Here is a 54,570-nt window from a genome sequence, read left to right as displayed (position 1 = left end):
GGCACGCCGGTGCTGGCGCTGATCGAATCCGCGCTGGGGATCGAGAACGCCACCGCCATCGCCTCGGCCCCCGGCACCTTCCGCCTGGCCTTCGGGACCAACGACTTCCGCAAGGACACCGGTGTCTCGGAGGAACCGATGGCGCTCGCGTACGCGCGCGGCAAGCTCGTCGTCGCCTCCCGCGTCGGGCAGCTGCCCGGCCCCATCGACGGGCCGGCCGGCGCCACGGCGCAGGGACCGGAGGTCCTGGCCAGCTGCGAGACCACCCAGTCGATGGGCATGACCGGCAAGCTCTGCCTCAACGTCTCCCAGGTCGAGGACGTCAACCGCGGCCTGTCGCCGAGCGAGGACGAGCTCAAGTGGGCGCACGAGCTGCTGGACGCCCACGCCTCCGGCGCCGCCGTGGGCGACGGGTCCTACCTGCCGCGCCTCGCCCGCGCCAAGAAGATCGCGGACCTCGCGGACTCGTACGGCCTCTGGAACGCCTGACCCGCGGGCAGCGAATCCGCCAGCGCGAGGCGCCCCGTCCGGGACGAGAGAACCCGCCGCGGCCGAGACACCCCGATACTCCGGGGCTTCTCGACCGCGGCGGGTCTTTTCGTGGCTGGCGACCTGCCTACGCGCGGATCCACTCCTCGATCGGCTGGCCGCCGTCGCGGAAGTTCAGCGTCTTGCCGATCGACTCCGGGGCGTCGAGGGCCGCGACGATCGCCTGAGCGACGTTGTCGCGCGACGTGTCGCTCGGCTCGCCGCGCCCGCCGGTCACCGGCTCCACGCGGCCGGTCGGCTCGTCGAGAGTGAGCTTGCCCGGCCCGAGGACGGTCCAGTCCAGGGATGAGCCGCGCAGCGCGTTGTCGGCGGCGATCTTGGCGTCCATGTAGGGGCGGAACGGGTCGTCCTCCGGGACCAGGTGCTTCTCGTCGGCGGTCGCGAAGGAGACCATGACGTAGCGCTTCACGCCGGCGCGCTCGGCGGCCTCCATCGAGCGGATCGCGGCGTCGCGGTCGACGGCGAAGGTCCGCTGCGGGTTGCCGCCGCCGGCGCCGGCGGACCAGACGACCGCGTCGTGCCCGCTCAGGGCCTCCGCCAGCATCTCGACGTCCGCCGTCTCGACGTCGAGGACGAGCGGGGTCGCTCCCGCGGCCTCCACGTCCGCGGCGTGGTCCGGGTTGCGGACGATGGCGTCCACCCGGTGGCCTCGGTCCGTCAGTAGGCGGGACGCGCGCAGGGCCACCTTGCCGTGGCCTCCGATGATGGCGATGTCCATGGTGCTTCCTCTCGGGGTCGGGGTTTATGGGCTGGGTTCCGCGGGCGGCCGTCCGCGTCCCGGCAGGGGGCCGCGCGCCGCCGTCGTCGCCTACCGGGTGCGGCGGCGGCTGGCGATCGCCTCCGCCGTGCCGACCAGCAGCACGGCGGCGATCACCGCGACGACGAAGCCGAGCACGTTCAGCTCGAAGATCCCGCCGGTGCCCAGCAGGTTCGCGACCAGCCCACCGATCACTGAGCCGGCCAGGCCGAGCAGCAGCGTCGCGAGCAGGCCGAGGTTCTGCCGGCCGGGCTTGATGAGGCGGGCGAGGGCGCCGATGACGAGGCCGGCGACGATGAATCCAATCATGGGTGTCTCCTGATGTGGGTGTCGGGCGGGGACGACGGCGGCGCCGCCGCGACCGGACGCCTAGCCGGTGACGAGGATTCCGTCTTCGTCGCTCCAGAGGGTGGCGCCGGGGCGGAAGACCACGCCCCCGAAATCGACCGGGACGTCGACCTCGCCCGCCGAGTCCTTGGCGGACTTGCGGGGGTTCGAGCCGAGCGCCTTGACGCCCAGGTCCAGACCGGCGAGGGCCACCCGGTCGCGGACGGCGCCGTTGATGACGACGCCGGCCCACCCGTTGGCGACGCCGGCCGCGGCGATCAGGTCCCCCATCAGGGCCGACTCGAGCGAGCCGCCGCCGTCGACCACCAGCACCGCGCCCCCTCCCGGCGAGTTCAGGAGGGACTTCACGAGCCCGTTGTCGCGGTGGCAGCGCACGGTGCGCACCGGCCCGGTGAAGCGGGCACGGCCGCCGAGGTTCGCCAACTGGAGCGACACCGACTGCAGGGACTCGTCGGCGTCGAACAGGTCGCAGGTCGTGAACGTGGTCGTCTCGGTCATGGTCCCCACCCTAGCGGCGGGGCAACACGCGACCAGAGGCGCGGGTCACACGGGGGTGGCCGCCGGTGGCCACCGACGCCCGCCATGGCGGCGCCCCGGCATTGCCGCGCGTGCGGCGCGCGGCCACACTGGGACGCGGAGGTGCCCATGGGCCTGTACGCCGACCACGTCCTTCCCCGGCTGATCCACCGGGCTTGCCGGCTGCCCGTGTTCGCGCCGTGGCGCGAGAGCCTCTGCCGCGGCCTGTCAGGCCGTGTCTTGGAGATCGGCTTCGGCTCCGGGACGAACCTGCCGTTCTACCCGGACGCCGTCCGCGAGGTCCTGGCCGTCGAGCCGAACGCCGTCGCGCGGGGCATCGCGAGCCGCCACGGCGGGCGGCCGGCGGTCGAGTACGCGGGGCCGGACGCCCAGTCGCTGGCCCTGCCCGACGCGTCCGTGGACCACGCCGTGAGCTCGTTCGCCCTCTGCACCATCCCCGACGCGGCGGCCGCCCTGGCGGAACTGCGTCGCGTCGTCGCCCCAGGCGGCACGCTGCGCTTCCTCGAGCACGGGCTGGCCCCGGAGCCGCGCGTGCGGAGGTGGCAACGCCGGCTCGAACCGCTGCAGCGGCGCCTGGCCGGAGGCTGTCACCTGACCCGCGAACCCCTGGTCCTGGCCGTGGCCGGCGGGTGGGAAGTCGTCGACGCCACGCAGGAGTACCTCGGCGAGGGACCCAAGTTCGAGGGGTACCTGACCCTCGCCGTCGTCCGCCGTCCCCGATGATGCGTGGCTACGGCCCCGCGAGAAGTGCGGCGACCTCGTCCGCGGTGGGGTAGGCGCCCTGCGTGCCGCGCCGCGTCGTGGACAGCGCCGCGGCCGCGGAGGCGAACCGCGCGGCGACGCGGAGGCCATCGCCCGCGGCCAGCCGAGCCGCGAGGCCGCCCAGGAACGCGTCGCCGGCCCCCGTCGTGTCGAGAGCCCGGACGGGGACCGGCGGCACGGGAGCGGCTCCGCCGCCGTCGGCCTCCAGGACGACCGCGCCCGCGGCACCCAGCGTCACGACAGCCCGCCGCGCGCCGCGCTCGGCGAACCCGGCCTGGACCGCCGCCCAGTCGTCGCCGGGGGAGTGGGGCACCGCGGTGCCGCCGAGGAACGCCGCGGCCTCGGTCCGGTTGACGAGCAGGACGTCCACGAGGTCGACCAGCCCGGGCGGCAGCGGCGCGAAGGGCGACGGGTTCAGGACGATGGCCGCCCCCGCGTCCCGGCCGGCCCGGGCGGCGGCCTCCACGACGTCGAGAGCCACCTCGAGGCACAGGCAGACGGCGGCGGCCCCGTCGAACGCGTCGGCCGCGGCGGCGACGTCGGCCGGGGCGAGCGCCGCGTTCGCGCCCGGGGTGACCACGATCGTGTTCTCGCCCGAGGCGTCGACGGTGATGACCGCGACGCCGGTCGGTTCGCCGGGCACGCGCCGCACGCGCGCAACGTCGACGCCGGCGTCCGCGGTGGAGCCCCGCAGCAGCGCCCCGTGCGGGTCGTCGCCGACCGCACCGACCAGCGCCACGGTGGCACCCAGCCGCGCCGCCGCGACGGCCTGGTTGGCCCCCTTGCCGCCGGGCGAGACCGCGAAGCCGCTCCCGCGCACCGTCTCGCCCGCCGCCGGGAACCGCTCGCAGGAGACGGCGAGGTCGGCGTTGAGGGAGCCGACGACGACGATCCGGCCCACGAAACGCGCCCCCGTCAGGCGCCGGTGGGCGCCGTGAACTCGTTGCGCTGGACGCCGAGGCCCTCGATCTCGGTCTCCAGCACGTCGCCGGGCCGCAGCCACGGGTGCCGGCCCTCCTCGTTGCGCCGGCCCAGGGCCACACCCGCGGGGGTCCCCGTGAGGATGAGGTCGCCGGGGCGCAGGGTGACCATCGTGGACAGGTAGGAGACGAGGGCGGCGGGCGGGAAGACGAGGTCGTTCGTGGAGTCCGACTGCACCGTCTCGCCGTTGACGCGGGTGGCGATGCGGGCGCCGTCGGCGAACTCGTCCGGCGTCACCAGGTACGGGCCGACGGGCGTCGCGGCCTCCCAGCACTTGCCCTGCGTCCACTCCGGGGTCCGGCCCTGCCAGCCGCGCATCGACACGTCGTTGGAGACGGCGAAGCCCGCGATGGCCTGGTCCGCGCGCTCCTCGGGGATGCGGCGGCCGCCGTCGCCGACGACGATCGCCAGCTCGCCCTCCCAGTCGATCCGGTGCTCCTCGGCCGGGATCTCAATGGCGTCGTTGGCGCCGCACAGGGAGTCCGCGAACTTCGTGAACACCGTCGGGTACTTCGGCACCTCGTTCCCGGTCTCGAGGATGTGGTTGCGGTAGTTCAGGCCGATGCAGAAGACCTTCGACGGGTTCACGACCAGGGGCGCGAAGTCGGCCTCTTCGACGGGGATGCCCGTCGAGCCGGACGCGGACGCGACCGCCGCGTCGCGGGCCCGCTTCTCCAGGGCGAGGAACGCGCCGACGTCGGCCACACCGGACAGCTCGGTGGCGGTCGCGCCGTCGACGAGCGCGGCGAAGGTCTCTCCGGGGGCGCCCGGGCGGCGCAGGGTCGCGAGTCTCATGGGGACATCCCACCACAAGGGACTCGCGGCGCGTGGAGTGTTGCGCTCAAGCGTCCGCAGGTGGTGCCCCTTCCTCTGGCGTTGAGGTGTCGGTGTGGAAGTAGGTGTTGAGCAGGGGCGTTCGGGTGGGGTCGATGTAGGCGGGTGGGATCCAATGGGGGCGGCCTTTGATCATGCGGATCTGCCAGTCTCCTTCCTCGGCGAGGTGGTGGTGCCAGGGACAGCAGAGGCAGCCGCGCTGGACGTCGGTCTCGCCGCCGCCGGACCAGGGATCGAGGTGGTGGGCCTCGGTCATGCTGGCCGGGACCATACAGCCGGGGGCGGTGCAGCCGCGGTCGCGGGCATAGAGCATGCGCTGTTGCTTCTCGGTGAAGAGGCGTTGGCTGCGGCCGACGTTGAGCAGTTCCCCGGCCCCGCCGAGGACGACGGGGATGATCCCGGCGTTGCACGCGAGCCGGCGGATGGTGCGGGGGTTGACCGGACCTTGGTACATGGATTCGGACTGGCCGGTGGTGCCGGGGGCCAGCTCCCCGCGCAGCGTGTTGTAGTCGATGGTGACCATCACCTGCGGGCGCATGCCGCCGGTGTCGGGCACGGCGCCGGTGGCCAGGCTTTGCCGCACGGCGTGGATCAGCGCGTCCAGGCGCACCTGGGCCTTCGTCGGTCCGGACCCCGGAACGGTTCCACCCCCGGGCAGGGCGCCGGGCGGGTCCGCGCCGAACAGCGCGGAGGTGTCGGGCGAGGCGCCCGGCGGACTGCCGCCAAACCACGCGGGGGTCTCCGGCGCGGCGCCGGGCGGGCTGTCGCCGAACAGCGCGGACGTGCCGGGGCGGGCTGCCTGCGCACTGGCCGCCGGTGCCTCCGCGTCGGAAGCGCCGGTCTCGGGGCCGGCCCCGGATGCGGTTCCGACCGGGAACCCACCGGCGAGCGGCTCTTCGTCGTCAACGTCGCGGCCGGGCACATCATCGCCGTCCTCGGTGCCGTCGGGGGCGTTGTCCGCGGGGCCTGGGGCTGGTCCGCCGGGGGCCGGAGTGTGCGGGGTGCCGTTGGCCCAGTCGGACTTGGGGTTCGTGGCCGCGTTGACGAGGGTCTGCAGGGCCTCGTGCTGGGGCTCGTCGACGACGAGCAGGTACTCGTGTAGTCCGAACTTGCGTCCCTTGTAGGTCAGGCCCTGCATCACGTGGCGGACCCCGTCGGTGGGCTCGGGCCCGTCCTGGTCCAGCAGGGTGTGCCAGCGCTCGACGCAGGTCCGCACCGTGTCCCGGTCCCCGGCCACGGCGAGCCCGGTCAGTTGCTCCTCCATGGTCTCCAGGACCGCTGCCCCTTCCGGGCGCTGCCGGGCCACGGGAGCGGCCTTCTCCAGGCCGTCGGCGACCATCAATCGCCGGGCCTGTCAAGACTTTTGTGTAAGGGCTGGGGTTCATAGGTAGGGCTCGATTCGCTCTGGATAGGCGAGTGCGAGCTGGCCGAGTGCCTGCTTCCAGTTCGTCGTGACTTGTCCTTCGACGAGCCGGCAGTCGGTCTTGTTGGATCCTCCTCCTTGGGGTGTACCGTGCTTCTCCCGTTCGCGTGCCCGTTTGTCCTCGATGTTGCAGATCGCCAGCCACAGGAGCTTGACGGCCGCCTCGTCGCTGGGGAAGTGCCCGCGGTTCTTGATCACCTTGCGCAGCTGGTAGTTCAGGGACTCGATCGAGTTCGTCGTATAGAGCACGCGGCGAAGCATCGGGGGAAAGGCCAGGAACGGGACGAAGCGCTCCCAGTTCCGCTCGAAGACGGCGATGGTGTTCGGGTTGGACTTTCCCAGTGGCGAGGCGGCGAAATCCTCAAGCGCGGCTCGGGCTGCCGTTTCGTTGGCCGCTTGGTACACCGGCTTCAGGGCGGCAACCACGGGCTTGCGCTTGTCGTAGGCCACGAACCTGGTTGAGGCCCGGATGAGGTGGACGACGCAGGTCTGGATCATCGTGTTCGGCCACGTCGCCTCCACGGCCTCGGGCAGGCCCACGAGGCCGTCGCAGCAGACGAAGAGCACGTCCTTGACCCCGCGGTTGGCCAGTTCGGCGCAGACCCCGGCCCAGAACTTCGCGCCTTCGCTGGCCTGGACCCAGATGCCCAGGACGTGTTTGATGCCCTCCATGTCCACGCCCACCGCGATGTGCGCGGACCGGTTGGCCACGTGCGCGCCGCTACGGATCTTCACCACCAGGGCGTCCAGGTACACCACCGGGTAGAAGGCCTCCAGCGGCCGCTGCTGCCAGGCCATGACCTCCTCGAGGATCTCGTCGGTGATCTTCGAGATCGTCTCCCGCGACAAATCGGTGCCGATCGTCGTGGCGAGGTGGTGCTGGATGTCCCGGACGGTCATGCCGCCGGCATAGAGCGAGATGATGATCTCGTCCAGTCCACCGAGCCGACGCTGGCCCTTGGGCACCAGGCGGGGGCTGAAGGTCCCCTCCCGGTCCCGGGGCACGTCCAGGTCCACTGGTCCCGCCTCGGTGGCCAGGCGCTTCGCCGACGTCCCGTTACGCGAGTTGCGGAAGTTCGCAGCATCCGCGGCTCCCTTCTCGTAGCCGAGGTGCTCATCCAGCTCCACCTTGAGCCCGCGCTCCAGCGCCGCCTTCACCAGTGCCGGCAGCAAGCCGCCTTCACCCGTCAATCTCGCCTCGCCCGAATCAATCCGATCGAACAGGGCGTCCAAGGCCCCGGAAGCCTCCAACTCGCTTGCCAGGTCCGCCGTCGAGCGCCGTTGCGCCTCGTCCTCGGTCATGGTCATGATCGTTCTCCTTCCGAGTCGATCAGTCACCACTTACACAGAAGATCTGACACCCTCTCATCGCCCCGGCCAGCCCGACGCGTCCGGTGGCGAACGCGTCGGCCAGCCGTTCGTGCAGCGGCGGCAGGACCTCGCCGGTGAGCGTGGTGCGCGGCAGCAGCCGGGCCCCGGCCGCCAGCCGGCGGCGGGCCTCTGCCGCGCCGAGGTGCAGCTCGCGGCGCATGTAGTCCGCCGTGTCCTTGTACCGGGAGCGGCCGGCCGGGTTGCCCGGAGGCCGGCCCACGTCGGTCACCCTCGCCCGGTCCGCGGCCCCGGCCGCGGCCACCCGCAACCGGTCGAGCCCGTTCCCGGTCCGCTCGACCACGCCCAGCACCGCCGCCGCCTCCTCCGGGCCCAGATCCACGCCCGCAACCGCCTCCGACAGGCCGAGCAGCACCGCCCCCAGCTGCCCGATCCGCTCGATCAGCGCGGGCGCGGACAGGCCAGGGACGCCGGCGACGCCGCCGTCGTCCGGCCCCAACCCGCCAGCGTCCTGGCGCCGTTCCGCATCCAAGGGAGGCATGCCCCCAGCATCCCCCGCCAGCCCCGCCCCCGGGCCCGAACGCACCCGATGGTGGACGCCCACCCCAACAAACGCGCCTGTGGAGGGCCGGACGCGGAGCCGGACCAGCGCGCCCTGAACTCGGCGGCATGCTTGCGCCCGATGGAGGATCAGGACCAGGTGCTGTCAGCGAGGCCCTTGCCTGCTCCGCCTATGCCGGCCGGTTTTCCTTTGCCGCCTCCAGGCTCTCTTGCATCGCATCCGCGGTTTCCCGCAGAAAGCGGATTACGGTGTCCCGCTCGTCGCGGGAAAGGTGGGCGGCGGGCCCGAACCGGGCGGCGTGGTGCCGGCCCACCGACTCCCGCGCCGCGGCGCGCGTTTCCGCCAGGACCTCGACGCAGACCGCCCGGCGGTCGTTGGGGTGGGGTTGGCGGCGAATGTGTCCTCCCGTCTCCAGCCGGTCGAGGAGCTTTGTCGTCGACGCGGTGCTGATCGCCAGATGGCGGGCGAGCATGCCGGGCGTGCACAGTTCGCCCGTGTTGGCGCACACGATGAGGAAGTGCAGCGCGCGCATGTCCCGCTGGCCGAGGCGCATGTAGCGTTCGGACGCCTCCGAGATCCGGCGCTCGACGCCGCGCAGCCGACCCATGGCGGCCATGACCTGGTCGATCTGTCGGAGGTCTTCGTCCGCCAGTCCGCCGCGCTCGATCAGCTCGGAGCGGGGGTCGCTCCCCTCCAGGCTGTAGAGGGAGTCTCGGGGGTCGGTGGCCATGGGCGGCTTTCTCCTGGGCGGTGGTCGGACGTGGGGGGGAAGGTCGGGTGGGCTAGCCGGACGCGTCGGCCAAACCGGCCCACAGTAGCAGGAGGGTCAGGACGAACCCGCAGGCGTAGTTGAGCCAGAGGAACGTCCTCCACCCCGCGTGGGCGGCGGCGGAGGTCCTGTCGTCGACGCGCAGGAACCGGGCCGTGTTGACCGCGTACGGAAGGGCCAGCAGGCCGGCCAGGGGCCCCGGAAAGGGCGTTGCGAGGCAGAGCAGCCCGGCCGCGGCGTACCCGGCCGTCGCCGCCGCGACGGTCCGCCGGGCGCCCCACACGGTGGCCACGGAACCCAGGCCCGCGGCGCGGTCCGGCACGATGTCCTGGACCGCGCCGAACGCGTGGCTGGACAGGCCCCAGCAGAAGAACGCGGCGAACGCGGCCAGAGTCCCCGCCCCGGTCTCCCCGCCGGCCAGCACCCAGCCAAACACGGCGGGGGAGACGAAGTGGGTGCTCGACGTGATCGAATCGACGACCGGTCGCTCCTTGAAGCGCAGCCCGGGGGCGCTGTAGGCGTAGACGGCAAAGAGGGAGACCGCGAGGACGACGGAGGCCGCTGCCCCGCCGGCCGCCGCGAGCGCGAGGGCCAGCGGCACGGTGGACACGGCCGCGGCCCACAGGACCCGCCGGTGCGCGGTGCGCTGGAGGACGGCCCCCTCCACCCCGCCTTTCCGCGGGTTGCGCAGGTCGGACTCGTAGTCGAAGACGTCGTTGATCCCGTACATCGCCAAGTTGTAGGGGATCAGGAAGAAGAACGTTCCCAGGGCGAACAGCCAGCCGGGGCCGCCTCCGGCCAGCAGGTAGGCGGCCGCGAAGGGGTAGGCCGTGTTCACCCACGACAGCGGACGGGAGGTCGCCAGCAGTTCCCTCATGTGGGTCCGTCCTCCGCGCCGAACAGGAGCCACAGCCCGGGGAGCAGCATCGCCGCCGCGGCCGGGTAGGCGAAGTCCTCGACCGGGGCGAGCCCGAGCCGCACGCCGGAGATCGGTCCATCCGCGTAGTCGAAAAGCCCGACGGCGATCATGGCGTTGTCGAAGACCGCCGTCAGGGCGAGCAACGCGCCAGCGGTCCCGGCGAGAGCGGCCGCCAGACCACGGCGCCGGAAGGCCCGCCCGTCCGCGCACCGCTGCCAGTCCGCGCGCCGCCGTCCGCTTCGCAGCAGTCCGGTGGCCAGAACGAACCCCGCGGCTGCCAAAAAGACGCAGTTCAGCTGCCAGTACTGCATGCTGCCTCCTTTCGCCGGTTCCTGTGGGATTGCAGGCGCAGGAACCCTGTGAACAGGACCATCGTCTGGTAGCACAGGAACAGGAGGAAGAACGCCTCCTCGAGCGGCAACTGGTCCGACAGCATGATCCCCGTCATCAGCGGCGAATCGCGGTGCAGGAAGATGCCCTCCGCGATCGCCCACACGTCCCAGCCCAGGAAGAAGACCGTTCCCGCGGCGAGCGTCAGGACCGCGCGGGCCGGGCGGTGCCAGACGAAGAGCCGGAACCGGGCATCGAGGAGGCCCAGACACGCCGTCACCGACAGCAGGATCGCTAGGTAGGCCACGCCGCGCTCCTCTCCGCCGCCGGGTCGGCCCCGGCGCCGGGTTCCCCGCCCGAAGTGGGGCCGGCCTTGGGAGGCTCACCCAGCCTGGCGGCACTCGGAGCGGCCGGACCCCGCCCGGACCCCGGGCGCCTGCCGCTCCGGACGGCCTCAAGCACGATCTCCGCACTGATCAGGCACATGGGCACGCCGATCCCCGGGCGGACGGAGGATCCGGCGAAGAACAACCCTGCGACGCGCCGACTGCGGTTGCCGGAGCGGAGGAAGGCGCTTTGGCGCAGGATGTGGGCGGGACCGAGTGCGCTGCCGCGCCAGGCGTTGAACCCATCCACGAAGTCCGCGGGCCCGAAGGTCCGGCGGACGGCGACCCGGCCGGCCAGGTCCGGGACGCCGGCCCACCTGCCGACCTGGTCGAGGGCCGCGTCCGCCACCTCCTCCACGCGGCGGTCCCCGCGGCCCGCGGTGCCGCCGCGCCCCCACTCCGGGGCGGCGGGCGCGGGAACCAGCAGGAACAGGTTCTCGTCGCCCGCCGGGGCGGCGCCGGGGTCGGTGGCGCTGGTCCGGCTCGCGTAGACCGACGTCTCCGGCGCCAGCGGCCGGCCCCTGCGGATGCGCGCGAAGTTGTCCTCCCAGTCGGGCGTGAAGAACAGGTTGTGGTGGGCGAGCTCGGGCAGGGCGCCGCGCACGCCGGCGCAGACGAGGACGGCGCTGGGCCCAGGGTCCGTCAGCTGCCGGGCCGCGGGGGAGCGCCGGCCCAGCCCGGGCGCGAGCAGGTCGCGCTCCACGTGGTGGAGGTCGGCCGCGGCGACGACCGTCTCCGCGGCGAGACGCACCGTGTCCCCGGCCCGCGTCCGGTAGGCGACGCCGGTGGCGCGCGTGCGCGGGCCCCGCCCCGCCCGCCGCGGCTGCGGTCGCGTCTCGATGCCGACGACGGCGGCGCCGGTCCGCACCTCCACGCCGGCCTCCCGGGCGAGGCGGTGCATCGCGTCGACGACGGCGGCGAACCCGCCCTGCGGGTACCAGACCCCGTCGTCGAGGTCGAGGTGGCTCATCAGGTGGTACATCGCCGGGGCCCGGTAGGGGGTCGTCCCGAGGAAGACCGCGGGGTAGCCCAGCAGCTGGCGCAGCCGGGGGTCCCGGAAGCGGCGCGCCGCGTGCCGGTGCAGGGACGTCCCGAGGAGGCCGGCGAGGCGCGGCGCCCGGCCGAGGACGGCCGGGTCGGCGAGGCCCCGCAGGGAGTCGAATCCGTCGTAGAGGAAGTGCCGCTTGGCGGTGCCGTACGTCTCCGCGGCGGAGTCGAGGTAGCGCTCCAAGCGGGGCCCGGATCCCGGCTCGAGGCGCTCGAAGAGCCGCACGGCTTCCCGTCTGCCGGAGCGGACGTCGGTGGGACCCCCGTCCGGCCCGAACCAGACGCGGTAGGCGGGGTCCAGGCGCACGAGGTCCAGCTCCCTGGCCGCGCTGGTGCCCATGAGCCGGAACCAGCGGTCGATGACCTCGGGCATCAGGTACCAGGAGGGGCCCGTGTCGAAGCGGAAGCCGTCGGCGGACCACCGGCCGGAGCGGCCGCCCAGCCCGGAGCGCTGTTCCAACACCACGACGTCGTGCCCGTCACGGGCCAGGAGCCCGGCCGTCGCCAGCCCGGCGAAGCCGCCCCCGATGACGACGGCGCGGCTACCCACGGACCCGCTCCCGTGCCGGCTGCCGGGAGAACGCCGGGCCGGTAAGCGACCGCCCGGCGACCCAGGCCTTGCGGATCCCGCCGACGCGGACCCTTCGGTCGGAGAGGACCTCCGCCGGCGTGGCCTCGATGCGGTCGGCCAGCGTGGCAAACAGGGCAAGCGCGAGCCCGACGGCCCGCCGAGCCCCGGGGGCCAGGAGCGGAAGTGCCGCCGCCGCGGCGTCGAGGTCGGCGCGGATGTCGGCCAGCGCCGCGGCCTTCGCCGGCTCGCCGAACTCGTCGGCGCCCGTCCCCGGGAGGTAGGTGCGCCCCAACTGGGACCGGTCGTCCGCCAGGTCGCGCAGGAAGTTGACCTTCTGGAACGCCGCGCCCAGGCGCTGGGCCGCCGCGTCCAGTTCGGCGTCGCGCCCCGTCGCGGTGCCGGGCAGCGAGCGGAAGACCTGCAGGCACATCAGCCCGACGACCTCGGCGGAACCGTGGATGTAGCTCCGCAGGCTCTCGGCGCCGTGCCGGGTCCGAGTGAGGTCCGCCCGCATGGAGGCAAAGAACGGGCCCGTCAGGGCGCAAGTGATGCCGTGCCGGCGGGCCGCCTGCGCGAAGGCGTGGACGACGAGGTTCGTGCTGTAGCCGGTCCGCAGGGCCCGCACCGTCTCGGCCTCGAGCCGGTCCAGCTCCTTGCCGACGTCTCCAGGGGAGAGACCGGCCCCGGCGGCCGCGCCGTCGACGGCTTCGTCCGCGACCCTGACCAGCGCGTAAATCGCGGCGATGTCGCTGCGGGCCGCCCGGGGCAGGAGGCGGCAGGCCCAGCCGAACGAGGTCGAGTACTCTCCGATCACGGTGCCCGCACTGCGCGCGGCGGCCCGCGTGTAGGTGCTGAACGGATCCACGCTCACCTCCTCCTCGCCAGGACCGCGCGGCCGACCCGCTCCAGTTCCGCGGCGAGGTCGCTGCTCGGCGCCGCGGTGCGGACGGCGTCGAGGGCCTCGTCGACCAGGCGGGCCGCGACGCCCCGCGCGTGGGCCTCGGCGCCGGCGCGGCGCAAGGCGCCGCGCACGAGCCCGGGGGACGCCGAACCCTCCCGGGCCCCGGCGAGAAGCGTGGGGAACCCCGGGTCGGTTTGGCACGCGAAGGCCGTCAGGAGGGTCGCCTTGCCTTCGCGGAGGTCCGAGTCCACGGGCTTCCCGGTGGCCGAGGGGTCGCCGAAGGTTCCGAGGACGTCGTCGACCACCTGGTAGGCCGCGCCGAGTTTCCGTCCGGCCTGCGCCACGGTGTCCGCCTGCTCCCCGGTGGCACCGGCCAGGAGGGCGCCCGCCGCGAGCGGCGCGGCGAAGGAGTAGGACGCGGTCTTGAGCGCCTCCATGGCGAGGATCCGCTCGGCGGGCGGATGGTCCGTGGGCGGCAGGCACGACATGAGGAGGTCCTCGAGCTCCCCGGCGGCGGCGTCGGCCACGGCGTGGTCGAAGCGGTCGGTGACCGCCTCCGCCTGCGCCAGCCCTGCCGCCGACCGGTGGGCCAGCGCCACCGCCCCGGCGAGCAGGAGGTCCCCACCGATCAGGGCGGCCGAGTAGCCCACATGCGTCGCGTCCGCGCGTTGCAGTCCGCCCAGGAGCGCCCCGTCGCGGTAGTGGGCCCCGAGCGTCGGAGCGCCGCGGCGCAGGAAGTCGCGGTCCACCACGTCGTCGTGGGTCAGCAGCGCCGTGTGCAGGAGTTCGAAGGCGGCCCCCAGGCGCGCGGCGCGCGCCGGCTCGGATCCCCCGAAACCACGGTAGGCCAGGCCGACCAGCCGCGGGCGGACCCGTTTGCCGCCCGCGGACGCCGCCCGAAGGCGCTCCCAGAACTCCGCAGACGAAGCGGAGGCTTCCCGTCTGCGCCGGCGGCCGCGTTCGAAGAAGGACTCCAACTCCCGGTCCACGAGGTCCTCGAACGCCCCGCCGTCGCCGGAGACCCCGCCGTCCCGCGGGCGCGCGCCCTCGTGCGCGGTCGCGGGAGGCAACAGCTGCACTTCGTCGGGTGCCGGAGTCATGGCAGCGTTCGCCTGGGGCGCGGGCGGGGCGGGACGGAGGCGCTCACGGTTTTCCTTCCAAGGGTTGATTACCAACCAAACTAGGGACATCATGGCTGAGCACACCACCGTTGTCGAGGCCCTGCGGGAAGGGAGGTCGTTCGCCGTGACGGACAGCCGAAGGCGCCACCCGGGGGATGCGGCGCTGCGCCGTCCTCCAGCGGCCGCCCTGCTGGCCCTGGCCGGGGCGCTCCTCGCGGTCATCGCGGCCTTCGCGGGCAGCGGCGCCCTCGGTGGGACCCCCATCTCCCAGGCGGCAGGGGGTCTCTTGGGAGCGGATGCCACCCCTCTGGCCCCGGGCGCCGGGGCCTTCCGCATCTGGTCCGTCATCTACGCCGGCCTGCTGTGCTACGCGGTCCTGCAGCTCCTCCCCGGCCGCGCACGGACGGCCAGGCACGCCGAGGTCCGGCCCTGGGCGGTGGCGTCCATGCTGCTTAACGCCGCGTGGATCTGGGTCGTCCAGGCCGGTTGGGTCGGAACCAGCGTGCTGGTCATCCTCGTGCTGCTTGCCGTCCTCGGGCGCCTGGCGTCCCTGCTGGCGGCCAGGCGCCCGGCGGACCAGTGGGAGGCGGTCGCCGTCCACGGCACGTTCGGCCTCTACCTGGGGTGGACGACCGTGGCCGTGGCCGCCAACGTGTCCGCCTGGCTGGCTTCGCTCGGCGCGGCCGCGTGGGGGTGGCCGGTCACGGGCGTGGTCGCGGCCGTTCTGGCCGTGGCGGCCGCCGCCGGCACCGGGACCTCCGTCGCGACCCGGGGGCGCCTGGCGGCACCGGGCGCCGTCGCCTGGGGCCTGGCCTGGATCGCGATCGGACGGATCGACGGAGGCCTCGCGGCCCCGGGCGTGGCTTGGGTCGCGGCCACCCTCACCGCCGTCGTGGTCGCGGCGGCCGTGGGTCTGCGCCTCCGCGCGGCAGGCCGGGCGCGCGACGGCGCCCCGGCCCGGCGCGGCGCCGCCCAGCCGGACGGCCCGGGACGGCGCGACGGCGGGGTCCCGGCGTGAGGGCCGCCGTCGCCGGCGCCTCGGGGTACGTGGGCGCGCGGCTGGTTCCGCGCCTCCTGGCGGCCGGCCACCAGGTCGCCGTCCTGACCCGGGACCCCGGCAGGCTGCGGGGTCTGCCGTGGGCGGACGACGTGCGTATCGCCGTGGGCGGCCTCGAGGACGCGTCGGCCGCTGCGCGGCTCTGCGAGGGCGCCGACGTGCTCTTCTACCTGGTCCACTCGCTGGGGCAGGGGCGGGACTTCGGGCGCGTCGAGAGGGCCTGCGCCCTGGAGGCCGCTTCGGCGGCGCGGGCCGCGGGCGTGGGCCGGATCGTCTACCTCGCGGGGCTCCATCCGGACGGTCCGCTGAGCCGTCACCTCGCCTCGCGCGAGGAGGTGGGCCGGATCCTCGCGGCCTCCGGCGTCCCCACCGTGGTCCTGCAGGCGGGGCTGGTCATCGGGTCCGGGTCCGCGAGCTTCGAGATGGTCCGCCACCTGACCGATGTGCTGCCGGTGATGCCTGCCCCGCGGTGGGTCCGCAACAAGGTCCAGCCCATCGCGATCCGCGACACCCTGCACTACCTCATGGCCTGCTGCGAGCTCCCGCCCGACGCGGCCGGCACCTACGACATCGGTGGACCGGACGTCCTGGCCTACGGCGACATGATGCGCGTCTACGCCGACGCCGCCGGCATCCGCCGGCCCGCCATCCTCCCGCTTCCGGTGCTCACGCCGTGGCTCGCCGCCCAGTGGGTCAACCTTGTCACCCCCATCCCCCGCGCCCTCGCGGTACCGCTGGTCGAGTCGCTGCAGCACGATTGCGTGATGCGGGACCGCTCGATCGACCGGCTCGTCCCGCCGCCGCCGGAGGGCCTGTGCGGCTACCGCCGCGCCGTGGGTCTCGCCCTGGAGCGGATCAGCGGGGACGCCGTGGAGACCAGCTGGGCGACGGCCCACGCCGTCGAGCAGCCCGCCGAGCCGCTGCCGTCGGACCCCGACTGGGCCGGGCGGACGGTCCTGGTGGACCGGCGGAGCCGGTCCACGTCCGCGCCGCCGGAAGCGCTGTGGGAGACCGTCTCGGCCATCGGCGGGGAGGCAGGCTGGTACTCCCTGCCGCGGGCCTGGCGTGCCAGGGGCCTGCTGGACAAGCTGGTCGGCGGAGTCGGCCTGGCCAGGGGCCGCCGCAGCCGGAGCTCGCTGCGCGTCGGCGACGCCCTGGACTTCTGGCGGGTCGAGGAGCTCGACCCGCCGCGCCTGCTGCGGCTCCGCGCCGAGATGAAGGTGCCGGGACAGGCCTGGCTGGAATTCGGGATCGAGCCCGACGGAACGGGCAGCCGGTACACCCAACGGGCCGTGTTCATGCCCCGGGGCCTGGCCGGGCGCGCCTACTGGCTGGCCATGCTGCCCTTCCACGGCGTGATCTTCACGGGTATGGCCCGGCGGATCACGGCGCGGGCCGAAGCATCCGGAGGCGAGCGGTGAGCGAGCTCGTGGTCCTGCTCGACGGCGCGGGCCGGCCGTGCGGCACGCAGGAGAAAGCGACGGTCCACGGGCGCGAGACGCCACTCCACCTCGCCTTTTCCTGCCACGTCTACGACGCGCGGGGACGTGTCCTGGTGACCCGACGGTCCCTGGGCAAGCGCACCTGGCCCGGGGTCTGGACGAACTCCTTCTGCGGGCACCCCGGCCCCGGGGAGGCGCCCGAGGAAGCCGTCGTCCGCCGGGCCCGCCGCGAGCTGGGGCTGGAGCTGGCCGACATCCGTCCCGTGCTGCCCGGCTTCCGGTACCGCGCGACGGACCCCTCGGGCCTGGTGGAGAACGAGGTGTGTCCCGTCTTCGCGGCCCGCGCGGCCGGAGAGCCCGATCCGGCGCCCGACGAGGTCGCCGAGTACCGGTGGGTCGATCCGGAGCGCGCCCGGACCGCGGTGGAGGCGGCGCCGTTCGCGTTCAGCCCGTGGCTCGTCCTCCAGGTCGCCCAAGGAGTCTGGCCCGCCGTGCCCAGCGAACCCACGGGGGAGCGTCCCGCCAATTGAGTCGAAGGGTTCGGAAGGCGCGCCGCCAGCGGCGCACGGCCTGCCGGCGGCCGCGCAGCGAGCGGGCGGAGACTCTGACCGGAACACCGCGGACCCTGCGGATGCCGCCGGTGGGGCCCAGGGCGAGGGCCAGGTCCATGTCGTCGTGGACGTCCGGGTCGTCCCGGTGGACGCGGCCGCGGACGTTACTCCACGCGGATCGCCGGATCGCCACATTCGATCCCCACAGCACGTGGGTCGCCCCCGCCAGGTACCCCAGCAGGTGGTATGCGCCCAGGTAGAGCCGCAGGGCCGGCCGCCGCCCTGCGACAATGGCGCCGTGACCGACCACGACGCCGCCGCCCCGCCGCCGGACGCGCCCCTGCCGCACGCGTTCCAGTGGTTTGTGGAGCGCGGCGAGACGAACGTCTTCGCCGTCGGCCCGGACATGCTCCTGGCGGACGCGGCCACCGCGCCGCTGTTCGGCGTCTTCAACCACCCCGAAGTGTGGCGGTGGGCCCACGACCAGAGCCAGGCGGTGGTCGGCTGGCAGCCACTGCCGTTCCTGGACGGGCGGACCGCACGGCTGCTGTGGACGGCGCTGACGGGGACCGGCGCCATCGCCGGGGCGGTCATTGCCCTCGGCGCACCCCGGCAGGCAGCCGGGATGGCGCGCGCCGCCGCGGGAGCCGAGGACCTCGTGTCCGTGTTCCCCGGGGTCAGCGACCAGGCCCGGGCGCTGCGCGCCCGGCTCGGCGCACTCCTCGGCACGCCGCTCAACGTGCGGCTCACCGGCCCCGCGGGGTCCGGCAAGGCGTTCGTCGCCTCGCGCCTGCTTGAGCGCCAGGGTGCCCTGCCCGGCGCGCGCACCATGGATCCGCTGGTCCTCAACGGGGACCAGGTCTCCAGCAACGCCATCTGGGTGGAGCGCCTGCGTGATGCCGTGGATCGGGGCCGGCCCGTCCTCTTCCTCGACGTCGATCGCGTTCCGGACGCGCGGATCCACGCGTTCCTTCCGCTGCTACAGAAGGCGCGGGAGCGCAAGAGTCCCGTGGTGTGCACCCATCTGACCGAGCTTTCGGACTTCGCCCAGCGCATGTGGTCCCGAACCCTGCGGGACGCCGTCTCGATCCCCGGCCTCCGGGCCCGCCCCGAGGACCTCGAGGAGGTCGCCAGGGCCGTTTGGCAGGCCCACTTCGGCGGCGGGGCCCCGCTGCGACTCGCCCCAGACGCGCTGCGGCTGCTGGCCGGGGTCGCGTGGCAGGGCAACGTGGCGGAGCTGGAGGACATCCTTGTGGAGGCGCACGCCCGCGTCGGGCCCGGCCGCCTCGAGGCCTGGGCCCTGCGCGTCCCGACGCGCCGCGGTTCGGAGACCGGTACGCGTCTCGAGGACGCCGAGCAGGCGGCAATCATCGATGCCCTGCGCCGGTCCGGTGGGAACAAGCGCGCCGCGGCCGGGCTTCTCGGCGTCTCGCGGTCCACGCTCTACCGCAAGATCGGCCAGTACGGGATCGAGGCCGTCCCCGAGTAGGACACCGCGCGTGAGTGTGCCGTTCTGGCACATGGTTCGTCAAGCTTCTTGGATGTCCCAATTTAGAACACTCTCGGGTGATGGGGGTCACGTAACTTCTTCTTGTCAGCACCGCCTCCCGGCCGCAGCGGCCCGGAGGCGGACCCCGACGAGTAAGGATCCCCCATGTCCCACAGCAGCGCCGCCGCGGGAGCCGCCGTCGCCTCCCGCGCGGCCGACGCTCCCGCCGTCGACCCGCGCAGCCTGCGCAACGCCTTCGGCAAGTTCGCCACGGGGGTCACCGTGGTCACGTGCAAGACCCCGGACGGCACGCCCCACGGCGCCACCGTGAACGCGTTCACCGCCGTCTCCCTCGACCCGCCGTTGGCCCAGGTGACACTGATCCGCGGAAACAAGGCCTCCGAGTACCTGCAGGACGCGCCGTTCGCGATCAACATCATGGCGCAGGACCAGCTCGAGACCTGCCTGACCTTTGCCGGAAAGCCGATGGGCATCACGCCCCAATGGCGGTCGGACGGCGACATCCCGGTCCTCGAAGGCAACGCCGCGACCATCGAATGCAAGCCGTGGCGGATCTACGACGGCGGCGACCACGTGATCGTCATCGGTGAGGTCGTCGCCCTCGAGGTCAACGACGTGGACCCCTTGCTCTTCGTCTCCGGCAAGTTCCGCGAGGTCGGCAAGCCCTCTGGCCCGAGCCCCTGGGAAGGCTCGGGCGATTGCCTGGCCTCCGGCTGGTTCGAGGGCTCCGCCAACTTCCCCTCCCTCTAGCCCAGCGATTCCCCACCCCCGCCCCCGCCCCCGAACCCCCAGGAGAAGGCCATGACCGCCACCGCCAACACCGCGCCCACCATGTCGGAGCGCACCACCCCCGCCAACCCCACGCTGCCGATGACGGGCGACGAGTACATCGAGTCCCTGCGGGACGGCCGCGAGGTCTACCTGCATGGGGACCGGGTCGACGACGTCACGACCCACCCCGCGTTCCGCAACTCGGTCCGCATGGTCGCCCGCCTCTACGACGGCTTCCACCAGCCCGAGACGTCCAAGCTGCTGCTGACCGACACGGACACCGGCAACGGCGGGAAGACCCACCCGTTCTTCAAGGCCCCCCGGTCCGTGGAGGACCTCAAGGAGTCGCGCGTCGGGATCGAGACCTGGGCCCGGATGACGTACGGCTGGCTGGGCCGCTCCCCGGACTACAAGGCCGCGTTCCTCGGCACCCTGGGCGCGATGCCGGAATTCTACTCCCCCTACCAGGCGAACGCGGAGCGCTGGTACCGCGAGTCCCAGGAGAAGGTCCTCTACTGGAACCACGCGATCATCAACCCGCCGGTCGACCGTCACCTGCCGCCGGACCAGGTCAAGGACGTGTTCATGCACGTCGAGAAGGAGACCGACAACGGCCTGGTCGTCTCCGGCGCGAAGGTCGTCGCCACCGGTTCCGCGATCACGAACTTCAACTTCATCTCCCACTACGGGCTGCCCATCAAGAAGAAGGAATTCGCGCTCATCTGCACGGTGCCGATGGACGCGCCGGGCATCAAGCTGATCTCCCGGACCTCCTACGCGCAGAACGCCGCCGTCACGGGCACCCCGTTCGACTACCCGCTCTCCTCGCGGATGGACGAGAACGACGCGGTCTTCGTCTTCGACAAGGTGCTCGTCCCGTGGGAGAACGTCTTCGCCTATGGGGATCCCGAGCAGATCAACGGGTTCATGCCGCAGACCGGCTTCATCCAGCGCTTCACCTTCCAGGGCTGCATCCGCCTGGCCACGAAGCTGGACTTCATCGCCGGCCTGCTCCTGAAGGCCCTCGAGATCGGCGGCACGAAGGACTTCCGCGGCGTCCAGGCCCGCGCCGGCGAGGTCATCGGCTGGCGCAACATGTTCTGGGCCCTGACGGATGCCATGATGCTCAACCCCGACCAGGGGCCCAACGGCACCCTCCTGCCCAAGATGGACTACGGGCTCGCCTACCGGATGTTCATGGCCCAGGGCTATCCGCGGATCAAGGAGATCATCGAACAGGACGTCGCCTCCGGCCTGATCTACCTGCCCTCGGGTGCCATGGACTTCAAGAACGCGGAGATCCGCCCGTATCTGGACAAGTACGTCCGCGGCTCCAACGGCATCGAGGCCGTGGACCGGGTGAAGCTCATGAAGCTGCTCTGGGACGCCATCGGTTCCGAGTTCGGCGGCCGCCACGAGCTCTACGAGCGCAACTACTCCGGGAACCACGAGAACGTGCGCGTCGAGATGCTCATGAACGCCATGAACAACGGGACCACGGACTCGATGAACGGCATGGTCGAGCAGTGCATGTCCGAGTACGACCTCGACGGCTGGACCGTCCCGGACCTGTTCAACCACGACGACGTCAACGCCTACCTCCGCCGAGGCCGCTAACCCCGCAGGTCCCCCCACGCGGCGGCGCCCCCCGGGCGCCGCCGCCCCGTGCCGCGGCCCCGAACGGCCCGCCGTCCCGCCGTGACCGAAAACGGCCCGAATCGTCACCGGCGCGGCCTATCCGGCGCGCCCCGGCGGTGCTGTCATGGAGTATGGGCACTGCGCAGACGCCGGGCTCCGGGACCCGCCCCTCCCGCCGCCGGCTCCGGACCCTCGGGCGGATGGGGGCGACCGGCCTGGCCGCGGCCTCCCTCGTGTTCCTAGCGGCCTGCGACCTGGAGGGACCCGGCGGCGGGGGAGGGGGCGGCTACGGCGGCGGCCTTCCTGCGTCCCCCACCGTGTCCAGCGCCCCCGCCTCCAGCGCGGACGCGTCGTCGCCGGCGGCGCCGTCGTCCACCCCCGCACCCACCGGCGGGACGACGACGGCGGCGCCCACGACGGCACCCCTCCCGACCAGCGAATCCGCGTTCTTCGTGTTCCCCGGGCCGGGCGCGGGCACCTTCAGCGGACCCCTCGACCTCGTCGAGGCCTTCGCGACGGACTTCGTGGGCTTCGAGGACCCGGTCGTCGGCGAGTTCAGGCAGGGCGACAACCTCTCCGGGGAGGTCGAGGTCCGGGCCGAGGCCGACGGCCCCGCGACCACCGTCCTCGTCCGCCGGTCGTCGGACGGCATGTGGAACGTCATCGGCGCCACGACCCCCGAGATCCAGGTCGACGAGCCCCAGTCGGCGGCATCCGTGGGCTCCCCGCTGCACGTGAGCGGGGAGGCGCTCGCCTTCGAGGGCAACGTCCTCGTGCAGGTGCGCGGGGCCGACGGCGGCGTCCTCGGCGAGGCGCCCGTGACCGGAAGCGGCGGGCCGGACCCGGGACCGTTCTCCGGCGACATCGACTTCGACGACCCCGGGGACGGCCAGGGCGCGGTCGCGTTCCTCATCCACAGCGCCCGCGACGGCAGCGTGTGGCAGGCCGCCGTGCTCCCGGTCACGTTCGGCGGGTAGCCGGGCCGGACCGCATCCCACGGGCGACCGCGAGGGCCCGGGACAAGTACTCCTGTGGTGCGGGGGCCGATCCTCCGCGGCCTTCCGAGCCGAGGAGACCAGCGTCACTTGACGCATCAACGATTCGCCCGTACCGTTATATGCATAAGCATGAAACGGCTGGTCCGACCGGCCTCCCCGAACCCAAGGAGAACCGCATGAGCATCGTCCTGACCCCCGGCACCTGGAAGCTCGACCAGGCCCACACCGAAATCGGCTTCGTCGTCCGCCACGCCGGCATCAGCAAGGTCCGCGGCCAGTTCACCGAGGCCGACGCCACCCTCTTCGTCGCCGACTCCCTGGCCACCTCGTCCGTCGAGGCCACCGTCAAGACCGCCTCGTTCGACTCCAACGATGACAACCGCGACGCCCACGTCAAGAGCGCCGAGTTCTTCGACGTCGAGCAGTACCCGGAGATGACCTTCAAGGCCACCGGCGTCGAGGGCACCCCGGAGGAGTTCCAGCTCGCCGGCGACCTCACCATCAAGGGCACCACCCTCCCGGTCGCGTTCGATGTCGAGTTCGGCGGCGTGGCCGTGGACCCGTTCGGCGCCACCCGCGCCGGCTTCTCCGCCAAGACCCAGATCTCCCGCAAGGCCTTCGGCATCACCTGGAACGCCGCGCTCGAGGCCGGCGGCGTCCTGGTCGGCGACAAGGTCACCATCGAGATCGACTCCGCGTTCGTCCTCCCGCAGGAGGGCTAGTCCACCAGGGCATTTCCGCCGCCCCCAGGGGCAGGCGACCGAGGGGCCGCGGCCCTGCGCGGCATGGGGGCGTGCGGGGCGGCGGCCCCTTGGCGTGTGGTGGGGGTGTCCGACGGCGGCGGCCCCGCCGCGGAAGGCCCCGCCGCGCGGACGGCCCCGCGGCGCCCGGCGCCCGGCCCGCGGCGCCTATGCCTCGACGCGGGCGAAGCCCAGGGCCGCGTAGCGCCCCACGGCGTCCGCGGGCACGGGGGCGTAGAGCGTCTCGGCGCCCTCGCCGAACGCCTCGGCGGCCAGGCGTCCCACGACGGCCGCCTCCTGGCCGGGGTCCAGGATGTCGCCGCCGACCGCGCGGACCGGGGCCAGCACGGCGAATCCGTCGCCGAAGGCGACCCGCCCCCGGGCGACGGGCCGGTCGAAGTGCGTCAGCTCCACCACGTCGTAGTCCTCGAGTGGGGCCTCCAGCAGCGCGTATTCGCCCGGCAGGGCCTCCGTCGCCTCGACCTCGATGGGCCGGGCGGCCAGCAGCGTCAGGGCGCCGGCGTCGTCGTCCGTCCCGAGCAGCTCCCAGACGGGCTTCCAGTCGTGCGCTGCGCCCATGGCCAACCTCCCCTTCTGGCGTTCCTGCCGCAACCCTACGCCGTTGCGCGCCACGCGCCGCGGCTCCTATGATCGCAAAATGACGATGATATCGACGGAGGTCGGAGACCGGGCGGGGCTCGAGGGCGCCGCGGCCCTGTTCCACAGTCTTTCCGACCCCGGCCGGCTCGTGATCCTGCGCCACCTGGCCCTCGGCGAGCACAAGGTGCGCGAGCTGACCGAGCACCTCGGCCTGGCGCAGTCCACCGTCAGCGCCCACCTCGCGTGCCTGCGCGGCTGCGGCCTGGTCGACGTGCGCACCGAGGGCCGCTCCTCCGTCTACTCGCTGGCCGCGCCGGCCGCCCTGCTCGGACTGTTCGGCTCGGCGGAGGAGCTGCTGCGGGAAACGGGGCACGCCGCGGCCCTGTGCCCCAGCGTCCCGGCGCCGCACGGGGCGGGCGCGCCGTGAGCCACCATCACCACCACGGGCTGCACCACGGCCACGAGACCCACCGCGGCCGCATCGCCGTCGCCCTGGCCATCACCCTGGCGATCCTGGTGGCCGAGCTCGTCGGCGCCTGGGTCACCGGCAGCCTCGCGCTGCTGGTCGACGCCGGGCACATGCTCACCGACGCCGGCGGGCTCGCCCTCGCCCTGGGCGCGGCGATGCTGTCCCTGCGCCCGGCCAGCGCCCGCCGGACGTGGGGGTGGCGCCGGGCCGAGGTCCTGGCGGCGGCCCTGCAGGCGCTGATCCTGCTCTGCGTGGGCGCGTTCGCCGTGGTCGAGGGCGTGCGCCGCCTCGCCGTGCCCACCGACGTCGACGCCGCCGGGACCCTGCTGTTCGGCGTCATCGGCCTCGCCGGGAACATCGCCTCCCTGCTGGTGCTGGCCGGCGGGCGCGAGGCGAACCTGAACCTGCGCGCCGCGTTCCTGGAGGTCGGCATGGACGCGCTCGGGTCCATCGCCGTGATCGCCGGGGCCGTCGTCATGGCCACGACCGGGTGGGCGCAGGCCGACGCCGTCGCCGGCCTGCTGATCGCCGTGTTCATCGTGCCGCGCGCGCTGTCGATCCTGCGGGAGAGCGGCACGATCCTGCTCGAGAGCGCCCCGCGCGGCCTGGACATCGAGGAGGTGCGGCGCCACCTGCTCGGCGTGCCGCACGTGCTCGACGTCCACGACCTGCACGCCTCCCAGATCGCCACCGGCCTGCCCGTCATCAGCGCGCACGTGGTCCTCGAGGACGGCTGCTTCTACGACGGTCACGCGCAGGAGATCCTGCACTCCCTCCAGCGCTGCGTCGCCGGGCACTTCCCGGTGTCGGTCGAGCACTCCACGTTCCAGCTCGAGTCGGCCACGCACGCGCGCCACGAGCCCGGGATGCACTAGGGGGACGACGGCGGCGCCCGGGCGGCCTACGCCAGGACGCGGACCGGGTCCCCGCCCAGCCAGGCGCGGATGGATTCGACCGTCTCCGTGTAGAACACGCGGTATGTCCCCTCGGACACGTAGCCGAGGTGCGGGGTCAGGACCGTGTTCGGGGCCGAGAGGACGGGGTCGCCCGCGGGCACGGGTTCGGTGTCGAACACGTCCAGGGCGGCGCCGCCGAGCCAGCCCTCCCGCAGCCCGCGTAGCAGGGCCTCCGTGTCGACGAGCCCGGAGCGCGCGTTGTTGACCAGGAGCCCGCGGGGCCCGAGCGCGCGCAGCTCCTCCTCGCCGACCGTGTGCCGGGAACGCTCCGAGAGCCGCAGGTGCAGGGTGGCGGCGTCGGCGGCGGCGAAGAGCTCCCGCTTCCCGACGAGCCGCGCCCCGTGGGCGGCGGCCGTCGCCGCGTCCAGGTTCCGGCTCCACGCCAGGACCTCCATGCCGAACGCCTCGGCGTAGCGGGCCATGCGGCGCCCGACCTTCCCCAGGCCCACGATCCCGAGCACGGCGCCCTCCAGGTCCCGGCCGACGGACCGCTGCCACGTCCCGGCCCGCAACGACGCGTCCTCCGTGGGCAGGCGCCGCATCCCGGCCAGCAGCAGCGCCCACGCCAACTCCGCCGTCGCGGCCCCGGATCCGGCCGTGCCGCAGACCCGCACGCCCCGCGCGGCCGCCGCCGCCAGGTCGATCGCCGCGTTGCCCATGCCCGTCGTGACGAGCAGCTCGAGGCCCGGCAGCCCGGCCAGCACGTCCGCGCCGAACGCCGTGCGCTCGCGCATCGCCGCGACTATGTGGAAACCGCGCAGGGCCTCGACGGTCTCCGCCGGGGACCCGAACGGCTCGTGGAAGAACACCGTCTCCACGCCGGGCAGGGCGTCCCAGTCCGCGTAGTCGCGGGCGACCCGCTGGTAGTCGTCGAGGACGGCGAGGCGGCGCATGGGGCTCCCGGGGATCGGCGGCGGTGTCGGGCCGATGCTACCGGGCCCGGCCCGGGTCTAGGCCTGGCCGTACGGCGGCTGCACGGCCGCGCCCGCCCCGCCGTCGGCATCGAAGCGGGCCCCCTCCGGCTTGGAGGGCAGGATCGTGAAGACCAGGACGGCGAGGGAGGCGACCGGGACCAGGTTCAGCAGGTAGAACCAGCCGCTGAAGTTCGCGTCGTGCAGGCGGCGGACCGTCACCGCGATGGACGGGACGAGGATGGCCAGGGAGAACAGGAGCATGAGCAGGCCGGGGACCAGCAGCCCCGCCCCGGGCTCGCCGGTGACGGGGTCCATGGTGGCGACGCCGAGGCCCAGCATCAGGGCGTAGAGGACGAAGACGACGAGGGCGATGAACAGGGTCGCCCACCAGTATTCGCTGCGGCTGGCGCGGCCGGAGAACGTCGCGTACTTCGTGAAGAAGCGTTTGACGGCCCCGCCGAACGAGATGCCGTAGTACGGCTGGCTCAGGGGCGGTTCGCCGACCGGCTGGTAGGGGTTCGCCTGCGGCAGTTGCTGGGACATGGCGGGGTTCCTCCATCGATGTGAATGATTCTGTCCACAGGCTACCCGGCACAAAACGCGTTCGGGGGAGCGGGCATGGGGGGTTCTCCCCAGACCCACCGCTTGTTCACCCCCGGCCGCGGCGGCGCCAGCCGCTACCGTGAACGCATGGAGACCACGGCGCACCCGGCTCCCCGGCCGCCCGTCGCCGGCGTCCTGCTCGCCGCGGGCGCCGGGACGCGGCTGGGCCGCGGCCCGAAGGCGCTGCTGCGCACCGCGGCGGGCGAGACGCTCGCGGCGCGCGGCGCCGGGGCGCTCGCCGGCGGTGGCTGCTCGCCCGTCGTCGTCGTGCTCGGCGCGGGGGCGGACGAGGCCCGCCGGCACCTGGCTGACGGCTGCGTCGTCGTCGTCAACCCCGACTGGGCGGCCGGGCTGGGGTCCTCGCTGCGGGCGGGGCTCGCCGCGGTCCCCGCGGGTTCGGCGGCGCTCGTCGCGCTCGCCGACCAGCCGGGGACGACGGCGACGCTCGTGGCCCGGCTGCTCGCCGCGCACGGGCCCGGCCGGATCACGTCCGCCGGCTACCGCGACGCCGGCGGGTCCCTGCGGCGCGGGCACCCCGTGCTGTTCGGCGCCGCCCACGTGGCGGGCGCGGCGGCCGCGGCGACCGGCGACGCCGGCGCGCGCGCCTACCTCGCGGCCCACCCCGGGGCGGTTGACGTCGTTGACTGCACCGACCTGGACGACGGCGGCGACATCGACACGGCCGCCGACCTCGGCCGGCTGGGGTAGGCCCTAGCCCGCGGTCCGGGCGAGGCCCCCCGTCCGCTCGCCGCCCTCGCCGCCACCGCTCCGGCCGGGCACCAGCCCGGCGTCCCGCAGCGCCAGGTACACGGTGTCCCGGCGCAGGGGCAGCCGGGCGAAGCGGATCCCGGTCGCGTCACGCAGCGCGTTGGACAGGGCCGGCGCGACCGGGTTGTACGGCGACTCGCTCATCGACTTCGCGCCCATTGGCCCGAGGTCGTCGGAGGTCTTGGCGAAGTACACCTCGGAGCGCGGCACGTCCGCGAACGTGGGGATGTGGTACTGCCGCAGGATGTCGGTGACGACGGCGCCGTCCTCGCCGATCACCACCTCCTCGTACAGCGCCGCGCCCAGCGCCTGCGCGATCCCGCCCTCGATCTGGCCGCGGCACTGGCGCGGGTTGACGACGACGCCGGCGTCCGCGGCCTGCACGCTCTGCAGGATGCGCAGCTCCCCGGTCGCGCTGTTCACGGCGACGCGGAACCCGTGGACGTTGAACGCCACGGACCGCGGGGTCCCGCCCCAGCGCCCCTCGGCGCGCAGCGCGACGCCCTGCTCGCGGGCCGCCGCGGCGAGGTCGGCCCAGTTGAAGGTCCGGTCCCCGGCGCGCACCCCGCCGTCGAACAACTCGCACGCCTTGGACGTGGTCGCGGCGAGCCCGGCCGCGAAGCCGCGCAGCAGCACCGCGAGCTCCGTGGCCGCGGCGAACGTGGCCTTGCCCGCGACGACCGTGCCGGTGGAGCCGAACGCGCCGGAGTCGTGCTCGGTGAGGCGCGTGTCCGACTGGCGGATCCGCACGCGCCCGGGCGTCGTCGACAGCGCCTCGGCGGCCAGCTGCGCGTGCACGGTCGTGGTCCCGTTGCCGAACTCGGCCGTGCCGACGTCCAGGGCGAAGCCCTCCGGGCCCAGCTCGATGACGCTGTGCGCGTGGTGCCCGCGCGGCGGGATCGTGGCGATCATCGACAGCGCCGTGCCCGTTCCGGTGAGCCAGTGCGGCCCCAGCCCCGCGCCGTCCGCGCCGCGCGCCGCCCCGCGCCCGAGCGCGTCCCGCACCAGGGCGACGCACTCGTCCAGGCCGTAGGACCCGAACACGACGTCCTCCTCCGGCTCGGGGTGCAGCGAGAGCAGCGGGTCGCCGGGCCGGACCATGTTCCGGGCGCGGAAGCCCAACGGGTCCAGGCCGAGCTGCCGGGCCAGCTCGTCCAGCGCGGACTCGATCGCGAAGATCGTCTGGCTGAGCCCGTAGCCGCGGAACGCGCCGGCGGGGACGGTGTTCGTGTAGACGCTGCGGGCGTCGACGCGCTTGGCGCCGGCCGCGTAGACGGCCATGGACTCCGAGCAGCCGTGGAACATCACGCCCGGGGCGTGGTTGCCGTACGCGCCGGTGTTGGCCAGGACGTCGATCCCCAGGGCGGTGAGCGTGCCGTCCGCGGTGGCCGCGGCCGTGACGGTGACGTCGAAGGGGTGCCGGGTCGTGGACGCCGCGAATTGCTCCGACCGGGTCAGCTCGAGCTGCACCGGCCGGCCCAGGCGCAGGGCCGCGAGCGCCGCGACGTCCTCCACGAGGACCTCCTGCTTGCCGCCGAACCCGCCGCCGACGCGTCCGGCCACGACCCGCACCTTCTCCTCGGGCAGCGAGAAGACCCGGGCCAGGGCGCGGCGGACCAGGAACGGGACCTGGGTGGAGGTCCGGACGGACAGGGTCCCGTCGGGCTCGGTCCAGGCGACGGCGGCGTGCGTCTCCAGCGCGACGTGCTGCACGCGCTGGCTCGAGTACGTGCCCGTGTGGACGGCGTCCGCCGCGGCGAGCGCGGCCGCGAAGTCGCCGATCTCCGCGTGCACCTCCGCGGCCGTGTTGCGGGACGCGTCGGCGATCCGCGAGGAGTCCGGCTTGTCGCCGTGCAGCAGCGGGGCGCCCGGTTCCCGGGCGGCGGCCGGGTCGAGCACGTGGGGGAGCGGCTCCCACTCGATGGACAGGGCCCGCACGCCGGCCTCCGCGGCCGCCACCGTCTCGCCCACGACCGCCGCCACGCGCTGCCCGGCGAACCGGGCGACCCGGTCCAGGACCAGGGTGTCGTCCGGGTCGTCCGTGACGAGCTCGTGCTGTGCGGTCGAGAAGAGGACGGTCGGGGAGTCGTCCGGCGTGAGCACCGCGACGACGCCGGGGACCGCGAGCGCCGCCGACGCGTCGATCGAGGCCACGCGCGCGTGCGGGTGCGGGCTGCGGGCCAGCTTGAGGTGCAGCGGCTGCTCCGGCGGGCCGTCGGGGGTGCCGGCCAGCGCGTCGAGCGTGTAGCGCGCGGTCCCGGTGACGACGGCGGGGCCGGCCGGGGCGGGCGCATCCGTCCCGACGGCCCGGCCGGACGGCGCCGGCGGCGCGTCCGCACCGGCGGCCCGGCCAATTGGTGCCGGAGGCGCCTCAGCCCCGCCGACTCCGAGGGTTGTGGACGATTCGGAGGGCTCTAGCTTGGGTAGTCGGCCGCAGACTTCCGAGTCGGCGTCAGGGCCGGCGCCGGACCGGCCCAGGACCGCGTCCTCGATGGCGCGGTAGCCCGTGCAGCGGCAGAGGTTGCCCTTGAGGCTGCGGGGGAGGTTGGCCAACTGCCCGTCGTCGAAGGTCGAGGCCGTCATCACCATCCCGGCGGTGCAGAACCCGCACTGGAACCCCTGCGCGTCCAGGAACTGCTGCTGCATCGGGTGCAGGGGAGCGTCCGACGGCGGCGCACCGTCCCGCCGCGCACCGTCGGGCGCCGACACCGGCGCGGCCGCGGTCCCGGCACCGGGGCAGGCGGCCGTCGCGCCCGCGGTCGCGGCGAGGCCCTCGATGGTGGTGACGCGCTTGCCCTCCGCGCGGCGGGCCGGGTAGAGGCAGCTGTGGACGGGCACGCCCTCGACGTGGACCGTGCAGGCGCCGCAGTCGCCGCCGTCGCACCCCTTCTTCACGCCCACGGCGCCCTCGGCGCGCAGGTAGGTGCGCAGGCACTGGCCGGGCGCGGGGCGGCCGTGGTGCTCGGAGCCGTTGATGGTGATGCCCATGTCAGTGCGTATGCTTCCGGGGGGCGGCGGCGGGGGAACCGGGCGCATCGGGCGCGGCAGGGTCCCCGGGGCCGGCGGCCCGCGGCGCGCGCGGGGCCGCGCTGTGCGAGTCGCCGGGCGGGGTCGCGGCGTCGGCGAGGCCCGACTCCGGGTCCGCGCCCTCGAGAAGCTCGGCCCGGATCTCCTCGGCGAGCCGGTGCGTCATGTCCCGCCGCCACTCGGGGTGGCCGTGCAGGTCGCGGTGGTACAGCCCGGCGGGGACCGCGTCAGCGAGCGCCTCGGCCAGGCCGCGCGCGTCCGGGAGCGCGCCGGCGGGGAACCGCAGCTGGACCGGACGGACCGTCGAGGCGGTCACGGTCAGGACGAACGCCCCGTCGGGGTCGGCCCGGCCGATCAGCAGGACGCCCGAGCGGCCCAGGTTGCTCAGCGAGAGCCGCCGGAACGCCGTCCGGGCCGCCAGCGCGTGCGCGGGCAGGTGGACGGAGCGGATCAGCTCGCCGGGGGCCAGCGTGTTGGCGCCGTCCCCGACGACCAGCTCCGCGACCGGCTGCCGCCGGGATCCGCCGCCGGGGGCCAGGACCGTGGCCACGCCGTCGAGCCCCGCGCACAGCGACGTCACCGGCCCCGCCGGCAGGGACGTGGCGATGTTCCCGCCCACCGTGGAGAGGTTCCAGATCTTGAACGACGCCACGAACGGGTCGCAGCACGGCCGCACGAGGGCCACCGCGGGCCAGGCGGCCGCGTCGACGCCGGCGTCCCCGGGCAGCGCGTAGAGCCGGGCGATGGTGCATGTGGCCGCCAGCTCGATGCCGTCCGGGCCCACCCGCACGGGTTCCCACCCCGCCTCCGTGATGTCCAGCAGGCGCCGCAGCGTCTGGCTGCCGTAGGAGAAGAGGACGGTGCCGCCGGCCAGCCACGCGTCGCCCGGGCGCCAGGCGTCCGGGTCGGTGGTCGGGACGAGGTCCTCGACGGTGCTCAGGTCCATGCCGGGACCTCCTCGGGGTGCGGCGCCGCGGCGGGCGGCGCGGTGGCGGGAACGGTGGCCCGCACGGCGGCGGGCGCCGCGGCGGAGGAGCCGATGGGACCGGCCGGCGTGTGGATCGGTCCGGGCAGGCGCTCGAGCGGCAGCCCCGTGGCGGCCGGGCTGCGCGAGGCGACGAGCTGCGCCGCGATGGAGACCGCGACCTCGGCCGGCGTGATCGCCTGCAGGTCCAGTCCGATCGGCGAGTGCAGCCGCGCCAGCGCGTCGGGGTCCACTCCGGCGGCGAGCAGCCCGGCGACGCGCTGCTCGTGGCTGCGCCGCGAGCCCATCGCGCCCAGGTAGGCGACGTCGAGCCCCAGCGCGGACGCCAGCAGCGGGTGGTCGAACTTCGGGTCGTGGGTGAGGACGACGACGGCGGTGCGCCCGTCGACCCGCCCCGCGGCGGCCTCGCCCGCGAGGTACTCGTGGGGCCACGCGGTGGAGATCTCGTCCGCGGCGGCGAAGCGCGGCTGGTGCGTGAACGCGGCGCGGGCGTCGCAGAGGGTCGTGCGGTAGCCGAGCAGCCGGCCGATCGGCAGCAGGGCCTCGGCGAAGTCGTTGGCCCCGAAGACCAGCATCCGCGGCGGGGCGAGCCGCGACTCGACCAGCAGGGCCGGCGGCTCGGCTGGACAGGGGACCGGCCCGGCGGCGGCCCGGGTGGCCGCGGCGGGGCGGCCGCCGGCGCCGGGAAAGCCGCCCCGGTCCGCGCCCGGAGGCTCCTCCCGGGCGGCTCCCGCGGCGTGGACGACGCCGGTGCGTCCCCCGGCCGCGAGGGCCGCGACCTGGGGCTCCGCGGCCCCGGCAAGGGCCCCGGAGCCAAGGATCCGGGCGAGCCCGGCGCGCAGCCGGGCCCGGTCCAGGTGCTGCGGCGCGGGCACCAGCAGGAACCCGCTGCCGCCGGCGTCGACCGGGCGCACGAGGGCGACCGGGTCATGCGGGCCCAGCGCGGCCAGCGCCGCGAGGGTCCGCGCCCCGGGACGGCCGGCGGCGGGTGCTGCCCCGCCGTCGGCCCCCGGATCCCCGGCGGCGACGGCGGGGGAGGTCGTCCCGCCGTCGTCCGCCAGGGGCTCGATGTGCACCGCCAGCTCGCCCCCGCACGTCAGCCCGACCTCGAACGCGTCCTCCGGCGAGTACCCGAACGACTCGCGGCGCGCCGCGCCGGTCTCCAGCGCCTCCAGGGCGGAGGCGACGACGGCGCCCTCGACGCAGCCGCCGGACAGGGAACCGAGGACGGCGCCGTCGTCCCGGACCAGCATCGACGTGCCGGTGGGGCGGGGCGTGGAGCCGCTCGTGGCCGCGATGGTGGCGACGGCGCAGGCGTGCCCGTCCAGCCACCCGGCCGGGATGGATGGGAGGTTCAACATGGTGGTGCGGTCCTTTCCGGTCAGCCGCCGAGCAGGGCGGTGATCGGTTCGCGGGCGAAGTAGACGAGGAAGCCGGCGGCCACGACCCACAGCAGCGGGTGGACCTCGCGGCCCCGCCCGGCGGCCGTGTTCACGAGCGCCCAGGAGATGAAGCCGACGCCGATGCCGTTGGCGATCGAGTAGGTCAGCGGCATGGTCACCAGCGTCAGGAACGCCGGCATGCCGACGGAGAAGCGGGTGAAGTCGATCTCGCGGATCTGGGCGGCCATGAGCGTGCCGACGACGACGAGCGCCGCGGCGGCGACCTCGATCGGGACGACCGACGTCAGCGGGGTCAGGAACATGGCGCCCAGGAACAGCAGGCCCGTGACGACGGAGGCCAGGCCCGTGCGGGCGCCCTCCCCGATGCCGGCGGCCGAGTCCACGTAGACCGTGTTCGACGAGCCGGAGGTCGCGCCGCCGGCGACGGCGCCGAGGCCCTCGACGACGAACGCTGCCTTCAGCCGCGGGAACGTCCCGTCCGACTTGGCGAGCCCGGCGCCCTGGGCCAGGCCGCTCATCGTGCCCATCGCGTCGAAGAAGTTGGTGAACACGAGCGTGAACACCAGCATCGTCGCGGCCAGGGCGCCGATCCGCTCGAAGGAGCCGAACAGGTCGACCTGGCCGATGAGGGACAGGTCCGGCAGCGACACCGGCGTGCCGGTCAGCTCGGGCCGGTTCAGGTGCCAGCCCCCGGGGTTGTCCGCCGACGCGGTGCCCAGCTTCGCGAACGCCTCGACGACGACGGCGAGGACCGTGGTGGCGATGATCCCGATGAGCAGGCCGCCCTGGACCCGGCGGGCCACGAGCGAGCCCATGACGAGCAGGCCGACGACGAAGACCACGGTCGGGACGGACGTGATGGAGCCGCCGTGCCCGAGCTGGACGGGCGGACCGCCGGCCGTGCCCTGGACGAATCCGGAGTCGACGAACCCGATGAACGTGATGAACAGGCCGATGCCGACCGTGATGGCGGCCTTCAGCTCGCGGGGGATCGCCCGGAAGATCGCGGTCCGCGCCCCGGTGAGGCCGAACGCGACGATCAGCAGCCCGTTGATGACGACCAGGCCCATGGCCTCCGGCCAGGTCACGTCCCCGACGACCGAGACGGCCAGGAACGAGTTGATGCCCAGCCCGGCGGCGAGGCCGAACGGCAGGTTGGCGACGAGCCCGAACGCGATGGTCATGACGCCGGCGGTCAGCCCGGTGACGGCGCCGACCTGCGCGGCGGGCAGGAAGTTCCCGGCCACGTCCACCGGCGCGCTGTCCGGGGAGAACCCGCCGAGGATCAGCGGGTTCAGCACCACGATGTACGCCATGGTGAAGAAAGTGACGATCCCGCCGCGGACCTCCCGCGAGAGCGTGGAGCCGCGGGCGGTGATCGAAAAGTGCCGGTCCAGGAGGCCGGCGGCGGGACGGGGGCCGCCGGGTGTCCCGGCCCCGCGGCCCGCCCGCCCGCCGGTGCGGGGGTCGGGGCGCCCGGGGGCGAGCTGGCGGTTCACGGCGGCGGCGCCCTTGCGGAACGTGTCGGTGATGGCCACGGCCGGTCCCCTAGTACTCGACCCGGGTGGCCAGCTTGCCCCAGAGCTCGAACGGCTCCAGGTGGCCGGTGTCCTCGCTGTCGTCGTGGACCACCGGCATGAGGCTCCGGTCGCCGGGGTGGTCGAAGTAGTCGTAGAAGAGGGCGTCGTCGAAGCCGGCCGCGGCGGCGTCGTCGCGGTTGGCGGCGTAGACGACGCGGTCGATGCGCGCCCACAGGGCCGACGCCAGGCACATGGGGCAGGGCTCGCAGCTCGAGTAGAGGACGGCCCCGCTGAGGTCGAACGAGCCGATGCCCTGGCAGGCGGCGCGGATCGCGGTGACCTCGGCGTGGGCGGTGGGGTCGTTGTTCGCGGTGACGCGGTTGACGCCCTCGAATTCGCGGCCGTCGGCGGTGACCACTAGGGCGCCGAACGGCCCCCCGGAGTCCGCGACGTTCTTGCAGGCGATGGCGACGGCCTTGGCCAGCGGGTGCGCGGCCGGTGCGGTGTGTTCCATGGTGGCGACTTCCTGGTTCGATCGTGGAAGCCGTTCCGGGGTGCAGGGGCACAGGTTGCTCCGGACCCCGACTCGGCTCCATCGATTGCCGATGAGGTGAGTAGCGCCCGGTAGATAGCCCCCAGGGATCCTGGGTGCCCGCCATTGGCAAGCACCACGGTAGCACTCCTGTGAGGGGCGTCACAGGGGTTTGGCGGAAAAAGTTTTCCGCAGAGCGGTCGACGGCGGCGGCGCCGGCACGGGGACCAAGCGGCGGCGGACCCCAGGCGACGGCGGAGCGCGGGGCGCCGGGTGGCCGTGTGGGGAATCGATGGCAGTTGTGGGCATCGCTCTCAGTTGATGTCGGATATCGGGAATTGTTCGAAGGTATTTCGTCCAAAGGGGCCGAATCGCAAGAAGAGCTTCGAGCGATTCCGGAAAATCGGTATCAACTGAGAGCGATTCGAGCGGGGCGGCATCAAGTGCGAACGATCCCGGAAGGGGGCCGTCGGGCGAAGGGGCGGCGGGGCCGGCGGCATTGGCGCGGACCGGGGCCGTCCGGCGGGCATTGGCGCGGGCCGGAAGGTGCCGTCGCGCCGCCGTCGTCCCCCATGCCGTCGACGGCGGGGTCGCCCCCCGGCCGCCGCGCGCGCCCGTGGAGGCCGGCGGCCCCGGGCGGGCGCCCCCGCGCCCCTTTCGGCGGCCGCCGGCCTGCGGCATGCTGGGGCCATGGCCAACGTGACCCTGACGCACATCGGCGGACCCACGGCCCAGTTCACCCTCGGCGGCTGGACCTTCCTCACCGACCCGACCTTCGACCCGCCCGGCGAGTTCCCAGGCGCGGCCGGGACGCTGGTCAAGACGACCGGCCCGGCCGTCGCGCTGGACGCGCTGCCGGACACCGACGTCATCCTGCTCTCGCACGACCAGCACGCCGACAACCTGGACCGCTCCGGCCGGATGCTCGTCGAGTCGCTCGCGGCGCGCACGTTCAGCACCGTCGAGGCCGGCAAGAACGGCTCGACCGTGCACGGGCTCAAGCCGTGGGACGAGGTCACGCTGCAGGAGGAGGGCAAGGAGACCCTGACGCTGACGGCGGTCCCCGCCCTCCACGGGCCGGAGGGCGCGGAGAAGCTCGCCGGCACGGTGACGGGCTTCGTTCTGGCGGGCGTCGACCAGCCCACCGTCTACTTCAGCGGCGACAACGCGTCCGTGGACAAGGTCCGCGAGATCGCGATGCGCTTCCCGCACGTCGACGTCGCCATCCTCTGCGCCGGAGCCGCCCGCGTCGGGGCGTTCGACAACGCCGCCCTCACGCTCACGGCGGATGACACGCTCAAGGTCGCGCGGATCCTCGGCCGGCCCACGGTGGTGCCGGTCCACGCCGAGGGATGGGCGCACTTCAGCGAGGGGCACGCCGAGCTGCGGGCCGCGTTCGAGGGCACCGACGTCGAGGACCGGCTGAACATCCCGGAGTCCGGCCGGGCCGTGAACCTGGCGTAGCGCGGGCCTCCGCCGGCCCCGGCCCGCCGTGGGCCCCGCCGCCGGCCCGCTACGCCGGCTGCGGGAACAGGGTCCGGTCGATGAACGACGTGACGTCGTGCAGCACCCGTTCCTTGTCCGTCTCGTTGAAGATCTCGTGCCGCGCGCCGGGGTAGGACAGCGACTCGGTGCGCGCGCCCCGGATCTCGCCGATCCCCTCGCGGCTGGCGTCGATGGGCACCAGCCGGTCGTCCTCGCCGTGCAGGTACAGGACCGGCAGGTCGCCCAGGCTTCCGTGCCCGCGGATCCGGCGCATGCACTCGTCCAGGGCCTCGAGGGTCTCGCGCTTGAAGTCCCCGTGCCAGACCAGCTCGTCGGCCGCGTACTCCTCCCCGACGGCGGGGTCGCGGGAGAGCGTGTCCGGGTCGATCGGCGTCGCCGGGATCTCCTCGCGGGAGAGCAGCTCGTCGACCGTCGCCCAGCGGCCCACCACCGGCCCGGAGAGCACCATGGCGTCCAGTTCGTGCCCGTGCAGCTGCGCGTACCGGATGGCGATCATCCCGCCCATCGAGTGGCCGACCAGCACCAGCGGCACTTTCGGGTTCCGCTCCTGCGCGGCGAGCACGAGCTGGTGGAAGTCCTCCACGACGTCGTCGAAGTCCCGGATCAGCACGCGCTCGCCGTCGCTGTTCCCGTGCCCCGCGTGGTCCACGGCGTACACGCTGGCTCCGTGGAGGTTGAGCCGCTCGGCCACCCACGCGTAGCGGCCACTGTGCTCGCCGTAGCCGTGGCACAGGACCGCCACGTACCGCGGGGTGCGCGTCTCCCACGCCGTGACCGCGAGCCGGCCGGCGTGCCCCTGGAACGTCAAGCGTCCACCCATGCCGTGTGCTCCCTTCCTCGGTTCCCGCCGTCCCGTGGGTGGCGGCCTCCACGCGCCCATCCTAGATCCCGGCCGTCTCCCGGGGCAGGGCGCCGTCGCGCCGGCCTTGCGGCCGCTCTAGCGGCGCCGCCCTCCGGTCCCTACGGTGAGGCAGTGGCGGGGGCAGGACACGGGTGAGAGGTGGACACGGATGACGACGGCGGAGCCGGCGGTGCGGTTGGGCATCATGGCCGACCCTGGACTCCCGGAGCAGGTGGCCCAGAAAGTGGGCGCGGACCTGGCCGACTACCTGGCCGAGCACGTCAGCCCAAGGCTCACCTGGGAGGTCCAGGTCGTGCCGGGCGCCCTGCCGATGGTGTCGGACGGGACGATCCCGCTCCGCCAGCGGGCGCCTCAGGTCCTCGAATGGCACGGGTGGGACCACGTGGTGTACCTGACCGACCTGCCGCGATCCCTGGGCGGCCGGCCGCTCGTCTGCGAGGTCGACACGGACGAGCACGCGGCCATGGTGTCCATGCCTTCCTTCGGGGCCTGGGGGATCCACACCCGCACGCGGCGGCTGCTGGCCACCGTCGTGGGCTGGCTGCAGCGTGGCGCCCAGGTCGTGCGGGCGCCCACCCGGGAGGGCGGAGCCCCCACCGGCACGGCGGTGCACTCGGGGGGGCCGGGGGACACGGCCGCCTACCTCGTCCTCACCGGACCGCTGAGCAGGATCCGGCTGCTGGCCGGCATGGTCCGCGGCAACCAGCCGGGCAGGCTGCTGCCCGCGCTCTCGACGTCTATGGCGACCGCCGTGGCCTCCGGGGCGTTCGGTATCTTCTACACGTCGATCTGGAACATGTCCGATGCGTTGCCGCTGCGGCGTTTCGTCCTGGTCAGCATCGTCGTGATCCTGGGCCTGACGGCCTGGCTGATCGCGCACAACGGCCTCTGGGCCCGGGGCCACGCGCGGGGCACCGCCGTCGGACCGCGCCTGGACAACCTGTCGACCTTCGCCACCGTGGCCGTTGGCGTCTTGCTGATGTACGCGGTCCTGTACGTGGTGCTCTTCGTCGCGGCGGTGGCGGTGGTGGACGCGGACTACCTCGCCGCCCAGCTCCGCCACCCCGTGGGCTTCGGGGACTACGCCACGCTGACGTGGCTGGCCGCGTCGCTGGGCACGGCCGCGGGGGCGCTCGGTTCCAACTTCGACAGCGACTCGGCCATCCGCGCGGCGACCTACAGCCGGCGGGAGCAGCAGCGGCGCGAGCTCGAGGAGCAGCGCGAGGAGCGGCAGCGCCGCGAGGAGGAACTGCAGGAGCGGGAGCGGCAGAGGCCGGAGGATTGACCCGGCCGCGCGGGGCCACGGCGCGCCGTGCACCGGGCCGGGCGGGGCACGGAGCGTCGGGCACAGGACCGCGCGGGGACGGCTGGGACACATCGGGGTCCGCTGCCCGGCGTGTCGCCCGGCGTGTCCGGTCGAAATAGCCGTGCGGAAGGGCTGAAGTGTCCCAGGCGTCCCGGGCCCCGGCGTCGTTGCCTGGCTCCCCGGCCGGTTGGGGTTAGGGGTAGAGGCCGCGGGTGAGGTGCGCCTCCGCCACGCGCTCGACGGCGGTGACCGTCGCCGCCTCGCGCAGCGACAGCCCCCGGGCGGAGGCGACCTCGAGCAGGCGGTCCCACGCCGTGAGCATCCGCCGCCGCAGCCGGTCGTCCACCTCGGAGGCGCTCCACCAGTACGCCTGGTTGGACTGCACCCACTCGAAGTAGGAGACGAGCACGCCGCCGGCGTTGGCCAGGATGTCCGGGACCACCAGGACGCCGCGCTCGGCGAGGACCGCGTCGGCCGCGCCGGTCGTCGGTCCGTTGGCGCCCTCGACGACGAGCCGGGCCCGGACGCGGCCGGCGTTGCCCTCGTGCAGCACGCCCTCGACGGCCGCGGGGACCAGCAGGTCGACGTCGAGCTCCAGCACTTCGTCGGCCGGCAGCGGGTCGCCGCCCGCGAAGCCGACGACGGAGCCGGTGGCCTCGACGTGGGCCCGCAGCGCCGGCACGTCCAGGCCGCCCGCGGCGTGGACCGCCCCGTACTGGTCCGCGACGGCGACCACCCGCACCCCGGCCTCGGCCAGGAACAGGGCCGTGCCGGCCCCGACCTTGCCGAAGCCCTGGACGGCCGCCGTCGTCGAGGCCGGGGCCAGGCCGAGGTGCTTCAGCCCGGCCAGGGCGATGTGGACGACGCCGGCCGATGTCGCCGAGGCCCGGCCTTCGGAGCCGCCGAGCGCCACCGGCTTCCCGGTGACGACGCCTGGGACGGTGTGGCCGGAGGACACGGAGTAGGTGTCCATCATCCACGCCATGGTGCGCTCGTCCGTGCCGATGTCCGGGGCGGGGATGTCCTTCTCGGGGCCGATGATCGGCAGGATCTCCGACGTGTAGCGGCGGGTGACGCGCTCCAGCTCGGCCTGCGAGTAGCGGCGCGGGTCGATCCGGACGCCGCCCTTGGCCCCGCCGTACGGGACGCCGAGCAGCGCGCACTTCCACGTCATCCACATGGCCAGTGCCCGGACCTCGTCGAGGTCGACGAACGGGGAGAAGCGCAGGCCGCCCTTGGCCGGCCCGCGGGAGAAGTTGTGCTGGACCCGGTGTCCGGTGAGGACCTCGACGGATCCGTCGTCGCGCCGCAGCGGGACGCTCACCGTCAGCTCGCGGCGGGGGCGGGCGAGCAGCTCGTGCATCCCCTGGTCGTAGCCGAGGGCGGCGATGGCCGCCGCCAGCTGGGCCTGGGCGTTCTCGAGGGGCCGGGAGCGGCGCTCCACGGCCTCCTGGGCTTCCACGATCGTCGTCATTGACTTCGCTTTCCTCCGCTGGTTGCCTTCCCCGCAACGGCGGGGCGGACCATCACCGTAGGCCGCCAGCGCGGTCGGACGGGAAGGCCTCGTCCCACTTCTGTCTGGAATATCAGACGGAGTGAGGGCGCCGTCAGCGGATGTCCGGCGGCCGCTGTGGTGCCACTACCGGCCCGGATCCCCGTCGTTACGGGGGATGGCCGCCCTCCTGGCCTTGGGGGGCCGGCGACGACGGTCCAATGTCTCTAATCCCGGACGCTATCTGCCGGGCTGGCCCCCAGAGGGGCCCTCCGTGCGCTTGTCTGGAGTGCGACGTAAGCCCGATCACAGCAGCGCCGTTCGGCCGGCCCCACGGGGCCCCGGCCCGGGCCTGCTCGGGGCCCCGCCCGGCCCCTGCCCGGGCCCCCGTTCGACCACCGGCCGACCCCCTGGCCGACCCACAGGAGAGTCCACATGAACACCCGACAGTCCCAGCTGCCCTCCCGGGCGGCCGCGCCCGGCGGCACCTCCGCCGGAGCCCCGTCCGCGGGAGCGCGGCCCACGGGTTCCCCGTCCCCCGGAGGCCCCGCCGGAGGCGGCGCCCTCCGCCGCGGGCTCAGCATGCGCCACATCCAGTTCATCGCGCTCGGCTCCGCCATCGGCACGGGCCTGTTCTACGGTTCGGCCACGGCCATCCAGAAGGCCGGCCCCGCCGTAATCCTCGCCTACGTGGTCGCCGGCGCCGCCGTGTTCATGGTCATGCGGGCCCTCGGCGAGATGGCGGTGCGGCACCCCGTCCCCGGCTCGTTCGGCCAGTACGCGGCCCGCTACCTGGGCCCGTTCGCCGGCTTCGTCACCGGCTGGACGTTCGTGTTCGAGATGGTCGTCGTCGCCATCGCCGACGTCACCGCGTTCGGCGTCTACATGGGCTTCTGGTTCCCGGACACGCCGCGCTGGATCTGGGTGGTCGCCGTGATCCTCTTCATCGCCGGAATCAACACCCGGCACGTGAAGGTCTTCGGCGAGCTCGAGTTCTGGCTGACCATCGTCAAGGTTGGCGCGATCCTGGCCATGATCGGCGGCGGCATCGCCCTGATGGTGGTCGGCGTGTCCTTCGAGCCGGGCACCGCGGTCGGTCCGCAGAACCTGTCCGGCCACGGCGGCTTCCTGCCCAACGGCGTCGACGGGCTCCTGGCGGCCCTCGCCGTCGTCGTGTTCGCCTTCGGCGGCATCGAGACCATCGGCATCACCGCCGGCGAGGCCGACGACCCCCGGCGCTCCATCCCGCGCGCCGTGAACGCCGTGCCGTGGCGGATCCTGCTCTTCTACGTGGGCACCATGGCCGTGATCATGTCGCTCGTGCCGTGGGACCGGATCACCGGCGACGCCAGCCCCTTCGTGCAGATCTTCTCCGCGCTCGGCGTGCCCGCGGCCCCGGCCATCCTCAACGTCGTCGTCATCTCGGCCGCGATCTCCGCGATCAACGCGGACACGTTCGGCGCCGGCCGCATGCTCTTCGGCCTCGCCCAGCAGGGCCAGGCCCCGAGGGCGTTCGCGCACGTCTCGAACAAGGGCGTGCCGTGGCTGACGGTGCTCGTGATGTGCGGCGCGCTCGCCGTCGGCGCCGTGCTCAACGCCGTGATCCCGGAGAACGTCTTCCTGGTCATCGCCTCCATCGCGACGTTCGCGACCGTCTGGGTGTGGCTGATGATCCTGCTCTCCCACATCTCCATGCGCCGCGAGATCGCCCGCGAGGGCCGGCCGGAGTCGGAGTTCCGGGTGCCCCTGTGGCCGGTGGCCTCGTGGGCCGCCGTCGGGTTCGTGGTCCTCGTGATCGTGCTCCTGGGCTGGTTCCCGGACTCGCGCGTGGCCATGGTCGTCGGCGTCGTGTGGCTCGCGCTGCTCGCGCTCGGGTACCGCTTCGGCGTCCGCGGCGGCGGCCGCAGCCGCCCCGACCTGGACGACCACACCAAGCCGCTGCCCACGGCGCTCCATTAGCGGACGGCCTTGCCGGCCTCGGACCCGGGGTCGAGCACCGGCAAGGAGCTAGTCCGGGGACGCCAGCGCACAGTTGCCCACTTCTCGCCGAGGAGACGGGCCGAAGCTGCGTTATGTGCACGAATTCGGCTCGTGAACATTGGTACTTGGGCAGTTCCGTTCGGACGCAGGCCGATTCGAGTACTTCTTCACGCCGGGGCGAACGCGTGGCACGCTGGGGGCCATGGCGATTCCGGTGGACGACGGGTTGCGGATCGGGCTCTGGTGCAAGGCGCAGACGCCCGAGGAGTCGTGCGGCGTGATGCGCATCGAATGCGAGATCGCGGACCGCCACGTCACGGTGTTCGATGCCCGTGCGCCCTGGGACGGCTCCGACGGGCTGTGGTCCCGGACGCCCGTCGCCCGCCTGCGCTACACAGGAACCACGGGCCTGTGGTCCCTCTACTGGTGCGACAGCGCCGGCCGCTTCCACGAGTACCGGTCGCGCAAGCCGGCCAAGCGCGTGCAGACTCTGCTGGACCACCTCGCACACAGCGGCGACCCGATCTTCTGGGGGTAGCCGCCGACGCTAGGTCGCGCGGCTGGTGGCCTTCCTGCTCTCCGACGACGCGTCCTTCATGACGGGCGGCTACTACCTGGTCGACGGCGGCTACACCGCGGTGTGACAGAGGGGGACCCGGCGCCCTCCCCCCAGATGGCGCCGGGTCCCGGCATGGGCGGCCCCGTCCGCCCCCGTCGACCACGATCCCCCCGGTCGTTCGGTCGTCGTACCCCTCAAGAGCGTCGAGGGGCGTTCCTGATACACCCGGGCGAAAAAGTTTTCTCCGGCCCGCCCCGGCCCGCCTCGGACGGTGCCGCGGGGCGACGCGGGAGCCCCCCCCGGCCGTCAGGAGGACGCCGGCCGCGCCGCGCGCCACCCCGAGCCGAACCAGGTGAAGCTGCGGTCCAGCAGCCCCTCCGCGGCGGCCGCGAGCGCGGCCGGCCCGTCCTCTCCCGCGGCGAGCCCGCGGTGCATGGCGGCCATGGTCCGGCAGGCGACGGCGTCGGGCACGTCCGTCAGGGGCGCGACGACGGCGCCCACGCCGAGCGCGAGCAGGCTCGCGGTCAGACCCAGGGCCTCGTCGCCCGGCCGCAGCCGGCCGCGCCCCGCGCCGCAGGCGGAGAGCACCACCAGCGACGCGCGCAGCGGCACGTGCTCCAGCTCGTGGGCGAAGAGGGACCCGCCGTGCAGCCGCAGCGAGGAGAACAGCGGGCTGTCCTCGCGGTGCCGCCCGTGCGCGGCGATGTGGACGACGTCGTAGCCGGCCAGCGCCTCCCGCACGGCCGCCGGCTCGGACGGGACCCGGTCCGCCGCCGACCAACTGGCCGCCACGGCGTCGCACTCCCGCCCGGCCAGGGCGAGCCCCGGGCCGGCCGCGACCGCCAGCCGCGGGGCCCGGGCCAGCAGGACGGCGCCGGCGCCCCACGCCCCGACCGACCGGGCCTGCGTCAGCGGCACGCCCCGCAGGCGCGGCAGCATGCCCCACGGCAGCCGGGCCAGGGCCCCGCTCGGGACGACGACCACGGGGCCGTCGCCGAGCGAGGCCGGCAGCAGCATCCGGTCCAGGGCCGCGAGGGACTCCTCCAGCGACGCGCGGACGGCCGCGCCGAGGGGCCCGGGCGGCGCGTGGGCCGCCGCGGACGCGTCGGCGGTGGTGCGGGCCACCAGGTCGCCGACCTCCTCCCGGCCGGCCAGCCGCAGCAGGGCGGCGGGCTGGCCCGGCTCCACGTCCACCAGGCGAAGGCGTCCGCCGGACCAGAAGTAGCTCAGGACGCGCGCGCCCCCAAGCCGCGCGCGCGAGGCGTGCCCGCGCCGCCCGACCGGCGCCGCCGCCCGCCGCGCCCACAGGCCCTCCCGCAGTTCCCGCTCGATCCGGCCGGTCTCGGCCCGCAGCCCGGGGGCCGCGTCCGGCCCGGCGGCGCGCAGCTCCTCGTGGCGCCGGCGCAGCGTGGACCACCGCTCGGCCAGCGACGGGTCCGCGGGCGGGACGACCGACGGCACGCTGTCCAGCGCGGCCCGCCACCGCTCGGTGGCCCGCAGCGCCGCCCACGCGGAGGACGCGGCCGCCCGCTCGAGGTCCATGGCGAGGACCGGGGCCAGGTGGACGGCGACGGCCGTGCGCAGGTCCAGGCTCGCCATGCCGCCCCGGGCCGCGGAGAGCTCGTCCGCCGCGGCCCGGACCAGTCGGCCGCGGGCCGCGGCATCGGGCGCCAGCTGCAGTTGGGCCAGGATGGCCAGGGCCCGCGTGGCCAGCAGCGGCGCCCGGCGCATCCGCCGCAGCCGCCGGGCGGTGTCCGCCGACTCGGCCGCGCCCGGCTTCCCGGCCCGGGCCGCCGCGACGACCAGCAGGGCCGCCGCCCGGTCCGCGAGCCAGGGGTTGGACGCGTCCCGCGCCGCCGCGGCGAGGTCCGCCGCCTCCGCCAGCGCCGCCGCGGCGAGGTCCGCCGCCTCCGCCAGCGCGTCGGTGGCGGGGCCCGCAGCCGGGCCGGGCCACCCGGACCCCAGCAGCCGCGCCTCCAGCGCGACGGCCCGCGCCTCCAGCTCCCGGGCCCGCTCGCCCCGGGCCGCCGCCTCAGCGGCCACCTCGCCGGCGACGCGCAGCGCCTCCGCGCCCCGGCCCGCCAGGGCGGCGCAGCGCGCCCGGTCCAGCCGCGCCTCGCCGTGCTCCTGCGCCAGGCCGCCCGCGCGCAGCTCCGCGGCGGCCCGGTCGAGCAGCCCCTCAGCGTCCTCGAGCAGCCCGGCCTCCATGAGGACGCGGGCGCGGTCGTGGCGCGCGACCGCCCGGTCGACGTCGGCGTCCATCCCGTCCGCCTCGGCCATGGTCCCCAGCGCCGCCGGCAGCTCGCCGCGCAGGAACTCCACGTACCCGAGGTTGTGCAGCGCCATGAACCGGTACTCGGGCAGGTCCTCCGCCAGCCCGGCCGCGGCGCGCAGGTCCCCGGCCGCCTCGTCCAGCGCCCCGGCCCGGGACCCGATCGTCCCCTTGTTCAGCAGCAGCCGCACCCGGTCGTCCAGGGGCAGGGCCGCGGAGCGCTCGACGGCGGGGCGCAGCCGGGCCAGCGCCTCGTCGACGCTGCCCGCCCGGGCCAGCAGCACCCCGGCCTGTACGTGGGCCAGGGCCTCGATGGCGTCGAGCCCCGCCGCGGCGGCCTCCGCCAGCGCGGCGTCGATCTCCGCGAGCGCGGCGGGCAGCCCGTCGGCGTCGCACGTCAGCCAGGAGCCGGTGAGCCGGAGGCGCAGGCCCAGCTCCTGCCCGGCCGCGCCGGGCTGCCCGTCGAGGTGGCGCCGGGCCTCCTCCAACCGCGCGCGGGCCTCGGGGAGGCGGTACTGCGCGACGGCGGCGCGCGCCGCCTGGTACGCCTCCTCGGCGGCGGCCAGCGCCGCGGTCGGGGCGCCGGGCAGCGCGTCGGGCGCCACGTCAGAGCTCGATGACCGGCGTCTTGACGGGCCGGACGCCGGGCTCGGGCGGGCGCAGCAGGAAGCTGGCGGGGCCGCGCGGCACGGACCGCCAGACCAGCCGGCCGTGGGCGTCGGAGGTCTGCCAGCGGGTCCCGGCCGCGCAGACCAGCGCGACGTCGATCCCGCCGCCGGTGACCCACGCGTCGATGCGGCGGGAGCCGTCGTCCTCCTCGCCGGGACGGATCATCAGCTGCAGGGAGGAGCTCGTGAACGTGACGGTGTCCGTGGTGCCCGCCTCGGTGGCGGCGCGCAGCGCCGGCTCCCCGGCCTCCAGCAGCGTCGCCGCCTCCGCGTCCAGCGCGGCGAGGGACACGGCGAACAGGACGTCGTCGTCGAGCGTGGGCGGGGGCGGGTCGACGGCGTCGTACAGGCCGGCGAGGGCGGCCAGGAGGGCCGTGTCGGCCGCGTCCAGCGGCTGGTCGTGCTCGTTCATGGCGTGCTCCAGGCGGGGTCGGCGGCGAGTGACTTGCGCAGGGCGGCCAGGCAGCGGCCGCGGGTCGGCCCGATCGAGCCGACCGGGATCCCGAGGGACTCCGACAGGGCCGAGTAGTCGGGCGGGCCGCCGCGGCTGACCACGCGCAGTAGGGCCTGGCAGCGCGCGCTGAGCCGGGCCACGTGCGACCACAGGGCCCGCTGGGCCTCGTCGCGCAGCAGCTCCTCGGCCGGCCCGGGCCCGGGGTCGCGCGGCTCCGGGACGCCGCCGTCGTCCTCCTCCGGCCCGCCCCACGGCAGGGCGCGGCGGCCGTCGCCGCGCACCCGCCACGCCTCCCGCCGGACCGTGGTGCCCAGCCACGCGAGTACCGTGCGCGGGTCGCGGAGGTCCGCGGCCTTGGCGACGAGGCGCAGCCACGCGGTCTGCACGACGTCCTCGGCGTCGCCGCGGTCCAGCCCGCACGCCCGGGCCACGTGCCACAGGGTCGGGTTGAGCAGGCGGACCAGGGGCTCGATCGCCGCCTCCTCGCCGCCGCGGAACCGGCCGAACAGCTCGGCGGCCTCCTCCACGAGGCCGGCCCGGGCGCTCACGGCCGGCTCCAGCCGAGCTCGGCCTGCAGCGCCGCCCAGGCCCGGTCGAGCCGGGCGGCCAGGTCGGGCGCCGGGGCGCCGACGAGGCGCCGGGCCAGCTGGGCGGCGAGGACGGGGGCGGCGAAGGAGGTGCCGCTCCAGACCCCGAAGCCCCCGGCGAACCCGTCGGGGTCCAGCGTGGCCCGCTTCGCGTCCCCGTGGGAGAGCGTCGCGGACATCTGCAGGTCCCCGCGCCGGTCCACCGGCATCGTGGAGACGACGGCGGCGCCCGCGCGCTGGCAGCTGACCCAGGGACCGGCGTTGCTGAAGTAGGCCACCGTGCCGTCCGGGTTCAGCGCCCCCACGCTGGCCACGGGCAGCGCCCCGGCCTCGGGTGCGTCGGCCGCGAACCCGGCCGGGTACATGGGCGCCGTCGTGGCGTTGTTCCCGGCGGCGGCGACGACGAGGACGCCCAGCCGCCCCAGGTCCCGCAGCGCCACCCGCAGCGGGTCGTCCGCGGGCGGTCCCGCGGGGTCCTCGTGGTAGTAGCCCAGGGACAGGCTCAGGACGTCGACCAGGCGGTCCGCGTCGCCGGCGGCCAGCGCGTCCAGCTGGCGGGAGCGCAGGGACTGGAGCGTGGCGAGCAGGCAGGACTCGGCGACGACGCCGTCGTCCGTCATGACCCGGATGCCGAGGAGCCGGGCCTCCGGGCACGCCTGCCGGACAATCCCCGCGACGAACGTGCCGTGCCCGGCGAAGGGCGGCAGCGTCCCGTCCAGCGGGTTCCGGTCCGGTTCGCGCACCGCGCACCCGGGAACGTCCCCGTCGCAGCCGAGCACGGCCTCGGGCCGGCCGGAGCCGTCGTCGACCGAGGTGGCGATCCGGGCGGGGTCCCGGAACCAGGGGTGGTCCTCGATCCCGGTGTCCGGCACGACGACCACGGGGGCGCCGTGCGGGGCGGGGAGCCCGCCGGCCGGGTCCGGCAGCACCAGCGAGACCGGGGTCCGTCCGCCGGAGCCCGGCCTGCCGTAGCTGGTCACCGGGGCGCCGACGCCGGCGTAGTACGGCACGCCCGCGTAGTACGGGACCCCGGCGTAGTAGGGGGCGCAGACCAGGACGTGGTCGAGCGACACCCCGGCCCCCGCCCCCTGCGCGCGCAGCTTGCGCAGCAGGCGCAGGGCGTCGACGTCGTCGGGGTCGTCCGCGGTCAGATCGAGGCGGGAGACCGGCGGCGCCGGCAGGGCGCCGCGGCCGGGCGGGCCGGCGTCGGGCCCGTCCCCGCCGCGCGGCGGGACGCCGAGGGGGTGGACGGTGACGCCGAGCCCGAGCTCTCGGGCGACGTTCGCGACATGGTCCGGGACGCGGGCCGCGTCCGCGGTGGCCGGCGTGGCCACCAGCAGCGAGTCCGCGACGTAGGCGGTGGCCCGGCCCCCGGGCGGGACGGCGATCCGGACGTTCCAAGCCGCGGCGACGCGAGGGTCCAGATTCGGGTGCGGGTTGCCAGCGTGCTCGGTCATCATCGTCCTCCCCAGGGTGCGGTTCTCCTGGGAGCTAGGAGCCCCCCGGCACCGCCGCTGATACATCCGCGCCGGCCGTCGTCCCCGGCGGGGTGGCGCTCTGGCGCCGATGCTACGCCGCTTCTCCCGCGGCGGCACGGGGTCGGCGGCGGTACGGGCAGGCCGCCCACGCGGGGGAGCGGGGACCCGCGCGGGTGGCGCGTCGCCGGCCGCGGGCCGCTGGCCGCTGGCCGCTACTCCGCGCCGAGCGGCATGCCCTTGGTCTCGCGCAGCCCCAGGACGGTCGCGGCGCCGACCAGGAGCAGGGTGATGGTGTAGATCCCGAAGTAGGTGCTGCCCGCGTCGCCGAACCAGGTCCCGAAGGCCGCCTGCAGGTAGGCGGCGGTCCCGCCGAACGCCGCCACGCAGAGCGCGTAGGGAACCGCGATGCCCAGGGTGCGTACGGAGGTCGGGAAGAGTTCGGCATACACGGCCGGGACGATCGAGGCCGAGGCCGCGATGAAGACGAGGATCGCGGACATGGAGACGCCCAGCTGCCAGGCGGCGTCGCGGACGAACCACGTCGCCGGGAAGAACAGGGACGCGGTGCCGAGGGCCGCGATGGTCAGGACGGGCTTGCGGCCGATCCGGTCCGACAGGCGGCCCCACAGCGGCAGGGCCACGATGAAGACCAGATTGGCGCACACGCCGGCCCACAGCGCGCCGGCCGGGTCGATACCGAGCACGTTGATGGCGTAGGCCGGCGTGGAGACGCCCCAGACGTAGTAGGCGACGGTCAGGCCGACGGTTAGGCCGATGACCTGCAGGGCCTGGCGCCAGTGGCGGGCCAGGTCGGCGAGCAGGCCGCCCCGGGCCGGGGCCTGGTCCGGCGACTTCTCGGCCTCGAAGACCTCCGACTCGTCCATGCGGAAGCGCATCACCAGCGCCACCAGGCCGAACACGGCGCCGAGGATGAAGGGGATCCGCCAGCCGAAGGCGGCCATCTGTGTCTCGGCCAGGACCGTGGACAGGACGGCACCGAGCAGGGTGCCGAAGAGGATGCCGGTGGTGCCGGAGACGTAGATCAGGGACGCCCAGTAGCCGCGGCGGGCAGGCGGGGCCATTTCCGAGAGGTAGGCCTGCGCGCTGGGCAGTTCGCCGCCGTGCGCCAGGCCCTGGACGAGCCGGGCGACGAGCAGCATCAGGGACGCGCCGGCGCCGATCGATTCGTACGTGGGCGTCAAGCCGATCACCAGGGACCCCAGCGAGGCCAGGGCCACACACAGGGTCATCGACGCCTTCCGGCCCACGCGGTCGCCGATCCAGCCGAACACGAACCCGCCGAACGGCCGGGCCACGAAACCGACCGCGAAGATCGCGAGCGTGGCCAGGAACGCGCTGGAGGGGTCGGACTTGCTGAACAGCTGGCCGGAGATGAACGAGGCGAACGTCGCGTAGACGGCCCAGTCGTACCATTCGACGGCGTTGCCGGCGCCGGTGCCGACGAGCGTCTTGGCGACGCCGGCCCGCGGCTTGGCAGCGGGGATGCTGGTGGTTGGCACGAGGGCCTCCTGTTGGTTCTGGGGAAGTGCTGGAAGGGGAGGGTGGCGATGTTCGGTCCTAGCGGGGGCCGCTGGCGATCCGGTCAAGGGCGAGGCGCGCGTAGAGGGCGGTTCCGTCGGCGAGGACGGCGTCGTCGAACACGGCGTACGGGGAGTGGTTGAAGGGGGCGGCCTCGTGGTCGGCGCCGGCCGGCGCTGCCGAGAGGAAGAGGAAGGAGCCGGGGACCTCCTCGAGGACGCGGGAGAAGTCCTCCGAGCCGGCAAGCGGGTTCGCCATCTCGTGGTAGCGGTCGGGGCCGAAGAGTTCCTCGACGGCGTTGCGGGCGAAGCGCGTTTCGGCCCCGTCGTTGACGGTCAGCGGGTATTCCTCGATGTACTCGACCGTGGCCTCCAGTCCGTGGGCCGCGGCGATGGATTCGAGCAGCCGCGGCAGGGAGGACTTCAGGCGCGCCTTGGCCCGCGGGGAGAAGGAGCGGATGGTTGCTTCGAAGCGGGCGGTGTCGGGGATGACGTTGCGCTTCGTCCCCGCCCGAAGCAGCCCGACGGTCAGCACCACCGGGTCGAAGGCGTCGAACTGGCGGGTCACGAGGGACTGCAGGGCCAGCACCATCTCCGCAGCCACGGTGACTGGGTCCTTGGCCAGGAACGGGGCCGATCCGTGCCCGCCGGCCCCGTGGACCGTCACGACCAGGCCGTCCGACGAGCTCATCGTGGCGCCGGTGCGGGACAGGAACGTGCCGCCGACGGCCAGTTGTCCGCTCATGACGTGCATTCCGTAGGCCGCGTCCGGGCGGCGCCCCGCCGCATCCAGGACTCCCTCGCGGATCATGACGCCCGCGCCGTCGTAGCCCTCCTCGCCGGGCTGGAACATCAGTACGACGTCGCCCGCCAACCGGTCGCGGCGCTCGGAGAGGAGCCGGGCGGCGCCGGCCAGCATGGCCGTGTGCAGGTCGTGCCCGCAGGCGTGCATCACACCGCCGACGCGGGAGGCGTAGTCCACGCCCGACTTCTCCTGCACGGGCAGGGCGTCCATGTCCCCGCGCAGCAACACCGTGGGGCGCGGGCCGGAGCCGCTGGCGTCGGCCGCCGTGCCGCGCAGGACCGCGGTGACCGAGGTGGTCTCGGTTCCGGTCGAGATCTCGTACCCCAACCCGTCCAGGGCATCGACCACCTTCTCCTGGGTGCGTGGCAGGTCCAAGCCGATCTCCGGTTCGCGGTGGAGGCGGTGCCGCAGGTCCGCGACGTCGCCCGCCAGGGCACGGGCATCGTCAAGCAGCGCGACCGCGAGATCGGCGGAGGAATCGGCAATGGCCACGGGGTGTCCTTTCGGTGACGGGTTAGTACACGAGGATGGGGCGACGTCGGTCTCCTCGGGGGTTTAGACTGGCAAAATTGCACATGGATGGCTGCAGGCCGAAGGATTTTGCATGGAGCTCCCTCCAGAGGACCTTGAGCTGGTCCACGCGCTCCAGATCGCTCCCAGGGCGACATGGGCGCAACTCGGCGGCGCGCTGCGCCGGGACCCGGCGACGCTGGCCACCCGGTGGGGCCGCCTCACCGCCGACGGGAGGGCCTGGATCACGGGCCATCTGGGTGCGGCCGGGGTGCACGGGCACGTGGGGTTCATCAGTGTGGAGTGCCGGCCGGGAAGCAGGGCGGAGGTCCTGGATCGCTTGTGCAGGGCTCCCGAGATCGACACCGTCGAGGAGGCGGCCCGGGCCTGGGACGCGCGCCTGACCGTCGTCACCCGGAGTTGGCAGGCGCTCACGCGCCAGGTGTTGCCGATCGTCCGCGCCGATCCGGATGTCACGCGCACCCAGATGACCGTCGCCACCCGCCTCTATGCCAGCGGTGGCAACTGGAGGTTGGACGTCCTTTCGCCCGAGCAGCAGCGGCGCGTGGCAGGACTTCACGTGGAGGTGTCGCGCCCCCCGGGTGCCACCTCGCCACACCTTGACAAGGTCCTCGAACTGTTGGCCCGGGACGGGAGGGCGACGGCCACCGACATCGCCGCCGCCACGGGGACGCACCCCTCGACGGCCGCGCGCCATCTGCGCGAAGCCTTGGAAACCGGAGCGGTTGCCCTGCGTTGTGAATTGGCGCAAGAGCACTCCGGGTATCCGGTGCCCTGCCAGTGGTACGTCCGGATTCCTCGTGCCCAGCTGGAGGCGGCCGTCCAGTATCTGCGCTCCCACCGGACGCTGCGGCTCTGCGCCTCGACCACGGGGGACGCGAACCTGACCTTCTTCCTGTGGCTGCGAACGCCGGCCGAGATCGCCGACGTGGAGGCGGGCCTGCAGGCCGCGGCGCCGGGCGCGCAGGTCGTGGAATCCGATGTGGGGGTCCGCACGCACAAGCGCATGGGATGGCTGCTGCGCGAGGACTCGACGGCCACCGGCGAAGTGGTGACGGGTCTGCCGCGGACGGGCGGTCTCCTGCCCTAGCCTCTCTTGTTCCCTGGGCCCGGAGACCGCCACCACCTTCCGGCCGGGCCGCGGCCAGGGCGGCTGGGCGGCCGCCGCGGCCGGGGGCCGGCTGGGCCCCGCCCGGCTGGCGACGCCCGCCGCGCTGTGCACACAATGTCCGCATGACTCTTGAGGCGCAGGTCGAGATCGAGCGGAAATACGACGTCGGCGCGGGCACCGAGCTGCCGGACCTCGTCGGCGCGCCCGGCGTCGCCGGGGTCGACCCGCTGGATCCCGTGGAGATGGAGGCCGTCTACTACGACACCGACGACCACGCCCTGCGCCGGAACCGGGTGACCCTGCGCCGCCGCACCGGCGGCCGCGACGACGGCTGGCACGTGAAGTTCCCCTCCGCCGAGGGCCGGCTCGAGCTGCGCGCCCCGCTGGGGAAGGACGACGGCGGGGTCCCGGCCGAGGTCGCCGACCTGGTCCAGGCCCTCGTGCGCGGGCGCCCGCTGCGCCCGTCCGCGACGCTGCGCACCCGCCGCACCGTCACGCTGCTGTGCGGGCGGGACGGGCCGCTCGCCGAGGTGTGCGACGACGAGGTCTTCTCCACCGGCCCCGACGGCAGGGAGGAGCGGTGGCGCGAGTGGGAGGTCGAGCTGCTCCACGACGGCGCCCTCGAGCCCGACGAGGGCGGCGACCTGCTCGACGCCGTGGAGACCCTGCTGGCCGACGCCGGGGCCCGCCGCTCCCCGCGCGCGTCCAAGCTGGCCCGGGCGCTCGGCCCGCTGCCGGCGCCGCCGTCGTCCGCCCCCCAGGGCACCCTCGGCGCCGTGCTCGCGGCCGCGTTCGGCGACGCCGCGCGCGCCCTGCTCGTGTGGGATCCGCGCGTGCGGCGCGGGGTCCCCGACGCGCTGCACCAGCTGCGCGTCTCCGTGCGCACGCTGCGCTCCCTGCTCAAGGTGGCCGGGAAGCTGCTCGAGCCCGGCCCCGCCGACGACCTGAACGTCCGCCTGCGCGAGGCCGGCCGCGCCCTCGGGGCCGCGCGCGACGCCGAGGTGCACCTGGAGACGCTCGACGCGCGGCTGGAGCGGTGGCCGCGCGAGGTCGTGCTGAAGCAGGCCGCCGACAGGATGCGGGCCCGGCTCGGGTCCGAGCGCGACGCCGCCCTCGCCAGGGCGCTGGACCACCTGCGCTCGCCGGGGTACCTGGCGACGCTTGACGCGGTGGAGGCGTTCGCGGCCGACCCGCCGCTCGCCGACCCGGACGACGGCGGCGGCCCCGCCCGCAAGCCCCTGCGCAAGGCCGTGGACCGGCAGCTGCGCCGCGTGCTGCGCCGGGTCGACGCCGCGGACGCGGCCCGGGACGACGACGAGCGCGTGCGCCTGCTCCACGAGGCCCGCAAGGACGCCAAGACGCTGCGGTACGCCATCCGCCAGCTGCGCCAGGTCCCCGGCGCCAAGCTCGGGGGCCGGCGCAAGGGCCTGCAGGACGCGGCCGAGGACGTCCAGGACGCGCTCGGCGACCACCGGGACAGCCTGGCGTTCCAGGGGTTCGTGCGCTCGGTGGCGCGGCAGGCCAGGCGCGCGGGGGAGGACACGTTCGCGTATGGCGCGCTGTTCGCGGCGGAGGAGGCGGTGCAGGAGGAGGCCCTGGCCGGCTTCCGCGACGCCCTCGAGTCGCTGTAGGCGCGGCGATGGGGGGAACGACGGGGGACCGCCCCGGGCGGCACCACAGGAAGCGCGCGCACCACATCGCGTGGACGGCCGTGAAGACGCTGCTCATCGAGATCGCCGGATGGATCCTGGTCCTGCTGGGCCTGGCCGCCCTGGTGCTGCCCGGCCCGGGGCTGCTGCTGCTGGTGTCCGGGCTGGCCGTGCTGTCGCTGCGCTACCGGTGGGCGAGCCGGCTGCTGCGGCCCGTGGAGCGGGAGGCCGTGCACCTGGCCCGCCTGAGCGTGACCTCGTGGCCGCGCCTGGCCGCCGGCGTGGCCGGCGGGCTGTGGCTGGTGGCGCTGGGGATCGTGTGGGGCATCGGGACGCCCGTGCCCGGGTGGTGGCGGTGGCCGGAGGATTGGTGGCTGGTCGGCGGCTGGGGGACCGGCGCGACGCTGATCGCCTCCGGCGGGCTGGCGCTCGGGCTGATCGTGTACTGCTTCCGGCGGTTCCGGGTGCCCGGGGCGTCGGTCTCCGGCGCGGCCGCGCCGGGGGCGGCGGGCCCGGGTGCCGGCAGGGCGCTAGAAGGCGGCCGCGACGAAGCCGACGGCGCCGCTTAATCCGCAGTTCACCCAATTCACAGCAAGCCACGGAAGACTGGTGCCCTCGCCAACCTACCGACGGGAAACCCGCCATGACCGACTCCCTGACCGTCCGTGACTTCGCCGAGGGCGATCCCATCGTGGCCACCGACCGCCGCGGCGTCGAGGTGCGCGGCCGGGTCGACGGCGTTGCGCCGCACCTGAACGTCCTGTGGATCCGCGAGCACGACGGCAACGCGCGCCGGCTCCTGCTCGAGGAGGAGTTCCGCTTGGAGTGCCCGATCCGGCGGCACTAGGGTGTGTTGCTAAAGCGTTGCGGCGCTTTGATCGGGTTCGATGGCTTAGTGGCTAATCGCGATTTGATCTCTGATGGCGTGTGGGAAGTGATCGGTCCGGTGTTCCCTCCCTACAAGGGAACCGGGCGACCCGTGGCCGACCGGCGCACCGTGGTAGAGGCCGTGGTGTGGAAGTTCCGCACCGGGGCCCCATGGCGGGACCTGCCGGAGCGGTTCGGGAACTGGAACACGGTCTTCAAGAACTTCGACCGCTGGGCCAAGGACGGCACTTGGGCGCGGGTGCTCGAGCGGGTCCAGACCCGGGCCGAGGAGCTC

Annotated in this window: 53 protein-coding genes and 1 pseudogene (1 of these 54 only partly in view); 23 read left to right on the top strand and 31 right to left on the bottom strand. The window is 74.5% G+C overall.

Annotated elements, in window-relative coordinates; all coding sequences use genetic code 11:
* Window positions 1-489, top strand: the 3' portion of a protein-coding gene (locus tag AC1Q5D_RS10785; RefSeq protein WP_481738599.1) for an HpcH/HpaI aldolase/citrate lyase family protein. 357 nt of this gene lie to the left of the window's left edge; the window shows 489 of its 846 coding nt (coding positions 358-846); its start codon lies beyond the left edge, outside the window; its stop codon occupies window positions 487-489.
* Between the two features lie 127 nt (window positions 490-616).
* Here the strand turns inward: AC1Q5D_RS10785 and AC1Q5D_RS10780 are convergent, their stop codons facing one another.
* The 3 genes from AC1Q5D_RS10780 to rraA form a co-directional block, all read right to left on the bottom strand.
* Window positions 617-1,267, bottom strand: a complete 651-nt coding sequence (locus AC1Q5D_RS10780; RefSeq protein ID WP_481738598.1) for an SDR family oxidoreductase — start codon at window positions 1,265-1,267, stop codon at window positions 617-619.
* Window positions 1,268-1,357: 90 nt separating this feature from the next.
* The gene (locus AC1Q5D_RS10775; RefSeq protein WP_481738597.1) at window positions 1,358-1,615 is read right to left on the bottom strand and encodes a GlsB/YeaQ/YmgE family stress response membrane protein; all 258 of its coding nucleotides are present in this window, start codon (window positions 1,613-1,615) and stop codon (window positions 1,358-1,360) included.
* A 60-nt stretch (window positions 1,616-1,675) separates the two neighbouring features.
* A complete protein-coding gene (gene rraA, locus AC1Q5D_RS10770; RefSeq protein WP_481738596.1) occupies window positions 1,676-2,152 on the bottom strand; it encodes a ribonuclease E activity regulator RraA in 477 nt (158 codons plus the stop codon).
* A gap of 147 nt (window positions 2,153-2,299) precedes the next feature.
* On the opposite strand from rraA, the gene AC1Q5D_RS10765 reads away from it, so the two are divergent.
* Window positions 2,300-2,914 carry a class I SAM-dependent methyltransferase gene (locus AC1Q5D_RS10765; RefSeq protein ID WP_481738595.1) on the top strand — a complete coding sequence of 205 codons (615 nt, stop codon included), beginning with the start codon at window positions 2,300-2,302 and terminating at the stop codon, window positions 2,912-2,914.
* Between the two features lie 7 nt (window positions 2,915-2,921).
* Here AC1Q5D_RS10765 and AC1Q5D_RS10760 read toward each other — a convergent pair whose 3' ends face one another.
* From AC1Q5D_RS10760 to AC1Q5D_RS10705, 12 genes are all read right to left on the bottom strand, one after another.
* Complete coding sequence (locus tag AC1Q5D_RS10760; protein ID WP_481738594.1) at window positions 2,922-3,854, bottom strand: ribokinase; 933 nt, start codon at window positions 3,852-3,854, stop codon at window positions 2,922-2,924.
* A gap of 14 nt (window positions 3,855-3,868) precedes the next feature.
* On the bottom strand, window positions 3,869-4,729 hold the full coding sequence (locus AC1Q5D_RS10755; protein WP_481738593.1) for a fumarylacetoacetate hydrolase family protein: 861 nt from the start codon (window positions 4,727-4,729) through the stop codon (window positions 3,869-3,871).
* A 46-nt stretch (window positions 4,730-4,775) separates the two neighbouring features.
* A complete protein-coding gene (locus tag AC1Q5D_RS10750; protein ID WP_481738592.1) occupies window positions 4,776-6,107 on the bottom strand; it encodes an HNH endonuclease signature motif containing protein in 1,332 nt (443 codons plus the stop codon).
* A gap of 42 nt (window positions 6,108-6,149) precedes the next feature.
* Window positions 6,150-7,499, bottom strand: coding sequence for an IS256 family transposase (locus AC1Q5D_RS10745; protein ID WP_481738591.1), 1,350 nt, complete (start codon window positions 7,497-7,499; stop codon window positions 6,150-6,152).
* Window positions 7,500-7,521: 22 nt separating this feature from the next.
* Window positions 7,522-8,061, bottom strand: a complete 540-nt coding sequence (locus AC1Q5D_RS10740; protein ID WP_481738590.1) for a hypothetical protein — start codon at window positions 8,059-8,061, stop codon at window positions 7,522-7,524.
* A 190-nt stretch (window positions 8,062-8,251) separates the two neighbouring features.
* Window positions 8,252-8,812: a MarR family winged helix-turn-helix transcriptional regulator gene (locus tag AC1Q5D_RS10735; protein ID WP_481738589.1), complete on the bottom strand. Its 561-nt coding sequence runs from the start codon at window positions 8,810-8,812 to the stop codon at window positions 8,252-8,254.
* Between the two features lie 52 nt (window positions 8,813-8,864).
* On the bottom strand, window positions 8,865-9,728 hold the full coding sequence (locus tag AC1Q5D_RS10730) for a prenyltransferase (protein ID WP_481738588.1): 864 nt from the start codon (window positions 9,726-9,728) through the stop codon (window positions 8,865-8,867).
* On the bottom strand, window positions 9,725-10,081 hold the full coding sequence (locus tag AC1Q5D_RS10725) for a lycopene cyclase (RefSeq protein ID WP_481738587.1): 357 nt from the start codon (window positions 10,079-10,081) through the stop codon (window positions 9,725-9,727). The genes AC1Q5D_RS10730 and AC1Q5D_RS10725 overlap by 4 nt, the downstream gene beginning before the upstream one ends.
* Window positions 10,063-10,407, bottom strand: a complete 345-nt coding sequence (locus AC1Q5D_RS10720) for a lycopene cyclase domain-containing protein (protein WP_481738586.1) — start codon at window positions 10,405-10,407, stop codon at window positions 10,063-10,065. The genes AC1Q5D_RS10725 and AC1Q5D_RS10720 overlap by 19 nt, the downstream gene beginning before the upstream one ends.
* The gene (crtI, locus tag AC1Q5D_RS10715; RefSeq protein ID WP_481738585.1) at window positions 10,395-12,083 is read right to left on the bottom strand and encodes a phytoene desaturase family protein; all 1,689 of its coding nucleotides are present in this window, start codon (window positions 12,081-12,083) and stop codon (window positions 10,395-10,397) included. Before crtI ends, AC1Q5D_RS10720 begins: the two co-directional genes overlap by 13 nt.
* The gene (locus AC1Q5D_RS10710) at window positions 12,076-12,969 is read right to left on the bottom strand and encodes a phytoene/squalene synthase family protein (RefSeq protein WP_481738584.1); all 894 of its coding nucleotides are present in this window, start codon (window positions 12,967-12,969) and stop codon (window positions 12,076-12,078) included. Before AC1Q5D_RS10710 ends, crtI begins: the two co-directional genes overlap by 8 nt.
* A gap of 2 nt (window positions 12,970-12,971) precedes the next feature.
* Window positions 12,972-14,105, bottom strand: a complete 1,134-nt coding sequence (locus AC1Q5D_RS10705; protein ID WP_481738583.1) for a polyprenyl synthetase family protein — start codon at window positions 14,103-14,105, stop codon at window positions 12,972-12,974.
* A 91-nt stretch (window positions 14,106-14,196) separates the two neighbouring features.
* Here AC1Q5D_RS10705 and AC1Q5D_RS10700 point away from each other — a divergent pair, with 91 nt between their 5' ends.
* From AC1Q5D_RS10700 to AC1Q5D_RS10665, 8 genes are all read left to right on the top strand, one after another.
* Window positions 14,197-15,144 (top strand): tryptophan-rich sensory protein, encoded by a 948-nt coding sequence (locus tag AC1Q5D_RS10700; RefSeq protein WP_481738582.1) that lies wholly within the window; start codon window positions 14,197-14,199, stop codon window positions 15,142-15,144.
* Window positions 15,141-16,604, top strand: coding sequence for an SDR family oxidoreductase (locus AC1Q5D_RS10695; protein ID WP_481738581.1), 1,464 nt, complete (start codon window positions 15,141-15,143; stop codon window positions 16,602-16,604). The genes AC1Q5D_RS10700 and AC1Q5D_RS10695 overlap by 4 nt, the downstream gene beginning before the upstream one ends.
* Window positions 16,601-17,155, top strand: a complete 555-nt coding sequence (gene idi, locus AC1Q5D_RS10690; RefSeq protein ID WP_481738580.1) for an isopentenyl-diphosphate Delta-isomerase — start codon at window positions 16,601-16,603, stop codon at window positions 17,153-17,155. The genes AC1Q5D_RS10695 and idi overlap by 4 nt, the downstream gene beginning before the upstream one ends.
* A gap of 319 nt (window positions 17,156-17,474) precedes the next feature.
* On the top strand, window positions 17,475-18,665 hold the full coding sequence (locus tag AC1Q5D_RS10685) for a helix-turn-helix domain-containing protein (protein WP_481738579.1): 1,191 nt from the start codon (window positions 17,475-17,477) through the stop codon (window positions 18,663-18,665).
* 165 nt (window positions 18,666-18,830) lie between these two features.
* Entirely contained in the window at window positions 18,831-19,436 is a 606-nt protein-coding gene (locus AC1Q5D_RS10680; protein ID WP_481738578.1) for a flavin reductase family protein, read from the top strand.
* A 51-nt stretch (window positions 19,437-19,487) separates the two neighbouring features.
* Window positions 19,488-21,074: a 4-hydroxyphenylacetate 3-hydroxylase family protein gene (locus AC1Q5D_RS10675; RefSeq protein ID WP_481738577.1), complete on the top strand. Its 1,587-nt coding sequence runs from the start codon at window positions 19,488-19,490 to the stop codon at window positions 21,072-21,074.
* A gap of 152 nt (window positions 21,075-21,226) precedes the next feature.
* Entirely contained in the window at window positions 21,227-22,072 is an 846-nt protein-coding gene (locus AC1Q5D_RS10670) for a Gmad2 immunoglobulin-like domain-containing protein (protein ID WP_481738576.1), read from the top strand.
* 197 nt (window positions 22,073-22,269) lie between these two features.
* Window positions 22,270-22,815, top strand: a complete 546-nt coding sequence (locus AC1Q5D_RS10665) for a YceI family protein (RefSeq protein ID WP_481738575.1) — start codon at window positions 22,270-22,272, stop codon at window positions 22,813-22,815.
* Between the two features lie 186 nt (window positions 22,816-23,001).
* Here AC1Q5D_RS10665 and AC1Q5D_RS10660 read toward each other — a convergent pair whose 3' ends face one another.
* Window positions 23,002-23,412 (bottom strand): hypothetical protein, encoded by a 411-nt coding sequence (locus AC1Q5D_RS10660; protein WP_481738574.1) that lies wholly within the window; start codon window positions 23,410-23,412, stop codon window positions 23,002-23,004.
* A 79-nt stretch (window positions 23,413-23,491) separates the two neighbouring features.
* Between AC1Q5D_RS10660 and AC1Q5D_RS10655 the strand changes: the two genes are divergently transcribed.
* Window positions 23,492-23,860, top strand: coding sequence for an ArsR/SmtB family transcription factor (locus tag AC1Q5D_RS10655; protein ID WP_481738573.1), 369 nt, complete (start codon window positions 23,492-23,494; stop codon window positions 23,858-23,860).
* Window positions 23,857-24,777, top strand: a complete 921-nt coding sequence (locus AC1Q5D_RS10650) for a cation diffusion facilitator family transporter (RefSeq protein WP_481738572.1) — start codon at window positions 23,857-23,859, stop codon at window positions 24,775-24,777. The genes AC1Q5D_RS10655 and AC1Q5D_RS10650 overlap by 4 nt, the downstream gene beginning before the upstream one ends.
* Before the next feature lie 26 nt (window positions 24,778-24,803).
* Here AC1Q5D_RS10650 and AC1Q5D_RS10645 read toward each other — a convergent pair whose 3' ends face one another.
* Window positions 24,804-25,751, bottom strand: a complete 948-nt coding sequence (locus tag AC1Q5D_RS10645; protein WP_481738571.1) for a D-2-hydroxyacid dehydrogenase family protein — start codon at window positions 25,749-25,751, stop codon at window positions 24,804-24,806.
* Window positions 25,752-25,808: 57 nt separating this feature from the next.
* Window positions 25,809-26,315: a DUF805 domain-containing protein gene (locus AC1Q5D_RS10640; RefSeq protein WP_481738570.1), complete on the bottom strand. Its 507-nt coding sequence runs from the start codon at window positions 26,313-26,315 to the stop codon at window positions 25,809-25,811.
* Between the two features lie 147 nt (window positions 26,316-26,462).
* On the opposite strand from AC1Q5D_RS10640, the gene AC1Q5D_RS10635 reads away from it, so the two are divergent.
* Window positions 26,463-27,083, top strand: a complete 621-nt coding sequence (locus AC1Q5D_RS10635; protein ID WP_481738569.1) for a nucleotidyltransferase family protein — start codon at window positions 26,463-26,465, stop codon at window positions 27,081-27,083.
* 3 nt (window positions 27,084-27,086) lie between these two features.
* Here AC1Q5D_RS10635 and AC1Q5D_RS10630 read toward each other — a convergent pair whose 3' ends face one another.
* The 5 genes from AC1Q5D_RS10630 to AC1Q5D_RS10610 are packed head-to-tail and all read right to left on the bottom strand — an operon-like array spanning window position 27,087 to window position 34,592.
* On the bottom strand, window positions 27,087-30,131 hold the full coding sequence (locus AC1Q5D_RS10630) for a molybdopterin-dependent oxidoreductase (RefSeq protein WP_481738568.1): 3,045 nt from the start codon (window positions 30,129-30,131) through the stop codon (window positions 27,087-27,089).
* A gap of 1 nt (window position 30,132) precedes the next feature.
* Window positions 30,133-31,116 (bottom strand): FAD binding domain-containing protein, encoded by a 984-nt coding sequence (locus AC1Q5D_RS10625; protein ID WP_481738567.1) that lies wholly within the window; start codon window positions 31,114-31,116, stop codon window positions 30,133-30,135.
* Window positions 31,107-32,516 (bottom strand): XdhC family protein, encoded by a 1,410-nt coding sequence (locus tag AC1Q5D_RS10620; protein WP_481738566.1) that lies wholly within the window; start codon window positions 32,514-32,516, stop codon window positions 31,107-31,109. The genes AC1Q5D_RS10625 and AC1Q5D_RS10620 overlap by 10 nt, the downstream gene beginning before the upstream one ends.
* A 20-nt stretch (window positions 32,517-32,536) precedes the next feature.
* Window positions 32,537-34,090, bottom strand: coding sequence for an NCS2 family permease (locus AC1Q5D_RS10615; RefSeq protein ID WP_481738694.1), 1,554 nt, complete (start codon window positions 34,088-34,090; stop codon window positions 32,537-32,539).
* Window positions 34,091-34,106: 16 nt separating this feature from the next.
* A complete protein-coding gene (locus tag AC1Q5D_RS10610) occupies window positions 34,107-34,592 on the bottom strand; it encodes a nucleoside deaminase (protein ID WP_481738565.1) in 486 nt (161 codons plus the stop codon).
* A gap of 708 nt (window positions 34,593-35,300) precedes the next feature.
* Here AC1Q5D_RS10610 and AC1Q5D_RS10605 point away from each other — a divergent pair.
* Window positions 35,301-36,074, top strand: a complete 774-nt coding sequence (locus AC1Q5D_RS10605; RefSeq protein ID WP_481738564.1) for an MBL fold metallo-hydrolase — start codon at window positions 35,301-35,303, stop codon at window positions 36,072-36,074.
* A gap of 49 nt (window positions 36,075-36,123) precedes the next feature.
* On the opposite strand, the gene AC1Q5D_RS10600 is transcribed toward AC1Q5D_RS10605, so the two are convergent.
* Window positions 36,124-36,936, bottom strand: coding sequence for an alpha/beta hydrolase (locus AC1Q5D_RS10600; protein ID WP_481738563.1), 813 nt, complete (start codon window positions 36,934-36,936; stop codon window positions 36,124-36,126).
* Between the two features lie 190 nt (window positions 36,937-37,126).
* Between AC1Q5D_RS10600 and AC1Q5D_RS10595 the strand changes: the two genes are divergently transcribed.
* Window positions 37,127-38,263: a hypothetical protein gene (locus tag AC1Q5D_RS10595; RefSeq protein ID WP_481738562.1), complete on the top strand. Its 1,137-nt coding sequence runs from the start codon at window positions 37,127-37,129 to the stop codon at window positions 38,261-38,263.
* 214 nt (window positions 38,264-38,477) lie between these two features.
* Here the strand turns inward: AC1Q5D_RS10595 and AC1Q5D_RS10590 are convergent, their stop codons facing one another.
* Window positions 38,478-39,758 (bottom strand): Glu/Leu/Phe/Val family dehydrogenase, encoded by a 1,281-nt coding sequence (locus tag AC1Q5D_RS10590; protein ID WP_481738561.1) that lies wholly within the window; start codon window positions 39,756-39,758, stop codon window positions 38,478-38,480.
* Window positions 39,759-40,358: 600 nt separating this feature from the next.
* On the opposite strand from AC1Q5D_RS10590, the gene AC1Q5D_RS10585 reads away from it, so the two are divergent.
* The 3 genes and pseudogenes from AC1Q5D_RS10585 to AC1Q5D_RS10575 all read left to right on the top strand — a co-directional run.
* Window positions 40,359-41,735, top strand: a complete 1,377-nt coding sequence (locus AC1Q5D_RS10585) for an amino acid permease (protein WP_481738693.1) — start codon at window positions 40,359-40,361, stop codon at window positions 41,733-41,735.
* Between the two features lie 223 nt (window positions 41,736-41,958).
* Window positions 41,959-42,294 (top strand): DUF3024 domain-containing protein, encoded by a 336-nt coding sequence (locus tag AC1Q5D_RS10580; protein WP_481738560.1) that lies wholly within the window; start codon window positions 41,959-41,961, stop codon window positions 42,292-42,294.
* A gap of 13 nt (window positions 42,295-42,307) precedes the next feature.
* Window positions 42,308-42,400: pseudogene (locus tag AC1Q5D_RS10575) on the top strand (SDR family oxidoreductase); the annotation flags it as partial.
* Between the two features lie 221 nt (window positions 42,401-42,621).
* Here the strand turns inward: AC1Q5D_RS10575 and AC1Q5D_RS10570 are convergent.
* From AC1Q5D_RS10570 to AC1Q5D_RS10545, 6 genes are all read right to left on the bottom strand, one after another.
* On the bottom strand, window positions 42,622-45,192 hold the full coding sequence (locus tag AC1Q5D_RS10570; RefSeq protein WP_481738559.1) for a CHAT domain-containing protein: 2,571 nt from the start codon (window positions 45,190-45,192) through the stop codon (window positions 42,622-42,624).
* Window position 45,193: 1 nt separating this feature from the next.
* A complete protein-coding gene (locus tag AC1Q5D_RS10565) occupies window positions 45,194-45,667 on the bottom strand; it encodes a hypothetical protein (protein ID WP_481738558.1) in 474 nt (157 codons plus the stop codon).
* Window positions 45,664-46,257, bottom strand: coding sequence for an RNA polymerase sigma factor (locus AC1Q5D_RS10560; protein WP_481738557.1), 594 nt, complete (start codon window positions 46,255-46,257; stop codon window positions 45,664-45,666). The genes AC1Q5D_RS10565 and AC1Q5D_RS10560 overlap by 4 nt, the downstream gene beginning before the upstream one ends.
* Window positions 46,254-47,753 (bottom strand): S8 family serine peptidase, encoded by a 1,500-nt coding sequence (locus tag AC1Q5D_RS10555; protein ID WP_481738556.1) that lies wholly within the window; start codon window positions 47,751-47,753, stop codon window positions 46,254-46,256. Before AC1Q5D_RS10555 ends, AC1Q5D_RS10560 begins: the two co-directional genes overlap by 4 nt.
* A 233-nt stretch (window positions 47,754-47,986) precedes the next feature.
* Entirely contained in the window at window positions 47,987-49,294 is a 1,308-nt protein-coding gene (locus tag AC1Q5D_RS10550; RefSeq protein ID WP_481738555.1) for an MFS transporter, read from the bottom strand.
* 58 nt (window positions 49,295-49,352) lie between these two features.
* Window positions 49,353-50,603: a M20 metallopeptidase family protein gene (locus AC1Q5D_RS10545; protein WP_481738692.1), complete on the bottom strand. Its 1,251-nt coding sequence runs from the start codon at window positions 50,601-50,603 to the stop codon at window positions 49,353-49,355.
* A 118-nt stretch (window positions 50,604-50,721) separates the two neighbouring features.
* On the opposite strand from AC1Q5D_RS10545, the gene AC1Q5D_RS10540 reads away from it, so the two are divergent.
* The 5 genes from AC1Q5D_RS10540 to AC1Q5D_RS10520 form a co-directional block, all read left to right on the top strand.
* On the top strand, window positions 50,722-51,738 hold the full coding sequence (locus AC1Q5D_RS10540; protein ID WP_481738554.1) for a winged helix-turn-helix transcriptional regulator: 1,017 nt from the start codon (window positions 50,722-50,724) through the stop codon (window positions 51,736-51,738).
* Window positions 51,739-51,881: 143 nt separating this feature from the next.
* Complete coding sequence (locus AC1Q5D_RS10535; protein WP_481738553.1) at window positions 51,882-53,390, top strand: CYTH and CHAD domain-containing protein; 1,509 nt, start codon at window positions 51,882-51,884, stop codon at window positions 53,388-53,390.
* An 8-nt stretch (window positions 53,391-53,398) separates the two neighbouring features.
* Complete coding sequence (locus tag AC1Q5D_RS10530; RefSeq protein ID WP_481738552.1) at window positions 53,399-53,977, top strand: PGPGW domain-containing protein; 579 nt, start codon at window positions 53,399-53,401, stop codon at window positions 53,975-53,977.
* 74 nt (window positions 53,978-54,051) lie between these two features.
* Window positions 54,052-54,255 (top strand): hypothetical protein, encoded by a 204-nt coding sequence (locus tag AC1Q5D_RS10525; protein ID WP_481738551.1) that lies wholly within the window; start codon window positions 54,052-54,054, stop codon window positions 54,253-54,255.
* 3 nt (window positions 54,256-54,258) lie between these two features.
* Window positions 54,259-54,570 (top strand): transposase (locus AC1Q5D_RS10520; protein WP_481738550.1); only part of this gene is annotated, 312 nt, incomplete at its 3' end.

It is taken from the genome of Arthrobacter paludis, assembly GCF_056782315.1.
Note: the sequence above shows the minus strand (reverse complement) of the source record. Positions and strands in the feature narration are given on the sequence as shown.

What these genes read in the sequence shown, in the direction of transcription:
- AC1Q5D_RS10680 (WP_481738578.1), top strand. Translation starts at nt 18,831, where the DNA reads ATGTCCCACAGCAGCGCCGCCGCGGGAGCCGCCGTCGCCTCCCGCGCG.
- AC1Q5D_RS10565 (WP_481738558.1), bottom strand. Translation starts at nt 45,667, where the DNA reads ATGAACGAGCACGACCAGCCGCTGGACGCGGCCGACACGGCCCTCCTG.
- AC1Q5D_RS10660 (WP_481738574.1), bottom strand. Translation starts at nt 23,412, where the DNA reads ATGGGCGCAGCGCACGACTGGAAGCCCGTCTGGGAGCTGCTCGGGACG.
- AC1Q5D_RS10585 (WP_481738693.1), top strand. Translation starts at nt 40,359, where the DNA reads ATGCGCCACATCCAGTTCATCGCGCTCGGCTCCGCCATCGGCACGGGC.
- AC1Q5D_RS10645 (WP_481738571.1), bottom strand. Translation starts at nt 25,751, where the DNA reads ATGCGCCGCCTCGCCGTCCTCGACGACTACCAGCGGGTCGCCCGCGAC.
- AC1Q5D_RS10655 (WP_481738573.1), top strand. Translation starts at nt 23,492, where the DNA reads ATGACGATGATATCGACGGAGGTCGGAGACCGGGCGGGGCTCGAGGGC.
- AC1Q5D_RS10555 (WP_481738556.1), bottom strand. Translation starts at nt 47,753, where the DNA reads ATGACCGAGCACGCTGGCAACCCGCACCCGAATCTGGACCCTCGCGTC.
- rraA (WP_481738596.1), bottom strand. Translation starts at nt 2,152, where the DNA reads ATGACCGAGACGACCACGTTCACGACCTGCGACCTGTTCGACGCCGAC.
- AC1Q5D_RS10610 (WP_481738565.1), bottom strand. Translation starts at nt 34,592, where the DNA reads ATGGAACACACCGCACCGGCCGCGCACCCGCTGGCCAAGGCCGTCGCC.
- AC1Q5D_RS10525 (WP_481738551.1), top strand. Translation starts at nt 54,052, where the DNA reads ATGACCGACTCCCTGACCGTCCGTGACTTCGCCGAGGGCGATCCCATC.
- AC1Q5D_RS10675 (WP_481738577.1), top strand. Translation starts at nt 19,488, where the DNA reads ATGACCGCCACCGCCAACACCGCGCCCACCATGTCGGAGCGCACCACC.
- AC1Q5D_RS10590 (WP_481738561.1), bottom strand. Translation starts at nt 39,758, where the DNA reads ATGACGACGATCGTGGAAGCCCAGGAGGCCGTGGAGCGCCGCTCCCGG.
- AC1Q5D_RS10580 (WP_481738560.1), top strand. Translation starts at nt 41,959, where the DNA reads ATGGCGATTCCGGTGGACGACGGGTTGCGGATCGGGCTCTGGTGCAAG.
- AC1Q5D_RS10705 (WP_481738583.1), bottom strand. Translation starts at nt 14,105, where the DNA reads ATGACTCCGGCACCCGACGAAGTGCAGCTGTTGCCTCCCGCGACCGCG.
- AC1Q5D_RS10620 (WP_481738566.1), bottom strand. Translation starts at nt 32,516, where the DNA reads ATGTTGAACCTCCCATCCATCCCGGCCGGGTGGCTGGACGGGCACGCC.
- AC1Q5D_RS10535 (WP_481738553.1), top strand. Translation starts at nt 51,882, where the DNA reads ATGACTCTTGAGGCGCAGGTCGAGATCGAGCGGAAATACGACGTCGGC.
- AC1Q5D_RS10630 (WP_481738568.1), bottom strand. Translation starts at nt 30,131, where the DNA reads ATGGGCATCACCATCAACGGCTCCGAGCACCACGGCCGCCCCGCGCCC.
- AC1Q5D_RS10775 (WP_481738597.1), bottom strand. Translation starts at nt 1,615, where the DNA reads ATGATTGGATTCATCGTCGCCGGCCTCGTCATCGGCGCCCTCGCCCGC.
- AC1Q5D_RS10725 (WP_481738587.1), bottom strand. Translation starts at nt 10,081, where the DNA reads ATGCAGTACTGGCAGCTGAACTGCGTCTTTTTGGCAGCCGCGGGGTTC.
- AC1Q5D_RS10595 (WP_481738562.1), top strand. Translation starts at nt 37,127, where the DNA reads ATGACGACGGCGGAGCCGGCGGTGCGGTTGGGCATCATGGCCGACCCT.
- AC1Q5D_RS10540 (WP_481738554.1), top strand. Translation starts at nt 50,722, where the DNA reads ATGGAGCTCCCTCCAGAGGACCTTGAGCTGGTCCACGCGCTCCAGATC.
- AC1Q5D_RS10670 (WP_481738576.1), top strand. Translation starts at nt 21,227, where the DNA reads ATGGGCACTGCGCAGACGCCGGGCTCCGGGACCCGCCCCTCCCGCCGC.
- AC1Q5D_RS10600 (WP_481738563.1), bottom strand. Translation starts at nt 36,936, where the DNA reads ATGGGTGGACGCTTGACGTTCCAGGGGCACGCCGGCCGGCTCGCGGTC.
- AC1Q5D_RS10735 (WP_481738589.1), bottom strand. Translation starts at nt 8,812, where the DNA reads ATGGCCACCGACCCCCGAGACTCCCTCTACAGCCTGGAGGGGAGCGAC.
- AC1Q5D_RS10750 (WP_481738592.1), bottom strand. Translation starts at nt 6,107, where the DNA reads ATGGTCGCCGACGGCCTGGAGAAGGCCGCTCCCGTGGCCCGGCAGCGC.
- AC1Q5D_RS10730 (WP_481738588.1), bottom strand. Translation starts at nt 9,728, where the DNA reads ATGAGGGAACTGCTGGCGACCTCCCGTCCGCTGTCGTGGGTGAACACG.
- AC1Q5D_RS10700 (WP_481738582.1), top strand. Translation starts at nt 14,197, where the DNA reads ATGGCTGAGCACACCACCGTTGTCGAGGCCCTGCGGGAAGGGAGGTCG.
- AC1Q5D_RS10740 (WP_481738590.1), bottom strand. Translation starts at nt 8,061, where the DNA reads ATGCCTCCCTTGGATGCGGAACGGCGCCAGGACGCTGGCGGGTTGGGG.
- AC1Q5D_RS10765 (WP_481738595.1), top strand. Translation starts at nt 2,300, where the DNA reads ATGGGCCTGTACGCCGACCACGTCCTTCCCCGGCTGATCCACCGGGCT.
- AC1Q5D_RS10665 (WP_481738575.1), top strand. Translation starts at nt 22,270, where the DNA reads ATGAGCATCGTCCTGACCCCCGGCACCTGGAAGCTCGACCAGGCCCAC.
- AC1Q5D_RS10640 (WP_481738570.1), bottom strand. Translation starts at nt 26,315, where the DNA reads ATGTCCCAGCAACTGCCGCAGGCGAACCCCTACCAGCCGGTCGGCGAA.
- AC1Q5D_RS10780 (WP_481738598.1), bottom strand. Translation starts at nt 1,267, where the DNA reads ATGGACATCGCCATCATCGGAGGCCACGGCAAGGTGGCCCTGCGCGCG.
- AC1Q5D_RS10745 (WP_481738591.1), bottom strand. Translation starts at nt 7,499, where the DNA reads ATGACCATGACCGAGGACGAGGCGCAACGGCGCTCGACGGCGGACCTG.
- AC1Q5D_RS10605 (WP_481738564.1), top strand. Translation starts at nt 35,301, where the DNA reads ATGGCCAACGTGACCCTGACGCACATCGGCGGACCCACGGCCCAGTTC.
- AC1Q5D_RS10635 (WP_481738569.1), top strand. Translation starts at nt 26,463, where the DNA reads ATGGAGACCACGGCGCACCCGGCTCCCCGGCCGCCCGTCGCCGGCGTC.
- AC1Q5D_RS10530 (WP_481738552.1), top strand. Translation starts at nt 53,399, where the DNA reads ATGGGGGGAACGACGGGGGACCGCCCCGGGCGGCACCACAGGAAGCGC.
- AC1Q5D_RS10755 (WP_481738593.1), bottom strand. Translation starts at nt 4,729, where the DNA reads ATGAGACTCGCGACCCTGCGCCGCCCGGGCGCCCCCGGAGAGACCTTC.
- AC1Q5D_RS10625 (WP_481738567.1), bottom strand. Translation starts at nt 31,116, where the DNA reads ATGGACCTGAGCACCGTCGAGGACCTCGTCCCGACCACCGACCCGGAC.